The sequence below is a fragment of the Serratia sp. Je.1.23.a genome, from assembly GCF_051129805.1.
In the GTDB taxonomy this organism is placed as follows: Bacteria; Pseudomonadota; Gammaproteobacteria; order Enterobacterales; family Enterobacteriaceae; genus Serratia; species Serratia liquefaciens.
The window spans coordinates 744382-802052 of record NZ_JBCPSR010000002.1 but is presented as its reverse complement, the minus strand read 5'-3'; the positions used below and the strand labels follow the sequence as shown (position 1 = coordinate 802052).

Here is a 57671-nt window from a genome sequence, read left to right as displayed (position 1 = left end):
ACACATCTTCTGCCTGCTGGAAGGCCTGCTGCACCTGTTCCGGGCTTTGCGCCGCGGTAGCCTGGTGCAGTAGCCGATCGTAATGCTCATTGGCATATTTGGCCGAGTTCTCGCTGCTGGTAGAGCGGAATACATTCAGGAAAGTGGAAGGATCGTTGTAATCCGCCAACCAACGGCTGAACGCCGCACTGTATTGACCGTTGTTGATATTGTCCAATACCACCTTGCGCTCCTGATTTTTCAAAGTGACCTCTGCTCCCAGGTTCTTTTTCCACATCGCGCTAGCGGCGATCACAATTTTCTTGATGGTGGCGTCGTTGCTGTACAGCAGAGTGAAACGTAACGGATGCTGCGCGTTAAAACCGGCTTCCGCCAGCAGCTTTTTCGCTTGGGCAATGCGTTGCTCTTGCGACCACCCCGCCGCCACGCCAGGCTGTAAGGTAAAGCCACCGGCGCCGGTTGGGGTAAAGGTCCAGGCCGGCTGTTGACCATAGCCCAAGACCTTGCCGGCAATCACCTGTTTATCCAGCGCCAGATTCAGCGCCTGACGCACACGCACGTCGTTAAAGGGCGGCTGCCGGTTATTAAAGGCAAAGTAGCTGGTCGACAGCAGCGGATAAGTCACCAGTTGCTCATCGCCCAGGTTTTTTTTCAACTGTTGGTATAACTCTGGCGGTGCGCTGTAACCCAGTTCGATCTCACCGGCGCGAAAACGCGCCACTTCCGGGAACCCTTGCAGCGGCAGGAATGTCACCTTATTGAGCACCGTGTGGGCGTTATCCCAATACTGGGTATTTCGCTCTAGGACCACTTTTTCATTCACCACCCACTGCGCCAGTTTGAAAGCTCCGTTACCGACGAAGTTTTGCGGTTGGGTCCAGTTTTTGCCGTATTGCTCCACCACTTTCCGATTTACCGGCAGCACCGGAAAATGCACCAGCTGTTTAAGCAAATAGGAGTTAGGTTCAGCCAGCGTCACCTGCAGGGTATGGGCATCCAACGCTTTCACGCCCAGTTCGCTCGGCGGTTTGCCACCGGCGTTAATTTCCGCCGCATTCAATACATAGGCCGACGCCAGATAGCTGCCGTAGGGTGAAGCGGTTTTGGGATCGGTCAAGCGCCGCCAGCTAAAGACAAAATCATCGGCGGTCACCGGATCGCCATTTGACCATTTCGCTTCTGGCCGCAGATGGAAGGTCCAGACAGTCCCCTTAGTTTCCCACTTGGTGGCCAATGCGGGGATCACCTCGCCATTTTTTCCCACCCGCAGCAGCCCTTCAAACAGGTCATTGAAGATATAAAATTCCACGTTGCTTTCCGCCAGGTTCGGATCCAGCGTAGCCGGCTCGTAACCATTGGCCCGCACCAGCTCCTGTTTGGCGGCCAGTTGAACGCCCGCAGGCACCTCGGCGGCCTGCACCGCCACGCCAGCCTGCAAAGACAAGATGATTAGACCAGCCAATCCCTTAAGCTTGAATGAATATGTCACGTCGCTATCCCTTATTGGTGTTTTGTCGACGCCTATATTCATCGAAGCAGTTGAATAAATTAAATCATTAAACGCTATGACTCATAACCAAAATAACTGGAGTGGAACAACATGAATTTCTTTCATTATCAAACTCCTACTCGCCATCCTGATGAGTCTGTTTTTCACCAGGGCTGAAGCAATGTTAACGGCTACCCGGCCAACACTTAATGGCGATGGTTGAATGCATTAAACTGCGTCACTCGTGGTTCTGAGGGCAGTTGCACCGACCGCGGAGATGACAGGCCAAACAGCGGGGTTATTGGTTTCATTGCACTGCCAATCGATTAACGCATTATAAATACTGATGAATTAGCGAATAAAAGAATCAATAATACTCAAGCTTAATTTTTCCTTAAGACAAGATAATTAGTGAGCAATTTATAAAAATAAATTAATACGAATCGTTTTCACTATCATTATTAATGTTCTTATATACAATCAGGGCTGCCCGGCATTCGTCAGGCCTTATTCATTCGCTTTTCTTCTCTGCACTCTCTCAATAAAAAGGATGACTGTATGAAGCTGCGTTTCACTTCTCTCGGCCCCATTGCCCTGTTGGCGTCGTCCATGATGCTGGCGTTTTCCGCCAATGCCGCATCTCAGGATGAAGGTATCGTTATTTATAACGCCCAGCATGAAAACCTGGTGAAATCCTGGGTGGACGGTTTTACTAAAGACACCGGCATTAAAGTGACCCTGCGTAATGGCGGCGACAGTGAGTTGGGTAATCAACTGGTGCAAGAAGGGAGTGCATCCCCTGCCGACGTTTTTCTGACGGAAAACTCCCCGGCGATGGTGTTGGTGGATAACGCCAAACTGTTTGCGCCCCTGGACGCCACTACCCTGGCCCAGGTTGAACCGCAGTACCGTCCACAGCATGGCCGTTGGATAGGCATTGCTGCCCGCTCAACGGTGTTCGTCTACAACCCGGCTAAGTTGACCGAAGCGCAATTGCCGAAATCACTGCTGGATCTGGCCAAGCAGGAATGGAAAGGCCGCTGGGCTGCCTCACCTTCAGGTGCGGATTTCCAGGCGATCGTCAGCGCCTTGCTGGAGCTAAAAGGCGAGAAAGCCACCCTGGAATGGCTGAAAGCGATGAAAACCAACTTCACCGCTTACAAAGGCAACAGCACCGTGATGAAAGCGGTGAATGCCGGCCAAATCGACAGCGGTGTCATCTATCACTATTATCCCTTTGTCGACGGTGCCAAGACCGGCGAGAACAGTAAAAATATCAAGCTCTACTACTTCAAACACCAGGATCCGGGGGCTTTTGTCAGCATCTCCGGTGGTGGCGTGTTGGCCTCAAGCAAACACCAGCAGCAGGCTCAGGCGTTCGTGAAGTGGATCACCGGTAAAAACGGCCAGGAGATCCTGCGTACCAACAATGCGTTCGAATATGCCGTGGGCGTTAACGCAGCCTCCAACCCGAAACTGGTACCGCTGAAAGAGCTGGACGCGCCTAAAGTCGACGCCTCCGCGCTGAACGGCAAAAAAGTCGTCGAATTGATGACCGAAGCCGGTTTGTTGTAAGCCAGTCTTGTCCGTAAAGAGAGCTTTTAACCCTATGTCGAATATAGGTTTCAACGCTGCCGGTGCAGCGCCACGTTACGCTTCAGCCCGACGCCATCAGCGGCCGGGGTTGTTTATCGTGGCGGTCGCCATTTTACTCTCCCTGCTGGCCCTGTTGCCGTTGGGGTTTGTCATTAGCGTGGCGTTTGAAACCGGTTGGCCGACGGTGAAAGCTCTGGTTTTTCGCCCCCGGGTGGCCGAACTGCTGCTTAATACTCTGTTGCTGGTGGTCTTCACACTGCCTATTTGTGCCGTTCTTGGGGTGGCGTTGGCCTGGTTGACCGAGCGTACCACCTTGCCCGGACGGCGTATCTGGTCACTGTTAGCAACCGCACCGCTGGCGGTGCCCGCCTTTGTGCAAAGCTACGCCTGGATAAGCCTGGTACCTTCGATGCATGGCTTGGGCGCAGGGGTCTTTATTTCGGTCATTGCCTACTTCCCGTTTATTTACTTGCCGGCGGCCGCAGTACTGCGCCGGCTTGATCCCGGTATTGAAGACGTCGCCACTTCGCTGGGCACCCGCCCGCTGGCGGTGTTTTTCCGCGTGGTATTGCCCCAGCTGAAATTGGCGATTTGGGGCGGTTCACTGTTGATCGCTTTGCATTTGCTGGCGGAATACGGCCTGTATGCGATGATCCGCTTTGATACCTTCACCACCGCCATTTTCGATCAGTTCCAGTCCACTTTTAACGGCCCGGCGGCCAATATGCTGGCCGGGGTACTGGTGCTTTGCTGCCTGGTGCTGTTGCTGCTGGAAGCCGGCAGTCGAGGTCGGGCACGCTATGCTCGCGTCGGTTCCGGCAGCGCCCGCAGCCAGAACGCTTACCGTCTTGGGCCTGCCGCTACCCTGTTCGGCCTGCTACTGCCCTTGGTACTCACCGCGCTGGCGCTGGGGGTGCCCTTTATCACGCTGGCCCGCTGGCTGACCTTGGGTGGATTTGAGGTCTGGCGCAATGCCGAACTACTGCCAGCCCTGCTGCAAACGCTGTCGCTGGCGGCCGGCGGAGCGCTGTTGATCACCTTATGCGCCATCCCAATGGCCTGGCTTTCGGTACGCTATCCGGCACGACTGTATCGGATTTTGGAAGGCTGCAATTATGTCACCAGCTCGCTGCCCGGTATCGTCGTGGCGTTGGCGTTGGTCACCATCACCATTCACAGCTTCCGCCCAATTTATCAAACCGAAATTACCCTGCTGCTGGCCTATTTACTGATGTTTATGCCGCGAGCCTTGATCAACCTGCGTGCGGGCATCGCTCAGGCACCGGTAGAGTTGGAAAATGTAGCGCGCAGCCTCGGCCGATCCCCGGCGCAGGCGCTGTGGAGTACCACGCTGCGACTGGCGGCTCCCGGCGCGGCCGCCGGTGCGGCACTGGTGTTTCTGGCCATCTCCAACGAATTGACTGCCACCCTGCTGCTGGCCCCCAACGGTACCCGCACGTTAGCTACCGCTTTCTGGGCGCTGACCAGCGAGATCGACTATGTGGCGGCGGCCCCTTACGCGCTGATTATGGTGGTGTTGTCGCTGCCACTGACCTGGCTTCTTTATTCTCAATCCAAACGCACGGCGGGATTATGAGCACGCTTGAACTACAAGGCATCGGTAAGTCCTATAACGCGATCAAGGTGCTGGAGCATGTTGATTTGCAGGTTGCCCCGGGCAGCCGCACCGCGATTGTCGGCCCTTCCGGCTCGGGGAAAACCACCCTGCTGCGCATCATCGCCGGCTTCGAAATACCGGACAGCGGTCGGGTGATGTTGCAGGGCCATTCGATGGACAATGGCAGCGGCTGGGTGCCAGCGCACCTGCGGGGCATTGGTTTTGTCCCGCAAGATGGCGCGCTGTTTCCGCACTTCACCGTGGCCGGCAATATCGGTTTTGGCCTGAAGGGCAGCAAGCGCGACAAGCAGCTGCGTATAGATGCGCTGATGGACATGGTGGCGCTGGATCGTCGCCTGGGTGCACTGTGGCCCCACGAACTTTCTGGTGGGCAACAGCAACGCGTGGCGTTGGCCCGGGCACTCTCCCAGCAGCCGAAATTGATGTTGCTGGATGAACCCTTCTCCGCGCTGGATACCGGCTTGCGTGCCGCGACCCGCAAAGCGGTGGCAGAGCTGCTGGCCGAAGCCAAAGTGGCGTCTATTTTGGTGACCCACGATCAGACTGAAGCGTTGTCGTTTGCCGATCAGGTGGCGGTGATGCGCAATGGCCGTCTGGCACAGGTTGGGCCGCCGCAGGATCTTTATCTACGGCCGGTCGACGAACCCACCGCCACATTTTTAGGTGAGACGCTGGTGCTCTCCGCCGATCTGGAACAGGGTTGGGCCCAGTGCGCGTTGGGGCGGATTGCCGTGGACGACGGTAGCCGCCGTGGGCCTGCCCGCATCATGCTGCGGCCGGAGCAAATCCAAATCAGTCAGTCCGAGTCGCAACACTCCAGCCAGGCGGTAGTGACCCACATCGATTTCGCCGGTTTTGTCTCCACCCTGAATTTGCGTATGGCCAACAACGACGCCACGATTGAGCTTAAAACCGTCAGCCGCGAAGGCCTTCGCGCCGGTACTCTGGTCAATCTGAATATCATCGGTCAGGCACATATTTTTGCCGGGTAATACCTGCATCTCAGTCAAACCGGTGCCTGCAGAACAGGCATCGGTATCCCCCGAACCTGGCCTTCGCGTTGCAGTACCCTGGCGTCTCACTCAACTCGCTTAACGATAAAACCTATCGCAGCCATCGTTGAGTAAAAACCCTTTCATCAACTACGATTAGTTTGTGACCGGTGCAAGCATTCACCCGTCCGGAGATAACCCACAGAGGATTATCATAATTATTCATGCTGCTTAAAGCCGCCCTTCTTTGATGCGGCTAAGAAAGGTTAATTATGTCACGTACTACCCCCCTCGAACGCTACCGCAATATCGGCATCTCGGCGCATATCGATGCCGGCAAAACCACCACCACCGAGCGGATTCTGTTTTACACCGGGGTCAGTCACAAGCTGGGCGAAGTGCACGACGGCGCCGCCACCATGGACTGGATGGCGCAGGAGCAGGAACGCGGCATTACCATTACTTCGGCGGCGACGACCTGTTTCTGGAACGGCATGCAGCATAATTATCCGCAGCACCGCATCAATATTATCGACACCCCCGGGCACGTAGACTTTACCATTGAGGTCGAACGTTCGATGCGCGTGCTCGATGGCGCGGTCATGGTCTACGACTCGGTGGGTGGCGTACAGCCGCAGTCGGAAACCGTCTGGCGCCAGGCCAATAAATACAAGGTGCCGCGGCTGGCGTTCGTCAACAAAATGGACCGCGTGGGCGCTGACTTTTTCCGCGTGCGCAAAATGATGATCGAGCGCCTTAAGGCCAATCCGGTACCGATCGTCATACCCATTGGTGCTGAAGACCACTTCACCGGCGTGGTGGACTTGGTAACCATGAAAGCAATCCTGTGGGACGAAGCGACCCAGGGGATGAGTTTCAGCTTTGAAGAGATCCCGGCGGATCTGCGTGAATCGGCACAGGAATGGCGGGATAAAATGGTCGAAGCTGCCGCCGAAGGCTCGGAAGAGCTGATGGACAAGTACCTTAATCAGGTACCGCTAAGCGAAGAAGAGATCGTTCGCGGCCTGCGCCTGCGCACCGTGGCCGGCGAAATTCAGCCGATGCTGTGCGGTTCCGCATTCCGCAACAAAGGGGTGCAACGCATGCTGGACGCGGTGATTGAGCTGATGCCCTCGCCGCTTGACGTTCCACCGATGGAAGGCCACGACGAGCGCGACAATATCGTGATCCGCCGCGCGTCTGACGATGAAAAGTTCTCGGCGCTGGCATTCAAGCTGATGACCGATCCCTTCGTCGGCCAATTGACCTTTGTGCGAGTGTATTCCGGCGTATTGGCCAAAGGCAGCAGCGTATACAACCCGGTGAAGGGGAAGAAAGAACGTATTGGCCGCATCGTGCAAATGCACGCCAACGATCGTAAAGATGTCGAAGAGCTGCACGCCGGTGACATCGCCGCCTGCGTGGGGCTAAAAGATGTTACCACCGGCGACACCCTGTGCGATCCCAACGCGATTATCACGCTGGAGAAAATGGTGTTCCCGGAACCGGTCATCGCTCAGGCGATAGAGCCGAAAACCAAAGCCGATCAGGAGAAGATGGGCATCGCGCTGCAACGCCTTTCCTCAGAGGATCCATCATTTCGCGTGCGTACCGACGAAGAGTCGGGCCAGACCATTATTTACGGCATGGGCGAACTGCATTTGGAAATTATCGTCGACCGCATGCGGCGTGAATTTGGCGTGGCGACCACCACCGGCAAACCGCAGGTGTCCTACCGCGAAACTATCCGCAAGCGCGTGACCGACGTGGAAGGCAAGTTCGTGCGCCAGTCCGGCGGTAAAGGCCAGTACGGCCACGTGGTATTGACGGTGGAACCCAATGAGCCGGGCAAGGGCTTTGAATTTTTCGATGAAATCAAAGGCGGCGTGATCCCGGGCGAATTTATCCCGGCAGTGAGAAAAGGCGTGCTGGAAGCCTTGAATAACGGCGTGCTGGCTGGCTATCAGGTGGTCGATGTCAAAGTGCACCTGACCTTTGGCTCTTACCACGACGTCGACTCCTCGGAGCAGGCGTTCCGTATGGCGGCCATCTTCGGTTTTAAAGAGGCCTGCCGTCAGGCGGATCCGGTGATCCTCGAACCCATTATGTCGGTAGAGGTAGAAACGCCGGAAGATTACGCCGGCAGCGTGATGGGCGATCTGTCGTCACGCCGCGGACTGGTGCAAGGGATGGAAGATATTCCGGGCGGCGGCGGCAAGGAGATTCATGCCAAGGTGCCGCTGTCGGAGATGTTTGGCTATTCCACCACCTTGCGCTCGATGTCGCAGGGGCGCGCCACCTACACCATGGAGTTCAGCCACTACGCCGAAGCGCCGCGCAACGTGGCCGAAGAGATCATTCACCACAGCAAAAAGTAAACTTACCGCCTGCCGCGCTCTGCGGCAGGCGTTACTCCTTGGCCCCAATACTGACCACCACCGGTTGTGGCTTAATCCGCATCGCAGACACGACTCCCACGATCAGGCAGGCAATACCGCCCAACGTCAGCAGCGGTGGCCAGGCCTGGCGCAGCATAAAGGTGTAAGCCAACCCCGCCAGAATTTCGAAGACGATCAGCGGCCCGACCAACACCGTCGGCAGGCGCTGACTCGCCTCATTCCAGCACAATGCGCCAATCCACGAACACAACATGCCAATGGCAATCATCAACGGGACAAATACTTCAGGCCTGGGTCCGAAAGGCAACGCAAACTCCGGCTGGGTAAAAGCCAATTGACCGCAAACCACCACGTAACCGATCAGTGCCAGCGGCAGCGTCACCAGCCCCTGAGCCGTTGCCCAGGTTGCGGACCTTTGGCCCGGGTTCTCCCGCAGCCAGCGGGCATTACGCAATGGGAACCAGGTCCAGCACGCCACCGCCAACACCGCCAGGCCCAAGCCGCTGGTATAACGCCAGACGTCAACCGGGGCCGTATTGCCCTGCAGTTCGGCAACGTTGACCAATGCCAGACCGCAGGCAATCAGCACCAGCGCCGGTGTCAGTTTACGCCAGGAAAGTCGGCCATCGTGCTGGCTGTAAAACAGGTTGGCGGTCACCGAAATGACCACCGGCAGCGTACCGATAATCATGGTAGAAACCGGCGCGCCAGTACGTTGAATGGCACTCGCCAGGCACAGGTAATACAGCAGGTTGCCAATCGCCGTCAGCTTTAACGCCTCCAGCCAATCGTGACGATGTAACTTTTTCAGACGATGACGATCAAACCACGCCAACGGCAAGGCAATCAGCCCAAAGGCCAGATAACGCCCGGTCGACTGCAGTGCCGCCGGGTATTCAGGGATTAACACCGGGCCGACAAAAATCAGCCCCCACATCAGTCCGGCAGACAAGGCAAATAACACGCCGACAAACATAATGACTCCATCAACAACCGGGAACAGCAATGCGAACCCGTGATTAATTCTTGGGGGTCAGCCTAACGAACTCGGGCGGGAAAATATTGTAGCAGGTTGCTGTTTTAGCGGTTGGTGACCTGTTTCTGGTAGCGCACTGGCGTGACACCGTAACGATTGGCAAAGGCGCGCGTCAAATGCGCCTGATCGGTCAACCCCGCCGCTGCCGCCACCTGGGCCGCGGGCATACCGCGCCCCAGCATCAGTTTGGCCTGTGACAGACGGATCGCCATCAGCATCTGTTGGGGGGATACGTGATATTGGGCTTTGAATTTACGCAGAAAATGATATGGGCTGAGCGAAACCAGCGCCGCTAACTGCTCCAGCGTAATGACAGAGGCAAAGTTATCGTGCAGGTAGCTTTTGACGATATCGAAACGGTGCGCCGCCTCTGCCTTCAACGGGCGTGCCGCCTGAATGTGTGGGCGGAAAATGCCGATGACCTGCATCAGCAAGTCGTCGATGGTCAAGGGATCTTTGGCTTGCCACAGCGCGGCCAGGGTGGCGGACAATCGCTGCGCCGCCAATGGATCCTCGCGTACCGCTTCGGTAAACCAGAACCCCTGCTCACCCGACAGCAATTCCAGCGTGTCCGGCTCCAGATACAGCATCCGATAATTCCAGCCGCCGGCGGTTTCCGCCTCGCCGGTGTGCAACTCGTCCGGGTTCATCAATACCAACGAACCCGGCGCCGCCAAATGTTGCGCGCCACGGTAGCGGAAACGTTCAGCGCCAAAATCGACGGTGCCAATGGCGAAGGCATTGTGCGTGTGCGGCTCAAAAACATAGCGCTCTATATGGGCGTGATAAAGCTCAACGCCCGGCACCTGCGGCAAATGCCGAAACTGCGCGCTGTCTTTTTCAAAGGGAAACTGTTGTGGAACACCCTGCACCTTGCCACCCTGCTTCTATTTCGCTGGTGCCGATATGATAGTCAACGCGGCAGGTTTTGAGTAGTGCGTAACGCGGTTCTCTGGACGCTGGTACTCATTCAGCGTAGGGTATTTTACTCAGCGCCCGGCGTCAGCAAGCCGGCACCGGCGTCTTGATTATCCCGCCGCAGAACGGGAAACCCGTTTTTAACCCCTTGAAAGTAAGAGGCAACAATGTATCCAGATACTCAACTCTATATCGACGGACAATGGCGTAACGCAGTCGCCGGCAAAACCACGCCGGTCACCAACCCCGCGACCGATGAGGTGATTGGCAGCGTGGCGCATGCCGCCGCAGCCGATCTTGATCTGGCACTGGACGCAACCGAACGCGGTTTTAAAGTCTGGCGCGACACCTCCGCCTATCAGCGTGCAAACCTGATGCGCAAGGCCGCAGCATTGTTGCGTGAGCGCGCCGAGAAGATCGCCGCCATCATGAGTCAGGAACAAGGCAAACCGGTGGCGCAGGCCAAGGTTGAAATTCTCAATTCGGCGGACGTGATCGACTGGTTTGCCGGCGAAGCCAGCCGCACCTACGGCCAGATTATCCCGTCCCGCAGTCGCGATGTGCAGCAGCAGACCCTCAAGCTGCCGGTTGGGCCGGTTGCCGCCTTTACTCCGTGGAACTTCCCGATTAATCAGATCGTACGCAAACTGTCCGCCGCGCTGGCAGCAGGCTGTTCGATCATCGTCAAAGGCCCGGAAGAAACTCCGGCCTCACCGGCGGAGCTGATCAGAGCCTTTGCCGACGCAGGCGTGCCGGCGGGCGTTATCGCGCTGGTATATGGGACTCCGTCGGAGATCTCCGAGTACCTGATCCCGCATCCGACCATTCGCAAAATCTCGTTCACCGGCTCCACCCGCGTGGGTAAACATTTGGCGGCACTGGCCGGCCAGCACATGAAAAAAGCCACCATGGAGTTGGGTGGCCACGCGCCGGTGTTGATTTTTGACGATGCCGATCTCGACGCTGCCGCCAAAGAGCTGGCGTTGGCCAAATTCCGCAACGCCGGCCAGGTCTGCATCGCCCCGACCCGTTTCCTGATCCAGCAAGGCGTTTATGAAGCCTTCGTTGAAAAATTCACCGCTGCGGTGCGTGATATCAAGCTGGGCAATGGTCTGGAGGAAGGCGTCACCATGGGCCCGATGGTTCTGCAACGCAGCGTAGAAGCCATTGATGCCTTTGTGAAGGATGCGATTGCCCAGGGTGCTAAAGCCACGACCGGCGGTCACCGGGTGGCGGGCGTCGGCAATTTCTTCGAACCGACGGTATTACGTGACGTGCCGTTGAGTGCGCGCGCGATGTCTGAAGAACCTTTTGGTCCGGTAGCCCTGCTGCGTCCGTTCACCACTTATGAGGAAGCCATTGCCGAGGCTAACCGCCTGCCATACGGTCTGGCGGCTTACGCCTACAGCCGCAGCATCGCCACGGTGACGGCGCTGGGACGCGATGTGGAAAGCGGCATGCTCAGCATTAACCATATCGGTTTTGGCCTGCCGGAAACGCCGTTTGGCGGGGTGAAAGACTCCGGCCACGGTACCGAAGGCGGCAGCGAAGCGATCGAATCCTATCTGGAAACCCGCTTCGTCACCGTCGCCGGCCGTTAAGCCACTCAGGCCGGTACATATGCCCCGTATCATTCATACGGGGCATTTTTTATCAGCCAACCTTGTCGAACAACACCCGCGCCGCCGGGGTCAAGCCCAGCATGTGAATGCAGGCATGCACCATGCCCGGCAGCCGCTCGCAACGCACCGCTACGCCCGCCTCCTGTAACCGCTTGGCATAAAGCTCGGCTTCATCACGCAACGGATCGTATTCGCAGCTGAGAATGGTCGCCGGGGGTAACCGCTGTAACCTTGGGGCATGCAGTGGCTCTGCGTAAGGATCCTGCGGCTTGTCCGCTTCGCCCAGATAGGTGTTCCAACAAAACGCCATCACTTCCCGCGTCAAATAATACCCTTGCGCGTACTCCTCATAGCTTGCGGTATCCATAGCACGACTCAATGCCGGATACAGCAACAGCTGATGCTCAATCTGCGGCCCCTTGCGGTCTCGGGCCAATAACGCCACCGCCGCGGCCAGGTTGCCGCCTGCGCTGTCGCCGCCTACCGCCATGCGGGCAACGTCAACGCCCCACTCATCGGCCCTTTCCACCACGCCGCACAGGGCCTGATACACGTCCTCAAGCGGCCGTGGATAGGGATACTCAGGCGCCAACCGGTAATCAACCGACAGGATCACTCGCCCGGTGGCATTGGCCAGTGCCTGACAAGGCCGGTCATACAGCGCCAGCGATCCCAGACACCAGCCGCCGCCGTGGGCATACAGCATAGCAGGCAGAGGCTCACCCGGCGTCGCTCCTCCCGGCGTATAGGCACGAATGGCGATAGCACGCCCGTCGTCAGCGGTCACCCAACCATCACGGACGCCACCACTGGCTTCGGCTTCACCCTGCAGCGCCAACAAGCCGGCCTGGGCGATATCCCGCATCTCACTGAGCGATGCAGGCGCCGGTGCCTGCGCAGCCTCCGCCAGAAAACGAGCAATCTGAGGATCAAGCGGCATGGTTCTGGCTCCCTGACAGGAAGGGGATCACCAACGCGATAAATTCCTCGTGACACTCTTCGGTGATGAAATGGCCACAGCCGGCCACGGTTTCTCCTCGCAGATCCACCGCGTTGTCACGCAGCGTGACGAATGGCGCCTCGCCAGTAGCATGTTCTGCACCAATGGTCATCACCGGCATGGTTAGCCGAGTCTCTGCCCGCCGCTGGTTTTGGCGGATGGTTTCCGGAATGGCGCGGTAGTAGTCAAAACCGGCCCGCAGGCTTCCCGGTGCTGAATAGGCGGCAATATAGGTTTCTGCCGCCACCCGATCCCGGCGATAGGACCAGCGGTTAAAGATATAGCTGAGATACTCTCTCTCACGGCCCAGCGTCAACGTCTCCGGCAGATCCGCCAGTTGGTTGAACATGAAGTGCCACAGGAAAATATTTTGATCTGCCGGGACAAAAATCGGTGGCGCCGGTGCCAGGCCGGGAATAACCGCTTCCGTCAGCACCAGCCCCGTCACCGCCTGCGGGAAGTCGCTCGCCATTGCATAGCCAACCCACATGCCGATGTCATGGCCGATCAGTTGGTAACGTTCATGCCCCAGTTGCAGCATGGTCTGGTGCAGCGTCGCGGCAACGCTGCCGGTGTCATATCCCCCGATCGGCTTGTCCGAATCGCCGATGCCCGGCGGGTCTACCGCTATCGCTTTAAAACCGGCCGCCGCCAGCGCTTGCATGACATGACGCCAGGTAAACCAGGTCTGCGGCCAGCCAGGGATAAGCAATACCGGCTGCCCTTCGCCCAGCGTGACGCAGTGGATGCGGTTACCCTTTACCCGCGCATAGACGTGTTCCGGCTCAGGTCCATTGGTCATGGACCCGTTATTTTGCAGTGTCATTGATGTTCTCCGTCGTGGAATTGCGGGCTCAGCGCAGGCCGAGCAAGGTATTGATTTGCTGTTGATCAACCGGCGCACCGGCGAAGTCATCAAACACCTTGTCGGTCACGTTGATGATGTGTTCACGAATAAAGGCGGCACCTTCGCGGGCCCCATCCTGTGGATGCTTCAGGCAGCACTCCCACTCCAGCGTGGCCCAACCCTCGTAACCGTGCTGCGTCAGCCGGGAGAAGATGCCCTTGAAATCCACCTGGCCGTCACCCAATGAGCGGAAACGTCCGGCGCGCTCGGTCCATGACTGATAACCCCCGTAAATGCCCTGCCGCCCGGTCGGATTGAATTCGGCATCCTTGACGTGGAACATGCGAATGAAATCCTTATAAATATCGATGTAATCCAGATAGTTCAGCTGTTGCAGCACGAAGTGGCTCGGATCGAACAGTATTTGGCAGCGCGGATGTCCGCCAACACGCTGATGGAACATTTCAAAGGTCACGCCGTCGTGCAGGTCTTCACTGGGGTGGATTTCATAACACAGGTTCACCCCCTGTTCATCGCAGGCGTTGAGCACCGGCAGCCAGCGTTTGGCCAACTCATCGAACGCGGTTTCGATAAGCCCCGCCGGGCGCTGCGGGAACGGGAATAGATAAGGCCAGGCCAGCGAACCGGAAAAGGTGCCCATTTCGGTCAGGCCCATTCGCGCTGAGGCTTTGGCCGCCAGCAGCAGTTGCTGGTGCGCCCACTCGCTGCGCGCCTGCGGGTTGCCATGCAATGCCGGTGGCGCAAAGCTGTCGCACAATGCGTCATAAGCCGGATGCACCGCCATCAGCTGACCGAAAATGTGGGTGGTCAGTTCGCTGACTACCAGTCCCTGCTCCGCCAGCATGCCGATCAGTTCGTCGCAATAAGTCTGGCTTTCCGCCGCGGTGGCCAGATCAAACAGTCGGCTGTCCCAGGCGGGGATCTGCAGGGCGTTAAAACCGGTTTCTGCCGCCCATTGAGCGATAGCCGGCAAGCTGTTGAATGGGGCTGCGTCGTCACTGAATTGGGCGAGATGCAGGCTTGGACCTTTCAGGGTTTTCATCGTAAACTCCTATTGTTTGTCGATTGACAAACAATAGGCTTAAATGAATCTCTCAGCAAGCGAATTTTAAAAACTCGTTGGTATTACAATAGATTTAAGCGATCCTGTTTCGCTGAGGGACAGGCAACCAGGAATTGATTAATGGCAGGCAGACCGCGCGAATTCGACCGTGAGCAGGCGTTACTGAAAGCACGAGATTTATTTTGGCGTCAGGGGTACGAAGGCACCTCGATGTCGGATTTGGTGACCGAACTGGGCATCGCTTCCGCCCGTATCTACAAGGCGTTCGGCTCGAAAGAGTTGCTGTTTCGTGAAGCCATCGAAAGTTACGAAAGCCATGAAGGCGGATTTGCCGATCGCGCATTCAGTGAAGAAAGCAGCGTGCGCCTGGCGATAAAACGCATGCTGGACGATGCAGTGGCGCTCTACAGCCGCGCAGACCTGCCGCAAGGGTGTATGGTGGTTTCCTCTGCCGCCAGCGTCAGCGACGAAAACAGCGGGATCAAAGCCTGGCTGGCGGAACATCGTCTGCTTCGCACCCAAGGCATTATTGATCGCCTGCACGCCGCCGTCGCCTGCGGTGAACTGCCGCCCGATACCGATGCCGATGCTCTTGGCGACTATTTTGCCGCCTTCCTGCACGGGTTGTCGATTCAGGCGCGCGATGGCGTCAGCCGGGCAAGATTGGAAGCGGCGGTCAAAATTGCGCTCGCCACGCTGGATTGATCACTCCGGCAAATCAAAAATCACCAGGGTGCCCTGGCTGCCCGCCAGCACCCGATGCGGCACGCCAGCGGCGGCCTGATACAGTTGCCCGGCGTTAATCGTGATTTCCTCACCCTGCACTTCAAGCCGCAGTTGCCCGGCGATCACCAGCAATCCTTCATGATAATCGTGGACCTCTTCGGCAATCTCACGCTGATCCATCCGCAACACTTTGATATTGGCCGCGCCTACCTGCCCAAGTACGCTGGAGCGCCATGCCTGCGGCAAATCGGCGGCCAGCGCGGTAAGATCGAATAATGACATAAGCCCTTCATCAGCAAGCAGCGCCCTTCGCTGCCACGGCAATTTACTCCCTCGCGCTCCGACGGCTAAATAACCTTTGCTTTTAACCTATAGCCAGACGGCTCAAACCGGCACCCGACGGCTGATCTCCACCACCTGATCGCTGGGCAAATAATAATAATCCGTCACGTGCATGCCGTTACGCACCATCAGCGCAAAAATGTTGCGCTGCCAGGCCGGCAATCGGTCACGGGTTTCACGGCGCACCACGCTTTCATGGCCCAGGTAATAGGTAGCATCGTCAAAGTTCAGCCCGGTTTTCTGCGCCTCCGCATGCTGTAATAAACGCGGAATATTGGGCCGTTCCATAAAGCCATAGCTGGCTACCGCGCACCAGAAACCCGGCGACTGTTGCCGCATCACCAAACGTTCGGCGTTTGCCACCCGCGGTTCGTTAACAATCATGATGTGCAGCGCCAGCACATTGGCGTGCAGCGAACCGTTGCGTTTAACCTGCCATCTCATCACCGGCGGCGTACCATTTAACGTTCGGGTCAGAAAAATGGCCGTGCCTGGCACCCTTGGGATGTTACGTTCTTCAAGATGCGCCAGAAAATCCGCCAGCGGCAGGTTCTTTTCCCCCAGCGTGCGAGAAGCCGCCAGCACTCCGCGGTGCCAGATTAACATCACGCCATAGACCAGCGTGGCCATCAGCAATGGGACATAACCGCCCTGCATGACTTTGCTGAGGTTAGCCAACAGGAAGCTGAGATCGACGATAAAAAAGCCACCGGCAACCAACAGGCTGGCGAGCGTTCCCCAACGCCATACTTCGCGCATGGCCACAAACAAAAGCCCGGTGGTCATGATCATGGTGAGAGAAACCGCAATGCCGTAAGCCGCGGCCAGATTGTCGGAAGACTTGAAAAACACCGTCAGAAAAACCGTCACCGCCATCAGCAACCAGTTGATGGCACCGATATAGATTTGCCCGTAGCTCTCCTCAGTGGTCTGTTTCACCCGCAAACGCGGCAACCAACCCAGTTGGATTGCCTGACGGGTCATGGAAAAGGCGCCGCTGATGATCGCCTGACTGGCGATAATGGTGGCCAAGGTCGCCAGGATCACCAGAGGGATCTGCAGCATCGGCGGGCACAGGCGGAAAAAGATGTTTTGGGTGACGTCGGCGCCGGAGAGGATCAACGCGGCCTGGCCGGCATAGTTCAGCAGCAGACTGGGGAAGACGATACCAAACCAGGCCAGCCAAATCGGCTTTTTGCCAAAGTGCCCCATGTCGGCATACAGCGCCTCTGCGCCGGTGACGCAGAGAAACACCCCACCCAGCACTAAAAAGCTGGTCAGCCCGTTGGAAAACAGAAAGTGGATGCCGTACAGCGGATTCAATGCCATCAGCACCGCCGGATGCTGAACGATGCCCCAAATACCCAGCACCGCGATAGAGAAAAACCACAGCGCCATGATAGGCCCAAAGACTTTACCGATACGCGCGGTCCCTAACGGCTGAATGGCAAACAAGCTCACCAGGATCAGCACCGCCGCAGGCAAAATATAGGGTTTCGACTCGGGCAGTACGATGTTCAGCCCTTCCAACGCCGACAGCACCGAAATCGCCGGGGTAATAGCCCCGTCGCCGTAGATCAGCGCCGCACCGAACAGGCCGGCAAACAACACCATCGGCCGGGCCTTTTTCTTGCTGACCAGTAACGACATCAACGCCATAATGCCGCCTTCACCGCGGTTATCGATGCGCATGGCAAACATGGCGTATTTCAGCGAGGTGACGATCACCAGCGTCCAGAAAATCAGCGACAGCAGGCCCAGGATCACCGGCGCGGACGGCGCATCCCCCGAGAGATAGAGCACGGTTTTCAGGGTGTATAACGGGCTGGTGCCGATATCACCAAACACCACCCCCAGTGCGCCGCCGGCCAACAGCGGCATGCTTATTTTCGGCGTCTGTTCCTGTTCATTCCCTGTGCTCATCGAAGTTTCCTGAATAAGCCATTACGATTTATTCAGGATAGTCAATTCAGGCGGTTAGCGCGTGCCGATATTGGGTGAGAACCTTCAGTTCCCCGCCTCTTTCAGCAGCCAGCGCTGCAAGTTCAACCCTTCTGGTGACAGTTCATTGTCTTGCCGCACGCACAGGTAGTAATCGCGCCCATCGTCAATCGCCAGATCGAACAACTTAACCAGCTCGCCGCTGTTGAGATAGGGTTCGATCAGGGGTTCACGCATCAGCGCACAGCCCAGGCCCGCCTGCACCGCCGCCAACGTTAGCAGACCGTCTTCAAACATCGGGCCGGTACTGCGCAGCGGTCGTTTGACACCGGCTGACTGAAACCACTGCATCCAGGTAGCGCGCTCTTCGTCGTGCAGCAACGGCAAAGGTGCAAGTTGCTCCGGCGTGTCCAACAGCCCGTGCAGCTTGATAAAGCTGCGGCTGCATACCGGCACCATTTTGCCGGACATCAGTTTTTCACTGCGATAGCCGCTCCATTGCCCCGCACCAAAGCGGATCGAGATATCTGCGGCATCGCTGAGGTAATTGCGATGATTGGCATACACCACGTTGATATCTATCTCGGGATTTTCGCGCAGAAAGCCGCGCAGTCGCGGAATGAACCAGCCCATGCCGAACAACGGGATCAGGCTGATGGTGACCTGCCGGGAAGCCGACTGCTCGCGCACCTGCTCGGTTGCCTGACGCAATACGTTAAATGCCGAGCGGATAGAACGGTAATAGTCCCGTCCTTCGCTGCGCAATATTAACCGGCGCCCCTGGCGTTCGGTCAGCGGCATTTGCAGAAAGGCCTCCAGCGTTTTGAGCTGATGGCTCACCGCCGAAGGCGATATTTCCAGCTCAAGCGCCGCGGCGCTGATGCTCCCCAAACGCGCGATAGCCTCAAATGCCCGCACGGCGCGCAGCGGTGGATCATTGGGTAACGACGCATTGTATTGTTCTGTTTTTTTCATATGTTGACTATTTTGCTGAAAAATCGCCGCTAATTAAAAATTAATATACAAATAAATCAAACAATTAAAAACACACATTTTCTGTATAAGAAATTATTTTTCCGTATTTTACAATTTTTTTTAATTCTCTACTGTGAGCTTCCTGAATCATTATTTTTCGGGACTCCTTCCTATGGATACGCTGGTACAGCAGACCGTCAACGGACTGATGCTTGGCAGTATTTATGCATTGATTGCCCTGGGTTACACCATGGTGTACGGCATTCTGCGCATCATCAATTTTGCCCACGGCGATGTGCTGATGGTCGGCGCGCTGAGCGCGTTGTCCGCCATCGGTGTGTTACAACATCATTTCCCGACGCTATCACCTTACGTCACGCTGTTGCTGGCGGCGCTGATCGCCATGGCGGTCTGCTCGCTAGTATCGATGAGTATTGAGCGTCTGGCCTATCGCCGTCTGCGCAATGCCCCGCGCCTGGCGCCGCTGATCAGCGGGATTGGCGTTTCTCTGCTGCTGCAAACGCTGGCGATGCTGATCTGGTCACGCAATCCCTTAATGTTCCCGCAACTGTTGCCCATGGAACCCATCGCCCTGACGTCTGGCAGCGCCAACCACGCGCCGGCAGTGATCACCGGTACCGGTATTGCCACGCTGGCTATCGCGCTGCTGGTGATGGCCGGGCTGCTGCTATTGGTCGAACACTCGCGCTTTGGCCGCGCCATGCGCGCCACGGCGGAAAACCCGCAGGTTGCCGGCCTGATGGGCATAGACCCCAACCGCATCATCGTTCTGACGTTCGCCCTCGGCGGTGCTTTAGCGGCCGTGGCGGGCATCATGATGGCCAGCAACTACGGCAATGCCGGTTTCTCCATGGGGTTCCTGCCGGGCATCAAAGCCTTCACCGCCGCCGTATTGGGCGGTATCGGCAACCTGCGCGGCGCCATGCTCGGCGGCCTGTTGCTGGGGTTGTTCGAGTCGCTGGGCACCGGTTATCTCGGCGAACTGACCGGGGGCACCTTCGGCAGTAATTATCAGGACGTTTTCGCCTTCCTGATATTGATCTCCGTGTTGGTATTTCGCCCATCCGGCCTGCTGGGCGAACGCGTCGCCACCCGCGCCTGAGGATACAAGATGACTATTTTGACTCACCTACAGCAAACCGATTCCCCTGGCCGCGCCAGACTCGGCGTGGCGCTGTTTATGCTCGGCCTGCTGCTTGCCCCCTGGGTGGCCGGTGCCGCCGGTGGTAACTACTGGGTGCGGGTGATTGATTTTGCCTTGCTCTACCTGATGCTGGCGTTAGGGCTGAACATCGTGGTTGGCCTAACCGGTTTGCTGGACATGGGGTTTATCGCTTTTTACGCGGTAGGCGCCTACCTAACCGCTCTGCTGTCGTCACCCCACCTGACCGAGCAGTTTCCAATCCTGTTGCAGTGGTTCCCCGATGGGCTGCATTTGTCTATTCTGCTGCTGATCCCGCTGGCGGCAATATTGGCGGCGTTGTGCGGCATTCTGCTGGGCGCACCGACGCTGCGACTGCGTGGAGACTATTTGGCGATCGTCACCTTGGGCTTCGGCGAGATCGTCCGCATTCTGATGCGCAATCTGGACCGGCCGCTGAACATCACCAACGGCCCCAAAGGGATCTCCGGCATCGATCCGGTTTCACTGTTTGGCCTGAAGTTTTCGGGTATGCATCAGTGGTTCGGTTTCCGCTTTTCGTCACTGTACCTCTATTACTACCTGTTCGCCGCCCTGCTGCTGCTGATCCTGTTTATCTGTCTTCGCCTGCAACATTCACGGGTGGGTCGGGCCTGGACCGCCATCCGCGAAGATGAAGACGCGGCACGGGCGATGGGCATCAATACCCGTAATTTCAAGCTGTTGGCATTCGCCATCGGCGCCACTTTTGGCGGCATCGCTGGCGCTTTATTCGCAGCATTTCAAGGATTTGTCTCACCGGAGTCCTTTACGCTGCAAGAATCCATCGCGGTACTGGCGATGGTGGTATTGGGCGGCATGGGCCATATCCCCGGAGTGATCCTCGGCGCCTTGTTGCTGGCCGCCTTGCCTGAACTGCTGCGCAGCACCATGGGGCCGCTGCAACAGGCCCTGTTCGGTCAGGTGTGGATCGATCCGGAGATCATCCGTCAGTTGTTCTACGGGCTGGCGTTGATTCTGGTGATGCTGTATCGCCCGGCAGGCCTGTGGCCCGCACGTCATCCACAGGGGGTCACTTTATGACGCCGCTTCTCACGCTCAGTCACGTCAGTAAACGCTTTGGCGGATTAACCGCGGTGGACAATGTCAGTATCAGCATCCGTCAGGGAGAGATTTACGGCCTGATTGGCCCCAACGGTGCCGGCAAAACCACCTGCTTTAACCTGATCACCGGTCTGTACCGCGCCGACAGCGGCGAATTCCGCCTGCATGATCAACGCTACAAGCCGCAGGCTATCGATAAGGTGGCACAGGCCGGTATCGCCCGCACCTTCCAGAACCTGCGCCTGTTCAATGAGATGAGCGTGCTGGAAAACGTGATGGTCGGCTGCCACTTGCGCACCCGCAACGGCCTGTGGGCAGCGATTTCACGCCATCGGCGCGCCCGACAGGAAGAACAGGCCACGCGCGAAAAATCCCACGCGCTGCTCGACTACGTCGGCATCAGTCAGTTCGCGCATTATCGCGCCGGCGATCTTTCCTATGGCCACCAGCGCCGGCTGGAAATCGCCCGGGCATTGGCGACCGAGCCCAAATTGTTGGCGTTGGATGAACCCGCCGCCGGGATGAACGCGGCCGAAAAAGTGGCACTGCGCGATCTGCTGCTACGCATTCGAGACAGTGGCAAAACGCTGTTGCTGATCGAGCATGACGTCAAGCTGGTGATGGGGCTGTGCGACCGCATGACGGTGCTCGACTACGGCAAAGTCATCGCCGAAGGCGAACCGGCACAGGTAAGGCGTGAGCCTGCGGTGATCCACGCTTATCTGGGAGGCGCTGCCCATGTCTGAGCCCTTACTCAGCGTTAAAAATTTAAAAGTGTCTTACGGCGGGATTCATGCGGTGAAAGGCATCGATTTTACGGTGAACAGCGGCGAACAGGTGACGTTAATCGGCGCCAACGGCGCGGGCAAGACCTCCAGCCTGCGCGCTCTGACCGGCCTGCAGCCGTTTGAAGGAGAAATCCTGTTCGACGGCCTTTCCATTCGCGGCGTACCCCCGCATCGCTTGCTGCAGCAGGGGCTGGTGATGGTGCCTGAAGGCCGCGGGATTTTCGCTCGCATGACGGTATTGGAGAATCTGCAGCTTGGCGCTTATTCACGCTCTGACAAACCGGCGGTTCGACAGGATTTGGAGCTGGTTTGCGCGCTTTTCCCTCGCTTGCGCGAACGGCTGCGCCAACAGGCCGGATTACTTTCCGGGGGTGAGCAGCAGATGGTGGCGATCGGTCGTGCGCTGCTGAGCCGCCCGCGCCTGCTCATACTGGATGAGCCTTCTATGGGCTTGGCGCCTATCGTGGTTGAGGCCATTTTTGAGGTTATCAAACGCCTGTCGCGTGACGGTGTCACGCTACTGTTGGTTGAACAAAACGCCAGGCTGGCGCTGGCGTCGACCGATCGCGCTTATGTGCTGGACAGCGGCAATCTGAACCATAGCGGCCGCTCTGCCGACCTGCTGGACGATGAAAAAATCAAACAAGCCTATTTGGGCGAATAAACGTTTTTACTTTTAACCACACCGGGAGTTTTACATGCACAACATAACTCGCTTCAAGCCGCTGGCGTTGGCCGCCGCTATTCTGGTCAGCCTGGGTGCCGCCTCGTCGGCGCTGGCCGATGAAACCATTCTGATCGGTCTGGCCGGTCCTTTAACCGGCCCTTCCGCCCGTATTGGCAAAGATTTGGAAAACGGCGCTCAGTTGGCGATCGCCGATGCCAACGCCCAGGAACCCACGCTGAACGGTAAAGCGGTCACCTTTAAATTGTTGTCCGAAGACGATCAATCCGATCCGCGCACCGCCGTCGCCGTGGCACAACGTCTGGTCGACGAAGGCGTGGTCGGTGTGGTCGGCCATTGGAACACCGGCACCAGCATTCCTGCGGCGCGTATTTACCACGACGCCGGTATTGCCCAGGTTGCGCCGGTCGCCACCGGCCATGGCTATACTCAACAAGGGTTTGATACCAGCTTCCGCGTCATGGGCCATGACGACGATGGTGGCAATTACGCCGGGATCTATGCCGTCACACAGCTAAAAGCCAAGCGCATTGCGGTGATTGACGACCGCACCGCGTTCGGGCAAGGACTGGCGGATGAATTCATCAAGTCGTTGGCGGCTCAGGGTATCCAGCCGGTGGCGCGTGAATATGTCGACGACAAGACCGTCGACTTCAGCGCGGTGCTGACCACCGTGCGCAGCAAGAACGCCGATTTGATCTTCTTCGGCGGCGTCGACTCACAGGCAGCGCCGCTGGCGCGCCGTATCAAACAGTTGGGCATGAACACCCCGCTGATGGGGGCCGGTGGCTTCGTTAGCCAGACCTTCCTGACGCTGGCACAGAAAGAAGGCGAAGGCGTTGTGGCCCTGGAGCCTGGCTTACCGCTGGAGCAAATGCCCGGCGGCAAAGCCTTTGAGCAGGCCTATCGCGACCGCTATAAAACCCATATCGAACTGCATGCGCCGTTCGCCTACGACGCCACCCGGGTACTGATTGCCGCCATCGAGCAGGCGGGATCCGCCGATCCGGCCGATTATCTGCCGAAGCTGCGAGCCATTCATTATCAAGGCGTCACCGGCACCATTGCATTCGATTCGCAGGGCAACCTGCAACAGCCGAGCTTCACCCTGTATCGGGTGGTTGACGGCAAATGGCAGCCGCAGACCGTATTGGGCGGCGCAAAAAAACAATAAAAATCCGCAAGCAATGAGGAGCAAGGCGATGAGCGATGCAAAAAACGAGTTGGGTATTCTGGCACGGCGCCGCATAGAAGCGGAAATCATCAAACCGATCTACCAGATCCTGGTGCGCGAGATCGGCAAAGAGCGCGCACAGGCGGTGATTGGCGAGGCAATTGAAAATGCCGCCATTGAAGCCGGCAAAAACTTCGCCGCGCAGGAGCCAAATGGCGCGGATTTGCAAAGTTTCGCCGCCTTGCAGTACCTGTGGGAAAAAGACGATGCGCTGCAGGTGAAGGTGATCTACCAGGACGAACAGCATTTTGACTATGACGTCACCCGCTGTCGCTATGCCGAGATGTACCATCAGATGGGGCTGGGTGAGATCGGCCATCTGCTGTCCTGCGCGCGCGACAGCCAGTTTATCGTCGGCTACGCGCCCGAGGTCGAACTGCAGCGCACCCAGACCATCATGTCCGGCGCTCCCTGTTGCGATTTTCGCTATGCCGCCAAAGCGCAGGGAGAAGAAAAGTGACGCATCGAGTAAACGGAGAACGCCTGTGGCAAAGCCTGCTCGACATGGCGCAGTTCGGGGCTATCCCGAAAGACGGCGTGACCCGGCTGGCCCTGAGCGAAGAAGACCGCATGGCGCGCAACCAGCTGCGCGAGTGGGCCCTAGAGGCCGGTTGCAGTCTACGCATCGACCGCATGGGCAATATGTTCCTGCGCCGTGAAGGCACTCGCCCGGATCTGGCCCCGGTGGTCACCGGCTCCCACGTTGACTCCCAGCCCAACGGCGGCCGTTTCGACGGCATTTACGGCGTGCTGGCCGGGCTGGAGGTGATCCGCACCCTGAACGATCGACAAATCGCAACCGAACGTGCGGTGGAAGTCATTAACTGGACGAATGAAGAAGGCGCACGCTTTGCGCCGGCAATGATCTCTTCTGGGGTATTTGCCGGCGTGTTCGAGCTTGAATACGGCCTGTCACGCCAGGATGCACAGGGCACCAGCATCGGCGAAGCCTTGCAGCAAATCGGCTACGCCGGCGAGCATCCGGTGGGCAACACGCCGATTCACGCCGCCTTTGAGCTGCACATTGAGCAAGGACCGATCCTCGAAGCGGAAAACATTGAGATTGGCGTGGTGACCGCCGCACAGGGGCAGCGCTGGTATGAACTGGAAATCACCGGGTTCAGCGCCCATGCGGGTACGACGCCGATGGATAGACGGCGCGACGCCCTGCTCGGCTTCGCCGCCATGGTCAAGGCGGTCAATGATATCGGTAACGACTTTATGCCGGATGCCCGTGCCACGGTAGGTATGGCGCAAATCACACCCAACTCCCGCAACGTGGTGCCGGGCAAGGTGTTTTTCAGCGTCGAGTTCCGCCACCCGCAAGAGGCCGTATTGGCGCAGATGGAACAACGTTTGCTGGCTGCGGTGGCCGAAGTGGGCGTCGATGGGCTAAATGCCCATGCCGAGCGTATATTCCAATATCAGCCGATACGTTTTGATCCAGCTTGTATCAACAGCGTGCGGCAGGCCGCCAAGGCCCTGGGCTATTCGCACCGGGATATGGTTTCCGGTGCCGGTCATGACGCCTGTTACCTGAACCGGGTAGCCCCTACGGCGATGATATTTATCCCCTGCGTGGACGGCATCAGCCACAACGAACTGGAAAACATCTCCCCGGCGTGGTCGACCGCCGGTGCCAACGTGTTGCTCAATGCCATATTGGCGCAAACTCACGCCTGATCCCCTGGCTCCGGCCTGTTTGTCGGAGCCAGAAAAAATATTCAACAAACTGGTTGAATATTAACCCGCCTGTTCTATATTCAACCATATGGTTAAATTATCTTCCTCACAGCTGGACGCCATTTTCCATGCGCTCTCCGATCCGACACGCCGCGCAATATTGCGGTCGTTGGCCGGTGGCGAGCACAGCATTGGCGAACTGGCCGCGCCGTTGCAGATGTCGTTTGCCGGCGCTTCCAAGCATATCAAAGCACTGGAGCTTGCTGGGCTGGTGCAGCGTACCGTGCAGGGAAGAAACCATATCTGCCGGCTTGAACCCGAGCCTATGGCGCAGGCCATGCAATGGCTGCAAACCTACGAGCATTTCTGGACTGAGCGGCTGGACGCGCTGGAAATAGCGCTGCTGCAACCGGAACCGAATCCTCCCAAGGAGTGAACCATGAACGACTACGGCATGATTATTGAAACCGGCACGCTGCGTATTCAGCGGCTGCTGCCCGGCCCTATCGAACGGGTCTGGGCCTATCTGACGGAATCCGACAAACGCGCCACCTGGCTGGCCGCCGGCGAAATGAAGCTGGAAAACGGCGCCCAGGTAGAGCTGGTGTTTCGCAATTCCGAGCTGACCGGCGAACACGAGCAAACGCCGGCCAAATATAAGCACCTCAGCTGCAGCGTCAGCAACGTCGGCCATATCACCTGCCTTTTCCCACCGCGGCTGCTGAGTTTTACCTGGGCTGAACAGGGGCAAAGCCGCCCTTCCGAGGTGACCTTCGAACTGACCGAACAGGGCAAAGCCGTGCTGCTGACGGTCACCCACCGTCGCCTGGCCAACCGTGATGAAATGCTCAGCGTGGCCGGGGGCTGGCATACCCACCTGGATATCCTGGTCGATCGTCTGCACAATCGTCAGCCGCAGCCGTTCTGGAGCACTCACACTCGCCTGGAAGAAGAGTACCGGGCCAGACTGTGATCAGCCTTCATCCCGGCGTCTGAAAGCCAGATAGCCGGTAACCAGCGTAAAGCCGCCGACCAGCAACACCAGCAAAACAAAGCCGTGGTGGTTGCTGGCCAGCGGGATCCCCCCCACGTTCATGCCAAAGAAGCCGGCGACGATATTGATTGGCAGTGCCAACACGGTGATCACCGTCAGGGTGTAGAGCGTGCGGTTGTTCTGTTCCATCTGCTTGGCGCCTATCTCTTCCTGTAACAAGCGAATGCGTTCGGTCAAGCTGGCGAGATCGTTTAGCACCACCGTGAACTCTTCGGTAAATTGCCGCAGATCCTGTACCACGTCCCGGCTCAGCCAGGTCGGTGGCCGGTTCAGCAAACGAAACAGCGCCGCGGGCTCCGGCGCCAGCAGACGCTGAAAACGCAGCAGCATGCGGCGCATTCTGCCCAGTTCGGTACGGTTGCGTTTCACATGGTTGCTCAGCAGGCGATCTTCAATGGTATCGACGTACTGGTTGGCCTGCCGCACCACCTGCTCCAGCACCTCTTCCTGCTCTTCCAGCAAATGCGCCAGCAATTCGGTAGAAGACGCCAACTGCAGCGGCCCCAGTCGCCCCAGCAGCCGCTCAATCAAACGCAGCGGTTTGTGCCGCACCGTGACCACCAGGCCGCTACGGCAATACAGCCATAGCGTCGCAATCTCCGGGTTGTTCTCTTTCGGGTGGAAGATTACGTCGTTGAGCACCGCGAACAGATCTTCTCCCTGACGCTCTATGCGCGTGGTATGAGAACCGTGGCGGATCTCGTCAAAGAAAAACTCAGAAATCTCGAAGTGGTTTTTTAGCCATTTTTCCGCCGCGGCATGATTCAGGTTGAGATGCAGCCAGATAAATCCCTCCCCCGGCGACAGCGTCTGATAGGCCTGGCAGGCCTGCTGCGAAGAGACCCGCTGCGGTGGCTCTGACGTACGAAAAACGTGGCCGTAAATCAGCCCGGTGACCTCATCGTCAAAATCAAGTTTGTGTAATTTTTCCGCAACCGTTTGAGCCATAAACCTTTGTCCCGAATAACCGCACGCATGAATTAATCAATCTCAGTCTTTATATCAACCTTTAAATGCCAACGTTAATTATTTTCACTGTTCCCGATGATTAATATTAACGTCATAAAAAAGTCACATTATTTCCCAATACTTTGATGGCAACACCGTACAGCACCGTCAGAAATCTAATGAAGCCTATCGGGAAGGTCCTTTATGAGCGATAACAGCGCCGTTCAAGCGGGTGCGCCATCTGCGTCAAGCCTGCCAAAAATCTACCAAAAGAACAGTCGACTCACTGTTCTTTTTTTTATTTTATTATTAGTGCTGGGGATAGCTTTTGCTGGCGTAAATCTATTTAACGACGTCAGCGATGCCGGCGCGGTTTATACCAGTTACGTTCCGTTTCTTTTATTAGGAATGGCGTTATTGATCGCGCTCGGCTTTGAATTCGTTAATGGTTTCCACGATACCGCCAATGCGGTAGCCACCGTGATTTATACCCATTCCTTGTCGCCGATGGTGGCCGTGGTTTGGTCGGGGTTCTTTAATTTTCTCGGCGTTTTGCTCTCCAGCGGCGTGGTGGCCTTCGGCATCATTTCGCTGCTGCCGGTTGAACTGATCTTGCAGGCCGGTACCGGCAACGGGTTCGCCATGGTCTACGCCCTGCTGTTCTCGGCGATTATCTGGAACCTCGGCACCTGGTGGCTGGGGCTGCCTGCGTCATCATCGCATACCTTGATAGGCTCGATCATCGGCGTAGGGGTGGCTAATGCCCTGATCCACGGCCGCACCGGCACCAGCGGCGTCGACTGGGGGCAAGCCATTAAAGTGGGGTATGCCCTGCTGCTTTCACCGGTGATCGGCTTCGTATTTGCCGCCTTGCTGCTGCTGGCGCTGAAGGTCTTTGTTAAAAACCGTCAGTTGTATACCGCCCCCAAAAATGACTCGCCGCCGCCGTTGTGGATCCGCAGCCTGCTGATCCTCACCTGTACCGGCGTTTCCTTTGCTCACGGCTCCAATGACGGGCAAAAAGGCATGGGCCTGATCATGCTGATCCTGGTCGGTACCATGCCGATTGCCTATGCGCTGAACCGTTCGATGCCGCCGGAGCAAATCCCCCGCGTAGCGGCATTGGCGGAAGTGACAAAAAACCAACTGCTGCAACAGTTCCCAGCGGTCAGCCAGGTTCCTGCGCGTGAAGTCCTCACCGGCTATGTTCGCACCAGCGAGTTGACGCCGGAGGTGGTGCCTGCCCTGGCCCAACTGACCGGCGCCATCGGCGATCAAATTCGCCAGTACGGTTCGGTCGACAAAATCCCTGCGCAGGCGGTATCCAACACCCGAAATGATATGTACCTGACGTCGGAGGTCATTAAGCACCTGAAGACGGAAAAGCAACTTCAGATCCCCGCTGACTCGCAACGCAATCTGGACGCGCTGAAAGGCGAACTGGACAGCGCCACCCGCTTTATTCCGTTCTGGGTCAAGGTGGTGGTGGCGATAGCGCTTGGGCTGGGCACCATGGTCGGCTGGCGACGCATCGTGGTCACCGTGGGAGAGAAAATCGGGAAAAGCCACCTTACCTATGCGCAGGGCGCCAGCGCCGAGCTGGTGGCGATGACCACTATCGGGGCGGCGGACGCCTTCGGCCTGCCGGTTTCCACCACCCACGTTCTTTCATCCGGCATTGCCGGGACCATGGCGGCCAACCGCTCCGGCCTGCAAATGTCCACCCTACGCAATCTGCTGATGGCCTGGGTGTTGACGTTGCCGGCCTCGGTGCTGCTTTCCGCCGGGCTCTACTGGATCTTCACCCATTTTTAAAACCGGGCTAACACGGAGAATCAACTATGGCTATGCATGAATTTAATCACGACGACACCTTCAACCATCGCCTGCTGCAGGAATTCTACGACAGCTATGACGAAGAGCTGGAAATGGAACTGGACGACCTGCGCTTTGACGACGCCGAGGTGGACAGCGACCAGAAAAAAGCCTGGCGCAAACAGTATTTTCGCGAATTGCTGCGACTGCAGGGTGAATTGGTCAAACTGCAGGACTGGGTGATGCGTACCGGCCACCGTCTGGTGATCATCTTTGAAGGCCGCGATGCCGCCGGCAAGGGCGGTGTGATCAAACGCATCACCCAACGTTTGAACCCGCGTACCTGCCGTGTGGCCGCGCTGCCCGCCCCCAACGATCGCGAACGTACCCAGTGGTACTTCCAGCGCTATATCGCCCACCTGCCGGCCGCCGGCGAAATGGTGTTGTTCGATCGCAGCTGGTACAACCGTGCCGGAGTGGAAAAAGTGATGGGCTTTTGCAACGACGAGGAATACGAAGAGTTTTTCCGCAGCGTACCGGAGTTCGAAAAGATGCTGACGCGCAGCGGCATTCAAATCGTCAAGTATTGGTTCTCGATCACCGACGATGAGCAGGAACTGCGTTTCCTCAGTCGCATTCACGATCCGCTCAAGCAGTGGAAGCTCAGCCCAATGGATTTGGAGAGCCGCCGCCGCTGGGAGGATTACACCGAGGCCAAAGAAGTCATGTTAGCGCGCACTAACATTCCTGAGGCGCCATGGTGGGTGGTTCAGGGTGTCGACAAGAAAAAGGCCCGGCTGAACTGTATCAGCCATCTGCTTAAGCAAGTGCCCTACGAAGAAGCCGAAGGCAACGTGATCACCTTGCCACCACGCAAACGCAGCCCGGACTACAGTCGCAGCCCGGTGCCGGATAATATGGTCGTGCCAGAAGTGTATTGATGCCCTGCCAGGGAGGCGCTTGGCCGCCTCCCTGCCTTCTCCTCACGCCAGAACGCCACCGCTGAGTTTTCAGATCCGGAAGGGTCACCTTATTTTCTCCACATTTGCTGTGCAGACTCTTGCTGATATTTTTTCATCAGTCAGGAACGTAGTCACGGTTGCCATGCATTTATTGAATTCCCTTTTTCGCTTTTCCACCTCAGGCTTCGGCGTCATTTTGATTCTCACGCTGCTGTTGTTTCAGCCCTCTGCGCAGGCTGCTGCACCGCTGGCGCTTCACTCTGCTTCGGTATTGGTGGTCAATCAGCGTACCGGCAAAACGCTGTATCAGAAACAAGCCAACCGCGTGTTGCCGATAGCTTCGCTGAGCAAATTGATGACCGCCATGGTGGTATTAGACAGCAAACGCCCGCTGGGCAACCCGATAAAAGTCACTCCTGCCGACCGCGATCTGCTCAAGAAGACCCATTCTCGCCTAACCCTGGGCTCCATTCTCAGCCGGCGCGATATGCTGCACATCGCCCTGATGTCATCGGAAAATCGTGCGGCGGCCGCGTTGAGCCGCGGCTATCCAGGGGGACGAAAAGCCTTTGTGGCGAAAATGAATCAGAAAGCACGCAGCCTCGGCATGAAACACGCCCGCTTTTACGATCCGACCGGCCTGACGCCGCGCAACGTTGCCAGCGCCAGGGATCTGCTGAAAATGGTGAATCATGCCTACCGTTATCAGACCATTCGCCGTTTCAGCACCGACAAGCAACAAATCGTCCGTCCTGGTCGGGGCCAGTTGGTTTATCGCAGTTCCAATGGGCTGATCAACAATCCGGCCTGGAAAATCCAGCTGCAAAAGACCGGTTTCACCAACGAAGCCGGCCACTGTCTGGTGATGCGAACCCTGATCAAGGGGCAGCCGGTGGTGATCATCCTCCTCGGGTCAAAGCAGCGCTACGGCCACTACAGCGACGCTATTCGCCTGAAGGCCTGGCTGGAGTCCTGATGTGAATCGGGCGCGTCAACCACGCGCCCCTTTACCACCTCGTGCATATCTAAATCCGTTTTTTATCAATGGAATATCCTATCTCCAATCAATATTACGCCGCTGGTGTTCTGCATGGTATTTGTCATCAATCATCGATGATAAAGGAACAGGAAAATGGCTTATGCCCTGAGCGTGTTGGAAAAAAGTCCGATTGCCGAAGGAGAAAGCGCCGCCGAGGCGCTCAAACGCACGCTGCATCTGGTACAGCAGGCGGAAGTTTGGGGGTACCGCCGTTTTTGGCTGGCGGAGCATCACAATACCCCGCAGCTGGCTTGCCCTTCCCCTGAAGTGCTGATTGCTTACTTGCTCGGACAAACCTCACGGATCCGTATCGGCTCCGGCGGCGTCATGCTGCAGCATTACAGCGCTTATAAGGTGGCGGAAAACTTCAATCTGCTGGCCACGCTGGCACCGGGCCGGGTTGATTTGGGCGTGGGAAAAGCGCCTGGCGGGCTACCGCTCTCGACTCAGGCGCTGCAGGCCGCGCACGATCAGCAGAATAAGCCTGACTTCCCTAAACAGCTCGCGCAGCTAAATGCCTATCTGAACGATGATGCACAGCCCGGCCTGAGCGCAACGCCACAGCCGGTTCAGCCGGCGCAACGCTTTCTGCTGGGCGCCAGCAACGAAAGCGCACAACTGGCCGCCGAACACGGCTGGGCCTTCGTGTTTGCCGCTCATCTCAATGGCAACCCGGAGGATATCCGACGGGCGCTGGCCCATTACAGTGAGCAAAGCGGTGGCCGAAAAGCCCTGTTGGCGGTGGCAGCGATCGTCGCCGACAGCGAAAGCCAGGCCAAGGATCTGGCAGCCGGGATCCAGCAGTATCGTGTCCACGTGACCGGCGGGCAAAGCGTGACCGTCGGCAGTCTTGAGCAGGCGGAAAGCTTTGTGCAACAGGCCGGCGCTACCGATTACCGTATCGAACCGCGCGAAAGCCACATACTGCTGGGGACCGCCCGGCAGGTGCGTCAACAGCTGGATCAGTTACACCAACAGTACGGCGTAGAAGAGTTTGTGATTGATACCCCCATCAGCCAGCCTGCCGCCCGCCTCGCCTCTCTGCAATTGCTGGCGCTAGCGGGTGATGCTGTTTGATTCAGTTAACCACGGTGCCGGCACCGATGGCGACGGCCAGATCCTGAGCCAACGTTTCCAGCTGCGCCGGCTCAAGGTTAGCCAGGCTGATGCGGATCGCCGGGCCGCTTTTCAGGCGGAAGGGCTCGCCGCTCTGCACCAGCCAGCCACGCTGCGCCATCATTTGGCTGGCGGCGGCTTCTGAACGCACCGGCAACCAGATATGCACTCCCTCTCCCGGCGATACCGGCACGCCGGTCAATGTGCGCAGCCGCTCGGACAAATCGTCACGCCGCTGCTGATAAGTTTGCTGCGCCCGTGCAAACAGCCCCTCTTGCTGGGCCTGCGTCCACAGTTTAACGGCAATCTGCTGCAGGATATGGCTGACCCAGCGCTCGCGAATGTATTGATCCGCCCGCATGGTCTGCAGCAGCTGCGGCTTGCCGCAGGCCAGCGCAATACGCAGATCTGGGCTGAGGAACTTGCTCAGCGATAACACATACAGGCCATTGTCTGCGGTAAAGGGCAAATGCAGCGGCCGCTGCGACAGCGGTCCCCAGAAGTCATCGACGATCGCCAGACAGCCCGGGTTTTGCGACAGGAATTCCCGCCAACTCGCGGCCCGGCCCGCGCTTAATGACATGCCGGTCGGGTTCTGTGCCCGAGGCGTCAGGATCACCGCGGCTCCCAGAGGTGCGGCCTCTTTTTCCGGCAAGCGGCACCCTTGTTCATCAACCGGTAACGGCAAAGGCTTCAGCCGCAGATGCCGCAACAGCGTCAGTAACGGTGGCCAGCAGGGATCTTCCACCCACACCGCGGCTCCCGGCGCCGCGTGGATACGCAACGCCTTTTCGATAGCGTCCAGCGCGCCGGAAAACACCGCCGGTTCCCCCAACTCTGCGCCCTGCTGGCCCAGCCAGTCGCCGGCAAGCCGACATAACGCCGGTAAATCCCCGCTGACGTCATATCCGGTTTGCTGCGGGAAAACGTCTTCGGCGCCCAGCGACAGAGCCGGCAGCAGCGTGGCATCCAGATTACCACTCGCCAAATCCCCCATCCCCTCAGGCACTTGCCGAACATTGCGCACCGTCATTAAAGGTTGCTCAAGTACCTGAGTACCGGCACGCCCGCGGGTAGCCACCAAACCGGCATCACGCAGCTTGGCATAGGCGCTGGCGACGGTATTGGGGTTGACCCCCAACTCGCCGGCCAATTGACGCACCGGCGGCAGCAGGTCACCCGGCTGCAGATCACCCTGCTTTATCTGCGTGCTGATCTGTTCAGCAATCTGGACAGCGCTGCCGCCTTTTGCATACAATGAGCCCATACATAAAACCTTTTTGTATTAGTTCAAAATAGATTACCTGTTTCGAACGGAAAAGTTAAGGGGTAAAGATGGAAAAACATTACGTACTGGATATTAAACAGGGCGGGAAAGCCTTTGGTCGCTTGCAGATGTTCACGCCATGGGCTGCCGATCAGCTTCAGCAGGCTCAGGCGCTGTTCCCTGCCGATCAGGGCTACCAGTTGAGTATCAGCCAGGTCAAAGAGCGCCGGATAATTTATCAAAGCGGCATTGGCGGCATCACCATCCTGGGCGATACGCTGGAACTGGAACCTTACCCTCATAGCCAAGAGGTACCACAATAATGAAAAAAGTTGTCGCGATCCGACATGTAAATTTTGAAAACCTCGGCATTCTGGGCTCACTGCTGTCATTGCGTGGCTATCAGATTGATTATTTCGACGCGGGCCGTGACGACATCCGCACCATCGTTAACGAGGATACCGACCTGCTGGTGGTGCTGGGCGGGCCAATCAGCGCCGCTCAACACTTCGCCGGCCAACAACACTATGCGTTTCTTAACGATGAGTTAGCACTGGTTACCCAGCGTCTCCAGCAAAAACGGCCTACGATCGGTGTCTGTCTCGGCGCGCAGGTGATTGCCCAGGCGCTGGGCGCCGAGGTCGTTTCGCTTGGCGTGAAAGAGATCGGTTACGCTCCCTTAACCTTAACGGACAATGAAGACTCGGTACTGGCGCCACTGGCATCCACGCCGGTGCTTCACTGGCACGGCGATATGTTTATGATCCCTGAAGGCGCGACCCGCCTGGCGGGTACCGAAATCTGCCCTAATCAGGCATTTGAGTATCAGGATTTCGCCCTTGGGCTACAGTTCCATCTGGAAGCCGATCACCGCGATCTGGAACGGTGGCTGGTGGGACATGCCTGTGAACTTGAGCTGGCCGGCATCGTGCCGCAGCTTTTGCGCCAACAGGCTGCGCGTTACGGCACAGAATTGGAGCAACGCGCCCGCCAGGTATTTACGCGCTGGTTGGATAAAATCGAACCAAGGAAGTGATAGATGCAACAAATTTCTCAATTACAGCCGCCGCAGATTGATGTCATCAGTATTCAATCTCAGGTGGTGTATGGCAGCGTCGGCAACGGGATAGCCTACCGCACGCTGTTGAAAAAGGGGCTGGAAGTGCTGCAGGTACCCAGCGTGCTGTTCGGTTGCCCCCCTTATTACGGTACGCCCAGCGGCGGCGTAATCTCCGCCGAGTGGTTCGGCGGTTTTCTGGCGGATTTGCTGGCCCGCGGCGTGATGAATCGCACCCGGGCGGTGATTGTCGGTTATCTGGGCAATGTCGACCAATGCCATATTCTGGATACCTGGTTACAGCGCGTGCGCGCGATCAATCCGCAGATAAAGATTTATATCGATCCGGTGATGGGCGATTACGGCGAAGGGGTTTATGTCGATAAGCGCATTGTCGATTGCTACCGCTCCCCCTTCCTGCAATTGGCCAATGGCCTGACCCCTAACGGCTTCGAACTGGAGCAGCTTTGCGGTCACCCTCTGACCACTCAGGAACAGACGCGGCAGGCCGCACAGGCGTTGCTCAATGACACCACCGAGTGGGTGTTGGTGACCAGCGCACCGGGCGTGGCGGAAAACGACGATCAACTGGGGTTACTGCTGGTCAAGCACGACGAAGTGCAAAGCTATACCCACCCCAGAATTCAATCAAAGGTCAAAGGCACCGGGGATATGTTTGCCGCGTTGCTGGTCAGCCATCTGCTGCATGGCAAAAGTCTCGATGAGGCGATCGTGACCGCCGGGGGGGAAGTTTGTGATGTTCTGGCGGAAGCGGAGCATTTCGGCCTGGAGGAAATTGGCAGTCTGCGCGCCTTGAAATAGGCCGGGAGTGACGGGGCAGCCAGCTGCCCCTCGCGTCTTGGTTAGCGTTTTTTCTTTTTGTTGAAGTCCAATTCAAACGCAAACACTGCACTCTGAATTTTTCTTTCCATGGCCAAACCCAGTTTCATAAAGCGGCACGACAGGCGTGAAAAATGCACCATGTTGTCGTCGTCATCCAGCTCATGATCGTCGTTGATCACCACCAGCTCCATATTGACCTTGAAACTGCCGTAGCTGCCAAGATCCAACAACGCTTTTTTGAACTGGAAGCCGGGCTGTAGGTTTGGCGGTAACGGACCGTCAACGCGCAGCCCAACACCACCGGCGGACAGATCGTGGATCCTCAGCTGATATTCACTGCCATCGGCGTATTCACCACTGCACAAAAACTGGCGCCAGTGAGGGGTAGTGACACGGAACTGACGGCGGCGCTGGATGTAAACCAGCTGCTTCGGCAATTGGGTTGAACAGACATTGACGCCCTGCTGCTCGATGAATTCTGCCCGACCTACGGAGAACTCGATCTTCGCATCATGGCTTTCAATCACGATGGTGTATTCGCCATCAACCGTCGCATCCACCTCATCGCCGCTAAACACGATGTTGTCCGGCCCGACGCTCAATAACAAACTCTGAAACTGCTGCTTCTCATTTACGACCCGTAGCGGCGTGCGTTGTTTACAAATCTCACGCAGAATCGCCAGTACTTCAAAGCGCTCCTGCTTGATAAACAATCCGTTATCATTCTGCTCCACTTGACGCTCCTGGCACTTCCCAATGACGTTGACACTTTCCTTACAGTTATCATCACTGGGAATATTCCTAAAGTCAAATTTGCCAGCGATGCCAGGCTTGCGGTAACAGTCTGGCGAAGCGTTCTGCCCAGGCCTGTTGACCTTGTTGATCGGCAAGCAGATCCTGGCGGATCTCGATACCGACATAGGGCAATTGCCGGCGCTCAGCATGCACCGGCAGGGTGTAGTCCGTCGCGTCGGTCATGGCATAGGGCTCGTTGATGCCCACCTGCAAATCCCCTTCTTCACGCAGCAGCTCAGCCAGCAACAACGCGAACTCCGGCTGACGGTTGAACAACAGTCCGACCTGCCACGGGCGCGCGTTGCCTTTAAACACCGGCGTAAAGCTGTGCATGGCAACGATCGCCGTCGGCAAGCCGCTACGCTGGCGCGCATCCAGGCTGTCGGTTATCGCCTGATGGTAAGGCAGAAAAATCTCATGCTCGCGCGCCAGCGCCTGTTCGGCCGCAATGCCCACGTTGCCGGGGATCGGCGTCAACTCGGACAGTTCTGGTATGGAACTGGGGATGCCGGGTGTCCGATTACAGTCAATAACCAAACGCGAATAGCGCTGATGAATCAGCGGAGCGTCCAGCTGGCGACTAAGGTGACGTGAAACGTTCAGTGCGCCGATGTCCCAGCCAATATGACGGTCTATTTCGCCGGGCGGCAGCCCAAGATCGCCCAATTGCTGCGGTATCGCCTGCCCGGCGTGATCGCATAGCAATAAGAAGGGCGCGAGGCCTTTTGGCGTTTCAATCGCGACTGCGGCGGGATCTTCGTCGGACAACAAAAACGGGGCGAACGGCTGTGGCATGAAAAACTCCGGCGGAGGAACAAAGCCTTATCTTAGGCTATTTTCCCCCGCCGGTGCCAAGCTTCGGATTAGATCAAAAACGCATGAGCGCCACGCCAATTACTCTATGCACGCCTCGTGCGGCTGATGCACTGCGATGTAACGTTGGAAACGCGCAGGTTTAAGCCGAGTGAGATCGACCAGCACCAGCCCATCAATACAGTTATTGAAGGCCGGATCGGTGCCAAAATCGATGAACTGCACCCCGCCCGGTTCACACAGCTCGGTATATTGTTTATACAGCGTGGGGATCGAACAGCCGATATTGCTCAACAGGCTTTTCAGTCGCACCAGATCTTCCTGATAGTTATCGCCGGCAAACTGCGCCAGCACCTGAGGTAACGAGGCGGGATACGGCTGCCGCGACTGCGCCAGCGCGCTGTCCGGCGAGAAATACAGCCGGTAGAAGGCGATCAGCAGATCGCGCGCCGTTACCGGCATGCCTCCGGATATAGACACCGGGCCAAAAAGATAGCGGTACTGCGGGTACTTCGCCAGGTAGGCGCCAATGCCCAACCACAGATAATCCAGCCCGCGTTTGCCCCAGTAGGCCGGCTGAATGAAACTGCGGCCCAGCTCAATGCCCTGCGCCAGAATAGGTGCCATATCGCGGTCATAATGGAACAGGCTGTTGCTGTAAATGCCTTCCAGGCCCTTGCGTTCCAACTGCTCGGCGGTTGGGATAAAACGGTAAGCGCCGACAATTTCCAACTCGTCCGCGTCCCACAGCACCAGGTGGTAATAGTCGTCGTCGTAGCTGTCCAGATCGCGGCGGCGACCGGAGCCTTCCCCCACCGCACGGAAAGCGATTTCGCGCAGGCGTCCTAGCTCACGCAGGATAGGCGTACGCGCTTCATCCTGACGGCGATACAGGAAGATGATTTTGCCGTCCGGGGTAACCCCCAGCCGCTCACAGTTTGCCAACGCTTTCTTCAGTTCCAGTCGGTCTTCCGGCAAGGCGATCGGAGATTCGCTGGCAAACAATCCTTCTTTACCCTGCCCCAGGCGATAAACGTGACGGCGGAAACGCTCCGCCAGATCTTTCGCGCTGGTATGGCCGTCGTGCCAGTTGGCAAAGGGAATACGGCCACCCACGCGGATTTTAATGCGCCCGCCCTGCTGCTGGAACATTTCGCGCACCAGTAATAGCGTGGACAGAGGTCGATAAACCAGGGAGGTGAAGTAGAATAAATTGCTGTTACGGGCGCTGATGTGGATCGGCACAATCGGTGCGCGCGCCTTGGCCGCCAGACGCAAGAAACCAGTATGCCAATGCCCGTCGCGAATGCCTTTCGGGCTCATGCGCGACACTTCGCCAGCGGGGAACAGGATCAGCGCACCCTGCTTGTCCAATTGCGCCTGCATGCCTTCAATTTGCTTGCGGCTGGTCTTATAGGCGACGTTGTCCACCGGTACGAACAGGCTGCGCAGCGGTTCGATGTAGGTCAGCAGTTGGCTGGCCACCACTTTGACATCCGGCCGCACCGCCGCGACCGCACGCAGCAGCACCAGTCCGTCAAGTGACCCTATCGGGTGATTAGCCACCAGCACCACCGGTCCCTGGCTCGGGATATTTTCCAGATCGCCATCCACCAGTTCACAACTGAGGTTGAAGTAGTCCACCACCTGCTCGATCAGATCCAGGCCTTTCAGATGGGGATAATCGGCGGCAAACTGTTTGAATTCTTTTTCGAAGAGTAAAGTTCTCAGCAGGCTACGCTGCCAGGCAGGGGTATTGCGGTGTGGAAATGCATCATGCAACAGAGAGTCCAAGCTAAACATCGCGTTATCTCCTGGCTTAGTCGCTGCAAAATTAAGCCAGCGCTATGACCCTAACATGTCAGTAACATGACAAAAAAATGAAATCCCTCGACCTATCAGGTATAGCAAATTATTGAAAACTTGGTGGCGACACTCTGCTTGTCGCCCCCTCGCCGCATTTTATGCCAATTAAATCAGCGCTTCGATCCGCTGATTCACCGCTTCACGCAGCCGCAGCAGCGGTGCTGCCTGATGCGGATAACGTTTAAAAGTGATACGCATCCCCAGTTCCTGTTCAATCAATGCCTCTACCGTGTTGCGATCCGTCAGGCTTTCCAACAGCTGCAGCGCACGCATGTCCTGCAAGCCCTGATGCAGCACCCGTAACCGCAGCGACTCCACCGGCGTCAGGTTTTCGCCGGGGTAAACCACAAAGGCGTCGCCGGAAGGAAACGCATTTCGGCAATCGGTCACCGCGTAGGGGTTAAGTTTTTCTCGCGAATGGCCGCTGTTATAGAAGTTGAACCCCCAGTGCAGAAAACCGCTGATGTTGTACAGGTAAAGCTGGATGCCCAGAATACGATTACGCGCCGAAGGTTGAGCAAAGAAACGGTTGGCCACCTCGGTCTTTTGCACGCAGCAGTAATAGGCCCACAGGCCCGGAACCTGATGCTCAAGGAAAGCGTCTATATGGTCGGTAGCGGCCACTGGCGTTTCCACCAGGCCTTGCCGGTAAAACGCGTAGTCTGACAGCGCGTCAAAAGTGCGAAATCCTGCCAGCAGCGGGCGCAAGGCGGCAACGGCACGCTGATAAACGGCGATGTTCTCCAGCGTCGGCTCATCCGAGATATGGAACCAGACCTGCTGTTGCAACTGGCGATCGCGGAACCAGGCGGTCAACGCCGGCAACAGCGCCTGCAAAAACTGTTGATACTCCTGCGCGTGGGCGTCAGTGTGCCAACCGAATAGCGGGCAAAGTGCGCCGTCGATCTCCACCAGAATTTTTGGCGCATGCGCCGCCCCCCACTGGGTGAACAACGGGGCAATCTCAAAATGTTCAATCCCCTCTTCCTGCGCCATATCCACCCACTGGGCCAGCCGCTGGAAATCAAACCGATAACCCTGCGCGGAACGCTGTACGCCAATCAACTGTACCGTGGTGCGCTCGCCGCCGACGGCGGTATCCAGCGGTGGCGTGAAGATCGGCGTCAGCAGCATGTTGACTCCACTGTTGACCGCACAGCGAACAAAGTTACGTACCGCCAGCCAGTATTCGGGACTGAACACCGGCACGCGGTAATAATCCGCCAGACAATCGGTATGCACCCATTCGGTGTGCAACAGGGTTTGCGGCGGCAGTTCAACCGGGACGATATGCAGCGTCAGGGCGGCGCTGGCCAAGGCTTCGCCGCTGATAACATCAAACAAGGTCAGGTTCAGCGGGTAATCCCCGCCTGGCACAGGCGTCGACGGCGGTGTATAGGTCAGCCAAAGGCAGCCGTAATAATTGTTGGCGACAAAGAAACGCTGCTCGGCCAGCGGCATCAACGGATCGGGAAATAACCCCGGCTCGGTACGCAGATAGTTCTCATCGGTCTGGGCATAACAGGGAAAGTGGCTGGGTACCGATTGCACCTGCCGCACGCTGATATACTCCGCCAGTGATCCCTCAAGACGGTAGCTTAATTCACGCCGAGTTTCGTTATCTGCCCGGTGAAGGCAATAAACCCCCTGCCAGGAAATCATTTCATTGCTCAGGCCACTCAACTTATTTATTTGATCAATCTGTGGTGCATTGTGGCTGTGAAATATCTTTTCCAGACTGTGAGTAAAAGTCAATGAAAGGCGCATAGCAATAATCTCGCTCTAATGGGGAAATACCGATGAGTCATTTTCAGGCTAAACCCTTTTATCGATTCAAACAATAGTGGTCATTCAAAAAACGGCGTTTACGTCGAGGCAAAGCCTGCCGATACAATTTTTTTGTTTATTTGCATCACAAAAATGAAAGATACCCAGACATGCACAATAAAAATGTTTTTAATCCCCATTCTGGTGCAAGGGTTATCACTTATTCCTATGACCCCAGCGGCCAGTCATTGCCCTACGGCAGGGCCAAAACCGCCGCAAAAGGTTAACGAATTGTGAACAACTTACGCTTTCGGTTTACGCCCCAAACCTTTCAGTCTTAACAACATCGAAACATTAGTGCCCCATTTTTGGGCAGATCGGGGTGTATTGACACATTGAAAGTTAAGGGATAGAAAGAATTCACGTTACGAAAATATTTATTCGTCGTCCACCGAGGGGAAAGCAATGTCACCGATAAAAAATACCGGCCGTCTTCTGGCGCATTCTGCCATTGCGACGGCATTATTATTGCCGACCATGTTATATGCCGCCGATCAAATAACTTTGCGTTATGCCGTATGGGACAGAAATCAATTACCGGCCGAGCAGGAAATCGCCAAGCGATTTGAAAAAGAAAACCCAAACATTAAAATAGCCATAGAATTAACGCCGTCGGCACAATACTTCGTTAAATTGGATTCCGCCGCAGCTGGCGGCGTAGCACCAGATATATTCTGGATAAATATGCCTTATTTTGTTCAATATGCCAAAAACGGCATTATGCAACCTTTAACACCTTATATTAGCGGCAGCAGCGTCAAGCTAAATGACGTGGTCGCCAGTTCGGTAAAAGCCTATCAGTATGACGGCCAACAGATGGCTATCCCGCGCGACGTGGACTCTATTGCGGTGTGGTACAACAAAAAGCTGTTCGATCAGGCCGGTGTCAGCTACCCCACCAGCGACTGGAACTGGGACGACCTGAAAACCAAAGCCGCAGCCTTGAAAACCGGCTTGAAAGGCAGTGCCTTCCCGTTGGTAATGGACCTTAGCATCGACGGCCAGGACAGCTACATGAACCTGCTGTTCCAGAACGGCAACCACATCGTCCCGAAAGACGGCCAGCCGACCGACATCGCCAACGACAAGTCCATCTGGGTATATCAGCAGCTGCAGTCAATGATGAAAGACGGGCTGATGCCCAGCGCCCAGCAAATGAGCGAAGTCAAAACCGAGAACATCTTCCAGTCCAACCGCGCGGCCATGGTGTATGCCGGCTCGTGGTTAGCGGCCCCGTTCGCCAACAACCCGCTGATTAACGACCATATCGGCGTGGTAATGATGCCGAAAATCGAACGTCAATCCGGCGTGGCGCACAGCCTGGCGTTCGCCATGTCCGCCAACAGCGCCCACAAACAAGAAGCCTGGAAATACATCGAGTTTATGAGCACCGAAGCTTCGCAAACCGAGTTGGCGAAAGTGGTGATCCCGGCCAATAAAGTGGCGGCGAAAGCCTGGGCGGCGGAAATCAAGAAGGTCGATGTTACGTCTTATATCGACACCCTCAACGTGACCGAGGCCTACCCGACCGCCGGGACCAACACGCCAAAATGGCAGAACATGTGGATAGCCAGTCTGAAGAAAATCTTTATGGGCGCGGATGCCAAACCGGAGATGGATAAGTCGGTCAAGAAGATCGAACGCATCATGGAGCAGTAATCGCCCCGTGCCGGCTGCGCCTGCCCGAAGGCGCGGCCTGCAACGGAACACCGCAAAGCCGTTACTGGTGAGGAATGGCAACATGTCGCTGGCAGATACCTACGGTGCCCTAAAACAACAAAAAAGCACCCCACGTCCCGCGCTCAGCCGCCTGGAGCGCGCCGAGCGTTTTTGGGGTTGGGTGATGATTTTACCGCTGTTGATTGGGTTGACGGTGTTTTACTTCATCCCTTTTTTGCAGAACATCTTTTACAGCTTTACCGACCTCAATCAGTTTATGCGCTGGAGCACCCTCAGCGTCGATAACTACGTCAATCTGTTTGAAGACGACGATTTCTACACCGCCGCCGGCAACACCCTGTTCTATGTGGTGGTGTGTGTACCGGTCAGCCTGAGCCTGTCGCTACTGCTGGCCATTGGCCTCAACCAAAATATCCGTGGCAAGGCGCTGTTGCGCACCCTGCTGTTCCTGCCGGCGGTCACCATGCCCGCCGCGGTGGCGATGGTGTGGCAATGGCTGTTCAACAAGGACTTCGGCCTGATTAACCAGGCGATTGGCCAACTGGGTATTTCACCGGTGGCCTGGCTATCCGATCCGGACGTGGTGCGCATCAGCGTTTCTATCATCATTATCTGGTCGTCGCTGGCGCTGAAAATCATCATTTTACTGGCCGGTTTGCAGAGCATTCCACGCCAGCTGTATGAGGCCGCCGACATCGATGGCATCAGCACCCTGCGTCGCTTCTTCTGTATTACCCTGCCGATGATGGTCCCGACGCTGTTCTTCGTTTCGGTAATGAGTTTTATCGAGATCCTGCAAATCTTTGACGTGGTGTTTTTGATGTTTGACCGCGCGCTGGTGGAAAGCGACGTGATGACCGTCACCAACCTGTTCTACAAATACGCCTTTTACCTGCAGGAGAAAGGTTACGCCTCCGCCATCACCGTGGTGCTGTTCGCCGTCACCCTGCTGATCACCCTGATTCAAATGATGATTGGCAAACGCCTGAAAGTGAGCTGAGGAGCCGCGACGATGAGCATAAGTAAAAGAACGCTGGTGTATCTGTTTATGGTGTTGGCGGCGTTGGCTTCGGTCGTGCCGTTTATCTGGATGCTGGTCACCTCGCTGAAAACTCAGGCCGAGAGTATCCAGATCCCGCTGACGCTGCTGCCGGCCCACCCCAGCCTGCAGGCCTACGGTAAGATCATGCGCGAAATCCCCTTCGCCGATTTTTACCTGAACTCGCTGTTGGCCACTTTTTTCACCGTCACCCTGCAAATGGTGATCGCCACCATGGCCGCCTACGGTTTCTCGCGCCTGCATTTTCGCGGCCGTGATGCGGTGTTTCTGGTGTGTATTTCCATCCTGATGGTGCCCGGGCAAGCCTTTTTGATCCCGCAATTTCTGGTGGTGCAAAAGTTGGGGCTGGTGAACAGCATCACCGGGCTGGTGTTGCCGGGCATCTTCAGTATTTATGCCACTTTCCTGCTGCGCCAGTTCTTCCTCGCGGTACCGAAGGAGATGGAGGAAGCCGCACTGATTGACGGTTACAGCTACTTCGCCATCTTCTGGCGCATCATGCTGCCGCTGATCCGGCCTGGCATTATCGCCTGCATCATCATCAACGGCCTGTGGAGCTGGAACAACCTGATGTGGCCGCTGATCGTCAACACCACCACCGAGAAGCTGACGCTGCCGGTCGGGCTGGCGTCGCTGTCGAGCCGCGCCGGGGTGGAGTATCCGCTACTGATGGCCGGGGCGCTGATGGCAGTGATCCCCATGCTGATGCTGTTCATTCTTTTCCAACGTTACTTCATCCAGGGCATCGCCAGCGCTGGGGTAAAAGGCTAACCGCGAACACAAGGTAAATAACATGGCCGGTATTCAGTTAAACAATGTGAAGAAGGTATACCCCAACGGTTTCAATGCGCTGCACGGGGTCGATCTGGACATTAAAGACGGCGAGTTTATGGTCTTCGTCGGGCCGTCCGGCTGCGCCAAATCTACCCTGCTGCGCATAATCGCCGGGCTGGAGAGCGTCAGCGAAGGCCAGATCCTGATCCACGATCGCTGCGTCAACGACACCATGCCAAAAGATCGCGGCATCGCCATGGTGTTCCAGAACTATGCGCTTTACCCGCACATGACGGTCTACAAGAACATGGCGTTCGGCCTGATCGGCAAGGAAAGCAAAGCCGAAATTGACCGTCGGGTGCGTGATGCCGCCGAAAAGCTGGAGATCACCAACCTGCTGCAGCGCAAACCGGGTCAGCTGTCCGGCGGACAGTGCCAGCGCGTGGCGGTCGGCCGCGCCATCGTGCGCAAACCCAAGGTGTTTCTGTTCGACGAGCCGCTTTCCAATCTGGACGCCAAGCTGCGCGTCTCAATGCGCGTCCAACTGATCGAACTTCATAACCAACTGAAACAGGAAGGCGCCGCCGCCACCATGGTGTACGTCACCCACGATCAGGTGGAGGCGATGACCATGGGCGACCGCATCTGCGTGATGAACCGTGGCGCCATTATGCAGGTGGATAAACCCATTAACCTGTACCACCAGCCCGCTAACCGCTTCGTCGCCGAGTTTATCGGCAGCCCGTCGATGAACCTGCACGACATGGCGGTGACTCGTAGCGCACAGGGCATTGGGCTGCGCATCGGCAATGAATATCCGCTCGAACTGCCGCCGGCGCTGCAACAACAGCTGGAAAGTTATCCGCACCCGCGTGTGTGTCTGGGCATCCGTCCGGAGTCTCTTCGGCTGTGTGCGCCCGGCAGCAGCAACTGCTTCCCGGCGAAGATTGTCACCATCGAACGCATGGGCAACGAAGAGCTGCTGCACTGCGAACTGGCTGAACTGCGCTTTGTGCTGCGTATGGCGTCGCAACCAGACTGGGAGCCACGTCTGGGAGAACAGATCCATCTGGCTTTCGATCTGACCCGTGCGCACCTGTTTGATGAAATCAGCGGCCAAAACCTCAAATAACAAGATCGGAGAACGAGCAATGTCGTCAGCTAAACAAAATGGTTTTGCCGGTCGTCCGGTTCAGGTTCTGGTGATTGGCGCCGGGGCACGCGGTGAAATTTACTCGCGCTACGCGTTGGCGCATCCGGATTTAATGCAGGTAGTTGCGGTAGCCGAACCGCGTGATATTTATCGGCAGCAGTTCGTCGAACAGCACGGTATTTCGGCGGATAAGGTGTTCACCGACTGGCAACAGGCCGCCGACGCCGGAAAACTGGCCGACGCGGTGCTGATCTGCACCCAGGACACCCTGCACCTGGAACCGGCGCTGGCCTTTGCCAAGCAGGGTTATGCCATGCTGTTGGAAAAACCGCTTTCGCCGGTAGCCAGCGAGTGTCGCACCATCGTTGAAGAGGTGGTACGTCAGAAGCTGATTTTCTCGGTCGGCCACGTACTGCGCTACACACGCTACACCCAAAAACTCAAGCAACTGCTGCGCGATAACGTGATTGGCGACATCGTCAGCCTGCAGCATCTGGAACCGGTAGGCTACTGGCATCAGGCACACTCCTTTGTTCGCGGCAACTGGCGCAACGACAATGAAGCCGCCTTTATGCTGCTGCAGAAGTCCTGTCACGACATTGACTGGATCCGTTACATCATGGAACTGCCCTGCGAACAGATCAGTTCGTTCGGCGGTTTACGCCATTTTCGCCAGGAGAACCAGCCTGCCGGTGCGGCTGACAACTGCCTTGACTGCGCCGTGGAAGCCAGCTGTCCTTACTCCGCCAAGCGTATTTACCTTGGCGACGATCACAAGGCCACGCCGGGCTTCCTGCGCGTATTAACGCCCGAGGTCAGCCAATCACACCTGCAGGCGGCGCTGCGCGACGGTCAGTATGGCCGCTGCGTCTACCGCTGCGACAATAACGTGGTCGATCACCAGGTGGTCAATATGCAGTTTGCCGGTGGCCGCACAGCCTCCTTCACCATGACCGCCTTTACCCGACTGGAAGATCGCAAAACCCGTATTTTCGGCAGCCACGGTTGCCTCGAGGGCGACGGTCGCTATATCCGTATCACTTCGTTCGTTGACGACACTGAAAAAGTGTACGACGTCGAAGAAGCCGACGATCTGCATGCCATGTCCGGCCACGGCGGCGGCGACTACTACCTGATGCAGCATTTCATTGACGCGATCCGCACTAACGATCCATCGCAGGTGCTGTCCGGACCGGCGGAAACGCTGGAAAGCCATTTGATGGTCTTCGCTGCGGAACGCGCGCGCCGCGAATCTGCGGTAATTACCCTGAGTGGAGCCTGAAACGTGGAAATATCACAGATGCGTTACGGTTTCGACATCGGCGGCACCAAGATTGAAATGGCGGCCTACGATCGCCAATTGCGGCAGGTGCTGTGCCAACGGGTGAGCACGCCTACCGGCGATTACCGCGCATTTTTGTCCTGTATCCAGCAATTGGTCGATCATGCCGATCGCGAACTGCACACCCAGGGCAGCATCGGCATCGGCTTGCCGGGCGTGACCGACCCCCGCAGCCGTAAGCAGTTGGCGGTTAACGTCCCCTGCCTCACCGGGCACTGCCTGGCGGACGATTTGGCCCATGAACTGGCGCGGCCGGTTGAAATTGAAAACGACTGTCGCTGCTTCGCCCTTTCCGAGGCCAGCACGCCGCAAACTGAGCATCTGGCGCTGGTCTTCGGCGCCATTATCGGGACCGGTGCCGGTGGCGGGCTGGTGATGAACAAGCAATTGCACAAGGGCCGTAACGGGCTGGCCGGTGAATGGGGCCATACGCCGATCTCTGCTCAGTTGGCGCAGCGTTACGATTTACCGTTGTTTACCTGCAACTGCGGCCTGACCAGTTGTTTTGAACGCTACGTTTCCGGCAGCGGTCTGCTGGCGCTAAGCCGTCATTTCGGCCACCGCGCCGACAGCGTACCGGCGCTGATCGCCCATTACCGGCATGGAGATCCGCTGGCACAGCGGCTGATAGCGATGTACGTCGATATTCTGGCCAGCGCCCTGGCAGGGCTGCAATTGTTGCTGGACGTTGACGCCTTCGTGCTCGGCGGCGGACTGTCGAACGTCGGGGAGCTGTACGCCCTGCTACCGCCGGCCATGAGCGCCTGGCTGTTGCCGGGCACCGAACCGGCGACAGTCTATCCGCCAGTGCACGGTGACAGCAGCGGCGTACGAGGGGCGGCATTATTACGCCAAAGCTGGCAATAAAAAACAGTGAAACGCCAGACGGGAATAAATGAATGTCGTGGCTTTCATCCTGCTTTCGACAAATTACCTCAGGCGGTGAGTTGCCGCCTGATAAATAACGAATTACCGCTTTTCACTTTATTTTTCGGCCGCTTTCGGTTGATCACCAATCGAAAGCAAAAACGAATATAACCAGTTGATACATATAGATTTTTATAAATTTATCGGTTGCATTTCATTGTTTCGTTTGCTGTAATTTGCCACGAACAACTGAAAGCACTCCTGTCAGATTAGCTGCGACGCATTGCGCCGCGGCGGGGTATGACTACAGCTAAATCGGGAGTCACGCGTTAATGATAAATACCGTAAAACGACGGGAATTAATTATCGACCAGCTTTGTCGCGAAGGCTCGGTGCGCGTCGAGCAACTCAGCGCCCAGTTTTCTGTTTCCAGCGTCACCATCCGCAGCGATTTGCGCCAGCTGGAAAAAAGCGGCTGTGCGGTGCGCGCTTACGGCGGCGCAATGCTCAATAAACAGTTTGCCTTCGACCGCCCGCTGCAAGACAAGGGCCGCATCAATCGCGACGTGAAATACGCTATTGCCTGCGCCGCGGCGGAATTGGTTAACGACGGCGATGCCATCATTCTCGACTCCGGCTCCACCACCAGCCAGATGGCGCAGCAACTGGTCGGCAAGAAAGACCTGGTGGTGATGACCAATGCGCTAAACATCGCGTTCGAACTGGCCAACAACGAACAGGTTGATCTGATGGTGGTGGGCGGCAGCGTACGGCGCAAATCCTGGTCACTGTATGGCCCGGCGGCGGAGCAGCATATGCGACAATTTCGTTTCGACAAGCTGTTTCTCGGCGTCGACGGTTTTGACCTGCTCAGCGGCATCACCACGCCAGATCCTGGTGAAGCGCAGCTCAACCGCGCGATGTGCGATGTAGCGCGCGAAGTGATCGCCGTTGCAGACGCCAGCAAATTCGGTCGCACCAGCTTTTGCATGATCCGTGAAATTGGCCAAATCCAGCGTTTGGTCACCGACAGCCGCATCCCGGAAAACTACCTGCATGCGCTGAACCATTTAGGTGTCGACGTGATTATCGCCGACCGTTAACCGAGGCTTTTCAAGGAGTTTTCAACATGAACGGTTATTTTGCTTACGATGCGGGCTGGCTGGAACAACGGCATGCGCTGCATACCGCACGTGAGATCTGGCAACAGCCTGATTTATGGGACGCCCTGCACCGACAGCTGCAGGAGCAACAAGCCTTGTGGCAACCTTTTCTGGCACCGCTGTTGGCCAATCCTCGCCTGCAGATTGTGCTGTGCGGTGCGGGCAGCTCGGCCTTCGCCGGCCGCGCGTTAGCACCCTGGCTGCGTGAAAAAACCGGTCGTGACGTGGTGGCCTATGGCACCACCGATATCGTCGCCAACCCACACCAATATCTGGATCTGACGCGCCCAACGCTGCTGGTTTCTTTTGCCCGTTCCGGCAACAGCCCGGAAAGTGTCGCGACCGTCGAACTGGCCGACCAACTGCTGCCGGAAAGTTATCACCTGATGCTGGTTTGTAACCCGGACAGCCAATTGGCGCACTATGCCCATCAGCGCGAGAACGTCTGTTCGTTAGTGATGCCGCAAGGCTCCAACGATCAAAGCTTCGCCATGACTTCCAGTTTCAGCTGCATGATGCTGTCCGCCGCGCTGTTGCTCGGGCCGCACTCCCTTACCGAGGCCCAACGGCCACTCGAGACGATGGTGGCGCGCTGCCGCGAACTGCGTGAAACGCTGCAACCGCAGGTAAAAGCGTTCGCAGCCAGCGGTTTTCGACGCTACATCACGCTGGGCGGCAGTTGTTTCACCGGGTTGGCGGAAGAGGCTTCGTTGAAGATGCTGGAACTGACCGCCGGGCAGATTGTCACCCGCTACGACTCTCCGCTTGGCCTGCGCCATGGGCCCAAATTTATGGTCGATGACCAAACGCTGGTGCTGCTGATGTTCTCCAGCGGTGACTACGCCCGCCAATACGATCGCGATTTGTGGAACGAACTGCATCGCGATGGTCTGGCGATGCAGATGGTCGGCTTGACCGGCAGTGCGCAGCCGGTATCGGACATGATGCTGAACCTGCACCACGCCGAAGACGACGTCTGGCTGCTGTTCCCTTACCTGTTATTCACCCAAATGCTGGCCTTTGAAAGCTCGCTGGCGCTTGGCATGACGCCGGACAACCCATGCCCGACCGGTGAGGTTAACCGGGTGGTTAAAGGCGTCACCATTTACCGTTATCCGTCTTCTGTGGCGTAAGGAATCTCTATGTACCTGATATCCAACCGGGAAATGCTGCAAAAAGCACAACGCCAGGGTTATGCCGTGCCGGCGTTCAACGTCCATAATCTGGAAACCGTGCAGGTGGTGGCGGAGACCGCCGCCGAATTGCGCTCACCGGTGATCATGGCCGGCACGCCCGGCACCTTCAGCTATGCCGGCACCGACTATTTGATCGGTATCTGCCAGGCGGCCGCACGCCGTTACGATCTGCCGTTGGCGCTGCATCTGGACCATCACGAAGAGATGGACGATATCGAATACAAGGTCAAAAGCGGCATTCGTTCGGTGATGATCGATGGCTCACATCTGCCGTTCGAACAGAACATCGCCAAAGTGGCTGAGGCCGTCGCATTGTGCCACCGCTACGGCGCCAGCGTTGAGGCAGAGTTGGGCCGCCTCGGGGGCCAGGAGGATGACCTGATTGTCGACTCCACCGACAGCTTCCTCACCGATCCGGCCGCCGCGCGCGAGTTTGTCACCGCTACTGGCATCGATTCGCTGGCGGTAGCCATCGGATCGGCTCACGGGCTGTACCACGGCGAACCCAAGCTGGACTTCGACCGCCTGGCGCTAATCCGCGAGCAGGTCGACATTCCTCTGGTACTGCACGGCGCATCCGGTATTCCAGAAGCCATGGTGAAACGCGCCATTTCTCTAGGGGTGTGCAAGGTCAACGTCGCCACTGAGCTAAAAATCGCTTTTGCCGACGCGGTGAAAAGCTATTTTTCACAACATCCCGATGCCAACGATCCGCGTAAATACATCGTGCCCGGCAAGCTGGCGATGAAAGAAGTGGTGGCAGAGAAAATCCGTATCTGCGGCAGCAGCGGCATGCTGTAACTCAGCATAAATCACCACGCTTGGCCGTAGTTTCAGTTTCAACTGCGGCCACTCCCCAGTTTTTAACGTGATGCGCTTCACAGTAAAACCGCCACACTCCCTCGTCATTCATTAAGCCGACTTCACTATGATCTAAATCATGGTTTTGCCAGCCCCCCCTCCCTATTATCAAATTCATCAAGAATAAACATTAAGAATAGTATATAAACCATTCTACAAGGAGGGCGCGACTAATTCGATTTTTGGCGATCATCAACTTGCCTGATTGATTTTTGTTTAATTGGACTGTTTTATTTTCCTGTTTCATTTTTAAAAAGGAATTAATAATGAACCATTCACTCATGGCATTGATGCTATTGGCCCTGCTACCCGCAACCCTGCAGGCGGCTCAACGAACCAGCCACCACGTGGCTTCCGGTACTATACGCTTTATCGGCGAGATCACCTCACCGGCCTGTACTATCCAACATAGAAATGAAGAAATCATTTCTCGCTGTTCAGGTTTGGTATCGGCTCAGGGTCAACGCCCTATCACTACCTCATTGAACAATATGCCACCAGAATTAGTTTCCAACGTGACCACCGAGATAATCAATAATAACGACCGGTTGAAAAATATCACCATCAGCTATAAATAATGGAGGCATTTTATTGTTAACCCTGCTTGGGGTGATAAACATTATTGATATATTATAAATTTATTTTATAAATAAGCCTATTTGAACCCCACTCATTTTTCAGTCGTCAGTATGGGCAACCTGAGGTTGCCCATCTTCATGTCCGGAATCCGCCATCGTCCCGCCTGGTTTCGTGCAATAATCTGCCCATCAAACGAGAGGAGTGATCATAATGCAGACTTTTTTTATTGATCGTATGGCGACGCCGGTGGGTGAACTGGTGTTGATTGCCGATGAGCAGGACCGCTTGCGCGCTATCGATTGGACGGAACACGAAACCCGCCTGATGAAGCTGCTGAATACCCATTACCGAGCCGATCGTTTTCAACTGGTGGACAAAGCTAACCCCGGTGGTCTTACCGATGCCATGCAGCGCTATTTTTCCGGTGAACTGGATGTGATCAACGATCTGCCGGTCATGACGGCCGGCACTGAGTTCCAGCGCAGTGTCTGGCAGCAACTGCGCCAGATCCCGTGCGGCGAGATCATCACCTACGGTGAACTGGCTAAGCGTATTGGACGCCCAACGGCGTCCCGTGCGGTGGGGATGGCCAACGGCTCCAATCCCATCAGCATCGTAGTGCCCTGCCATCGGGTGATTGGCTCACAGGGCGCATTGACCGGCTATGCCGGTGGCGTTCAGCGTAAACAGTGGCTGTTGAAACACGAAGGCTACCTGCAAAACGATCTGCTTTAATTCAACCCACCGGAATAGCGCAGCTCACTATGGGCTATTCCGGTGGCTTATTAATGAGGAACGTAGTCCGGCGATAAAGTTGATGCAGGCTGTACATCCTCAGAGGTGTAACCGTAACAATGTGTATAAAAATTGATCTCAACCCGCAAAAAGGCGCTCAAAAGGCAGGGTTAAATGCTGCTTACTGAAAAATACGCTGCGCTACCCCTCATTTCTTGCGGATAGGGAGAACCAACCGCGTCGACCGTCCCTTGGCGTAACTAGCAAATAAATCGAAATATTTCAGCCAGCTACAGAACAATCGGCTGCAAGCCTGCTTAATATTCGCACAGAATGCCCCCGTTCTTATTAATGCTACCCTTATCACCTGCCGGAAAAGATGTTAAAATTGACGCATATCAATTATTGAATGAGCGTAATCTATGATCCCGGAAAAACGCGTGATTCGTCGTATCCAGTCTGGTGGTTGTGCGATCCATTGTCAGGATTGCAGTATCAGCCAGCTGTGTATTCCTTTTACTCTTAATGCGCACGAGTTGGACCAGCTCGACAACATTATCGAAAGGAAAAAGCCTATCCAGAAGGGCCAGACCCTGTTCAAGGCCGGCGATGAACTGAAATCGCTGTACGCTATCCGCTCCGGGACCATCAAGAGTTACACCATTACCGAACAGGGTGACGAGCAAATCACCGGCTTCCATCTGGCGGGCGATCTGGTCGGTTTTGATGCTATCGGCGGTCTGAAGCACCCAAGCTTTGCTCAGGCGTTGGAAACCTCGATGGTATGCGAAATCCCATTCGAAACGCTGGATGACCTTTCCGGTAAAATGCCTAATCTGCGCCAACAGATCATGCGTCTGATGAGCGGCGAGATTAAAGGTGACCAGGACATGATCCTGCTGTTGTCGAAGAAAAATGCCGAAGAGCGTCTGGCGGCATTCGTCTACAACCTGTCGCGCCGCTTTGCGGAGCGGGGTTTCTCACCGCGCGAGTTCCGCCTGACCATGACCCGCGGCGATATCGGCAACTACCTCGGCCTGACGGTTGAAACCATCAGTCGCCTGCTGGGCCGCTTCCAGAAAAGCGAAATTCTCAGCGTTAAAGGCAAATACATCACCATCGAAAACGTCGATGCCCTGTCTGTGCTGGCCGGCACGCCACGCATTAACGTCACCGTAAACGCCTGATCCCTATGCTGGGTTAATCATTCGACAGAATTATTGACCCAGCACACCTCTGCCGCTGTTCTGTTTTTCAATGTTGGGTTACTCTGTAAATTGACAGACTGTTGATTTTCAGCTGTAAGGAGGCCCTATGGCGAAGTATCAGAATCTTCTGGTGGCTATTGACCCCAATCAGGACGACCAGCCGGCGCTGCGCCGGGCGGTATACCTGATAAAACGCAATGGCGGGCGCATTAAGGCCTTCCTGCCTATTTATGACTTCTCTTACGAGATGACGACCCTGCTCTCGCCGGACGAAAGAACGGCAATGCGGCAAGGCGTTATCAGTCAACGCGCCGCTTGGATCACCGAGCAATGTCGTTTTTATCTTGACGAAGGCGTGCCCATTGAAATCAAAGTGGTCTGGCATAACCGCCCTTATGAGGCGATTATTCAGGAAGTGATCGCCGGTAAGCACGATCTGCTGCTAAAAATGGCGCACCAACACGACCGTCTTGAATCCGTCATTTTCACCCCAACCGATTGGCATCTGTTACGCAAATGCCCGTGCCCGGTGTGGATGGTCAAAGATCAGCCCTGGCCTGAAGGCAGTAAAGCGGTGGTTGCGGTCAACCTGGCCAGTGAAGAACCCTATCACGATCCCTTGAACATCAAACTGGTGCAGGAGACCGTTGAGTTGGCGCATAACGTCAACCAAACGGAAGTGCATCTGGTCGGCGCTTACCCCGTCACCCCCATCAATATCGCCATCGAGCTGCCTGATTTTGACCCCAGCGTATATAACGATGCCATCCGCGGACAGCATCTGATTGCCATGAAGGCGTTAAGACAGAAATTCGGCATTAACGAAGAGTTCACCCACGTCGAAAAAGGCCTGCCGGAAGAGGTAATCCCCGATCTGGCCGAGCACCTGCAAGCGGGCGTCGTGGTATTGGGTACCTTGGGCCGTACCGGCATCTCGGCGGCGTTTATCGGCAATACCGCCGAACATGTGATCGACCATCTGAAATGTGACCTGCTGGTGATCAAGCCAGAAAACTTCAACTGTCCGATCGAAGTTGACGAAGATGATGAGCACGATGACGAAGACTGATATTTGACGCATAAAAAAACGGGCCCAAGGGCCCGTTTTTATTTGCCTGCGCGTTACGCCTGTAGCGCTCGCAGAATCGCTTCCACACTCTCTTTGGCGTCACCAAACAGCATCTGGGTGTTCTCTTTGAAGAACAGCGGGTTCTGGACGCCGGCGTAACCGGTGTTCATCGAACGCTTGAAGGCGATCACATTCTGCGCCTTCCACACTTCCAGTACCGGCATGCCGGCGATCGGGCTACGCGGATCTTCCAGCGCGGCCGGGTTCACCGTATCGTTAGCGCCAATCACCAGCACGGTGTCGGTATCAGGGAAATCTTCGTTGATTTCATCCATTTCCAACACCACGTCGTAAGGCACCTTGGCTTCAGCCAGCAGTACGTTCATGTGGCCAGGCAAACGCCCGGCAACCGGGTGAATACCGAAACGTACTTTGATGCCACGCGCGCGCAGTTTCTCGGTGATTTCCGCCACCGGATACTGCGCCTGAGCGACCGCCATGCCATAGCCTGGGGTGATGATCACCGAAGTGGAGTTCTTCAACTGCTCGGCAACTTCTTCCGCGGTCGTTTCGCGATACTCACCCATTTCTTCCGCATTACCGGTCGAAGAACCGTCGGTACCGAAGCCGCCGGCGATTACGCTGATAAACGAACGGTTCATCGCCTTACACATAATGTAAGACAAGATGGCACCCGAAGAGCCTACCAATGCCCCGGTCACGATCAGCAGATCGTTACTCAGCATGAAGCCCGCCGCTGCCGCTGCCCAGCCCGAATAGGAGTTGAGCATCGACACCACCACCGGCATATCTGCACCGCCGATGGAAGCCACCAGATGCCAGCCAAACGCCAACGCGATAGCAGTCATCAGCACCAATGCCACTGCCTGCCAGCCCACGCTATCGGCACGAACAAACACCACCAGCAGCAGGAAGGAGACGACCAGGGCCGCCAGATTCATTTTGTGGCGATTTGGCAGCGCCAAAGGTTTGGACGAGATGATACCGCGCAGTTTACCAAAGGCGACAATCGAACCTGTAAAGGTCACCGCACCGATAAAGATACCGAGGAACACTTCGGTCAGATGGATGTTTTCCATCACCGGCTCCATCGGTGCACCGTGATCCAGATAGCTGTTTAAGCCCACCAGTACCGCCGCCAGACCGACAAAGCTGTGCAGTACCGCCACCAGCTCTGGCATTTCGGTCATTTCGACCTTCTTCGCCAGATAGACCCCAATAGAACCGCCGATAATCATCGCGATGATGATCCAGCCCACGTTGCCGGAATCCGGCCCGAGAATGGTGGCGATCAGCGCAATCGCCATCCCTGCGATACCAAATAGATTGCCCCGCTTGGACGTTTCATGGCGCGATAAACCCGCCAGGCTGCAGATAAACAAAATAGCGGCAACAATGTATGCAGCTGTAACTAATCCTCCAGACATGTGCTACCCCTTAGTTCTTGCGGAACATCTTCAGCATGCGCTGAGTGACGGTGAATCCACCAAAAATGTTGATGCTGGCGATCAGCACGGCGATGAAGGAGAGGAAACTCACCCAACCGCCGTGGCCAATCTGCAATAACGCACCGACCACGATAATCCCTGAGATCGCATTGGTGACCGACATCAACGGGGTATGCAATGCATGGCTGACGTTCCACACCACGTAGTAACCCACCACGCAGGCCAGCGCAAACACGGTAAAGTGAGACAGGAACTCTTTCGGCGCGGCGTCGGCCAACCAGCCAAACAGAATAATCGCCAACGCCATCAGGCCATATTTCAGCCAAGGTGATACCGGTTTTGCCTCCGGCTTGGCGACCGGGGCCGCCGCCTGCACCTGTTTCGGCTGGGCAGAAACCTGGATTGGCGGTGCCGGCCAGGTGACTTCGCCACTGCGCACCACGGTCACGCCGCGGATCACGGTGTCTTCGAAGTCGACGTCAATTTCGCCATTTTTTTCTTTCGACAGCAGCTTCAGCAGGTTAACCAGGTTGGTACCGTAAAGCTGCGAGGATTGAGTCGGCAAACGGCTTGGCAGATCGGTATAGCCAATGATTTTCACGCCGTTATCGGTAACGGTCACGCGGTCGGCCACGGTTAGCTCGCAGTTACCCCCGTTTTGTGCGGCCAGATCGACGATCACGCTGCCCGGTTTCATCGAAGCCACCATTTCTTTGGTAATCAGCTTCGGTGCCGGTTTGCCCGGGATCAGCGCCGTGGTGACGATAATGTCAACCTCCGCCGCCTGAGCAGCGAACAGCGCCATCTCTGCTTTGATAAAGGCTTCAGACATCACTTTGGCGTAGCCGTCGCCGCTGCCCGCTTCTTCCTCGAAATCCAACTCGAGGAATTCCGCGCCCATGCTCTGCACCTGCTCTTTGACTTCAGGGCGAGTGTCGAAGGCGCGAACAATGGCTCCCAGGCTGCCGGCAGCACCGATGGCCGCCAACCCGGCGACGCCGGCACCGATGATCATCACCTTGGCCGGTGGAACCTTGCCCGCAGCGGTGATCTGACCGGTAAAGAAGCGGCCAAACTCATGCGCGGCTTCAACAATTGCCCGGTAGCCGGCGATATTCGCCATAGAACTCAGCGCGTCCATAGACTGTGCGCGTGAGATGCGCGGCACCGAGTCCATTGCCATCGCGGTGACGTTGCGTTCGGCCAGCTTCGCAATCAGTTCAGGGTTTTGCGCCGGCCAGATAAAGCTGACCAGGGTGCTGCCCTCACGCATTAACGCGATCTCGTCCTCAAGCGGCGCGTTAACTTTCAAAATCAGATCCGACTGCCAGACATCGGCAGTGTCGGCGATCTCAGCCCCAGCGGCTTGATACGCGCCATCGTCAAAACTTGCCAGTTTACCCGCCCCGCTTTCAATCGCGACGGTAAAGCCCAGCTTCAGCAGTTGTTCCACCGTTTTCGGCGTTGCTGCGACCCGGGCTTCATTGGCCAACCGTTCTCTTGGTACACCAATACGCATAATGTTCCCTTCTCACCTGTCTTTGATGATGTTTATTATCGTCCTGCCCATAGCGATGGCGCCGGCTGACAGGCCTTTGCTTACGCTTGTCGGCATCGAATTAAGGCACCATCTATAACCTACTGAAAATATGATCGATGATCCATAATTGCTTACGCATTCAGGTCTGTTTTTACATAAAAACCCAGCTAACGACATGACAAATCGCAATTTAAAGTTAAAAAGCCCGTTGGAATGGCGCTTTAGCGGCCAGATTGCGATAGCACCCGGTGCGCGGATATCTGGCGCGACGCGGCTGGCACGCATAAAAGTTATAAAATTGTGAATAATTA

The 57671-nt window shown here is 56.6% G+C and carries 52 protein-coding genes (1 of these 52 running past the window's edge); 35 read left to right on the top strand and 17 right to left on the bottom strand.

Translation table 11 applies throughout. The features are described from left to right. Window positions 1–1531: the 5' portion of an ABC transporter substrate-binding protein gene (locus tag AAZT04_RS11550; RefSeq protein WP_434680116.1), read on the bottom strand. It extends 134 nt beyond the left edge of the window; the window shows 1531 of its 1665 coding nt (coding positions 1–1531); the start codon lies at window positions 1529–1531; its stop codon lies off the left edge, out of view. A 516-nt stretch (window positions 1532–2047) separates the two neighbouring features. Between AAZT04_RS11550 and AAZT04_RS11545 the strand changes: the two genes are divergently transcribed. The 4 genes from AAZT04_RS11545 (at window position 2048) to fusA (ending at window position 8094) form a co-directional block, all read left to right on the top strand. Then, complete coding sequence (locus AAZT04_RS11545) at window positions 2048–3064, top strand: iron ABC transporter substrate-binding protein (protein WP_046373474.1); 1017 nt, start codon at window positions 2048–2050, stop codon at window positions 3062–3064. 34 nt (window positions 3065–3098) lie between these two features. Beyond that, a complete protein-coding gene (locus tag AAZT04_RS11540) occupies window positions 3099–4682 on the top strand; it encodes an ABC transporter permease (protein WP_434680113.1) in 1584 nt (527 codons plus the stop codon). Continuing rightward, window positions 4679–5716, top strand: coding sequence for an ABC transporter ATP-binding protein (locus AAZT04_RS11535; RefSeq protein WP_434680111.1), 1038 nt, complete (start codon window positions 4679–4681; stop codon window positions 5714–5716). The genes AAZT04_RS11540 and AAZT04_RS11535 overlap by 4 nt, the downstream gene beginning before the upstream one ends. Before the next feature lie 272 nt (window positions 5717–5988). After that, entirely contained in the window at window positions 5989–8094 is a 2106-nt protein-coding gene (gene fusA, locus AAZT04_RS11530; RefSeq protein WP_142815155.1) for an elongation factor G, read from the top strand. Window positions 8095–8125: 31 nt separating this feature from the next. Here the strand turns inward: fusA and AAZT04_RS11525 are convergent, their stop codons facing one another. Continuing rightward, window positions 8126–9091, bottom strand: coding sequence for a DMT family transporter (locus AAZT04_RS11525; RefSeq protein ID WP_020827008.1), 966 nt, complete (start codon window positions 9089–9091; stop codon window positions 8126–8128). A gap of 104 nt (window positions 9092–9195) precedes the next feature. Beyond that, window positions 9196–10023 (bottom strand): AraC family transcriptional regulator, encoded by an 828-nt coding sequence (locus AAZT04_RS11520; protein WP_129940646.1) that lies wholly within the window; start codon window positions 10021–10023, stop codon window positions 9196–9198. 213 nt (window positions 10024–10236) lie between these two features. On the opposite strand from AAZT04_RS11520, the gene AAZT04_RS11515 reads away from it, so the two are divergent. Continuing rightward, a complete protein-coding gene (locus tag AAZT04_RS11515) occupies window positions 10237–11670 on the top strand; it encodes an NAD-dependent succinate-semialdehyde dehydrogenase (protein ID WP_258089627.1) in 1434 nt (477 codons plus the stop codon). Window positions 11671–11722: 52 nt separating this feature from the next. Here the strand turns inward: AAZT04_RS11515 and AAZT04_RS11510 are convergent, their stop codons facing one another. From AAZT04_RS11510 to AAZT04_RS11500, 3 genes are read right to left on the bottom strand one after another with little or no spacing between them, the layout of a single operon-like run. Next, complete coding sequence (locus AAZT04_RS11510; RefSeq protein ID WP_434680107.1) at window positions 11723–12631, bottom strand: alpha/beta hydrolase; 909 nt, start codon at window positions 12629–12631, stop codon at window positions 11723–11725. After that, a complete protein-coding gene (locus AAZT04_RS11505) occupies window positions 12621–13517 on the bottom strand; it encodes an alpha/beta fold hydrolase (protein ID WP_115058757.1) in 897 nt (298 codons plus the stop codon). Before AAZT04_RS11505 ends, AAZT04_RS11510 begins: the two co-directional genes overlap by 11 nt. 28 nt (window positions 13518–13545) lie before the next feature. Continuing rightward, window positions 13546–14601 carry a sugar phosphate isomerase/epimerase family protein gene (locus AAZT04_RS11500; protein WP_434680105.1) on the bottom strand — a complete coding sequence of 352 codons (1056 nt, stop codon included), beginning with the start codon at window positions 14599–14601 and terminating at the stop codon, window positions 13546–13548. Between the two features lie 141 nt (window positions 14602–14742). Between AAZT04_RS11500 and AAZT04_RS11495 the strand changes: the two genes are divergently transcribed. Then, window positions 14743–15327, top strand: a complete 585-nt coding sequence (locus AAZT04_RS11495) for a TetR/AcrR family transcriptional regulator (protein ID WP_046373465.1) — start codon at window positions 14743–14745, stop codon at window positions 15325–15327. On the opposite strand, the gene AAZT04_RS11490 is transcribed toward AAZT04_RS11495, so the two are convergent. The 3 genes from AAZT04_RS11490 to AAZT04_RS11480 form a co-directional block, all read right to left on the bottom strand. Next, window positions 15328–15630, bottom strand: coding sequence for a cupin domain-containing protein (locus AAZT04_RS11490; RefSeq protein ID WP_046373464.1), 303 nt, complete (start codon window positions 15628–15630; stop codon window positions 15328–15330). It lies immediately after the preceding gene. Between the two features lie 102 nt (window positions 15631–15732). Continuing rightward, window positions 15733–17613 (bottom strand): potassium transporter Kup, encoded by a 1881-nt coding sequence (locus AAZT04_RS11485; RefSeq protein WP_020827016.1) that lies wholly within the window; start codon window positions 17611–17613, stop codon window positions 15733–15735. An 84-nt stretch (window positions 17614–17697) separates the two neighbouring features. Then, window positions 17698–18606 (bottom strand): LysR substrate-binding domain-containing protein, encoded by a 909-nt coding sequence (locus AAZT04_RS11480; protein ID WP_116690401.1) that lies wholly within the window; start codon window positions 18604–18606, stop codon window positions 17698–17700. 172 nt (window positions 18607–18778) lie between these two features. Here AAZT04_RS11480 and AAZT04_RS11475 point away from each other — a divergent pair, with 172 nt between their 5' ends. The 9 genes from AAZT04_RS11475 (at window position 18779) to AAZT04_RS11435 (ending at window position 26235) form a co-directional block, all read left to right on the top strand. Continuing rightward, the gene (locus AAZT04_RS11475) at window positions 18779–19729 is read left to right on the top strand and encodes a branched-chain amino acid ABC transporter permease (protein ID WP_434680101.1); all 951 of its coding nucleotides are present in this window, start codon (window positions 18779–18781) and stop codon (window positions 19727–19729) included. 9 nt (window positions 19730–19738) lie between these two features. Continuing rightward, the gene (locus AAZT04_RS11470; protein WP_261103018.1) at window positions 19739–20851 is read left to right on the top strand and encodes an ABC transporter permease subunit; all 1113 of its coding nucleotides are present in this window, start codon (window positions 19739–19741) and stop codon (window positions 20849–20851) included. Continuing rightward, the gene (locus AAZT04_RS11465; RefSeq protein ID WP_434680098.1) at window positions 20848–21618 is read left to right on the top strand and encodes an ABC transporter ATP-binding protein; all 771 of its coding nucleotides are present in this window, start codon (window positions 20848–20850) and stop codon (window positions 21616–21618) included. Before AAZT04_RS11470 ends, AAZT04_RS11465 begins: the two co-directional genes overlap by 4 nt. Then, entirely contained in the window at window positions 21611–22324 is a 714-nt protein-coding gene (locus AAZT04_RS11460; protein ID WP_128865217.1) for an ABC transporter ATP-binding protein, read from the top strand. Before AAZT04_RS11465 ends, AAZT04_RS11460 begins: the two co-directional genes overlap by 8 nt. A 34-nt stretch (window positions 22325–22358) precedes the next feature. Continuing rightward, window positions 22359–23519, top strand: a complete 1161-nt coding sequence (locus AAZT04_RS11455; protein WP_434680096.1) for a branched-chain amino acid ABC transporter substrate-binding protein — start codon at window positions 22359–22361, stop codon at window positions 23517–23519. A 28-nt stretch (window positions 23520–23547) separates the two neighbouring features. Further along, window positions 23548–24039, top strand: a complete 492-nt coding sequence (locus AAZT04_RS11450; protein ID WP_261103015.1) for an L-2-amino-thiazoline-4-carboxylic acid hydrolase — start codon at window positions 23548–23550, stop codon at window positions 24037–24039. After that, window positions 24036–25262 carry a Zn-dependent hydrolase gene (locus tag AAZT04_RS11445; RefSeq protein ID WP_434680093.1) on the top strand — a complete coding sequence of 409 codons (1227 nt, stop codon included), beginning with the start codon at window positions 24036–24038 and terminating at the stop codon, window positions 25260–25262. The genes AAZT04_RS11450 and AAZT04_RS11445 overlap by 4 nt, the downstream gene beginning before the upstream one ends. Before the next feature lie 88 nt (window positions 25263–25350). Then, window positions 25351–25698, top strand: coding sequence for an ArsR/SmtB family transcription factor (locus tag AAZT04_RS11440; RefSeq protein WP_020827025.1), 348 nt, complete (start codon window positions 25351–25353; stop codon window positions 25696–25698). A gap of 3 nt (window positions 25699–25701) precedes the next feature. After that, window positions 25702–26235 carry an SRPBCC family protein gene (locus AAZT04_RS11435; RefSeq protein ID WP_020827026.1) on the top strand — a complete coding sequence of 178 codons (534 nt, stop codon included), beginning with the start codon at window positions 25702–25704 and terminating at the stop codon, window positions 26233–26235. Here the strand turns inward: AAZT04_RS11435 and AAZT04_RS11430 are convergent, their stop codons facing one another. After that, window positions 26236–27264, bottom strand: coding sequence for a transporter (locus AAZT04_RS11430; protein ID WP_020827027.1), 1029 nt, complete (start codon window positions 27262–27264; stop codon window positions 26236–26238). Window positions 27265–27468: 204 nt separating this feature from the next. Here AAZT04_RS11430 and AAZT04_RS11425 point away from each other — a divergent pair, with 204 nt between their 5' ends. The 4 genes from AAZT04_RS11425 (at window position 27469) to AAZT04_RS11410 (ending at window position 32157) form a co-directional block, all read left to right on the top strand. Beyond that, window positions 27469–29079, top strand: coding sequence for an inorganic phosphate transporter (locus AAZT04_RS11425; protein ID WP_020827028.1), 1611 nt, complete (start codon window positions 27469–27471; stop codon window positions 29077–29079). Window positions 29080–29105: 26 nt separating this feature from the next. Next, window positions 29106–30020, top strand: coding sequence for a polyphosphate kinase 2 (gene ppk2 / locus AAZT04_RS11420; RefSeq protein WP_434680090.1), 915 nt, complete (start codon window positions 29106–29108; stop codon window positions 30018–30020). Window positions 30021–30183: 163 nt separating this feature from the next. Next, window positions 30184–31017, top strand: a complete 834-nt coding sequence (gene pbpG / locus AAZT04_RS11415; protein ID WP_122079452.1) for a D-alanyl-D-alanine endopeptidase — start codon at window positions 30184–30186, stop codon at window positions 31015–31017. 156 nt (window positions 31018–31173) lie between these two features. Then, window positions 31174–32157, top strand: a complete 984-nt coding sequence (locus tag AAZT04_RS11410; RefSeq protein WP_048758770.1) for an MsnO8 family LLM class oxidoreductase — start codon at window positions 31174–31176, stop codon at window positions 32155–32157. Window position 32158: 1 nt separating this feature from the next. On the opposite strand, the gene AAZT04_RS11405 is transcribed toward AAZT04_RS11410, so the two are convergent. Continuing rightward, window positions 32159–33463, bottom strand: a complete 1305-nt coding sequence (locus tag AAZT04_RS11405; protein ID WP_434680086.1) for an aminotransferase class I/II-fold pyridoxal phosphate-dependent enzyme — start codon at window positions 33461–33463, stop codon at window positions 32159–32161. Between the two features lie 68 nt (window positions 33464–33531). On the opposite strand from AAZT04_RS11405, the gene AAZT04_RS11400 reads away from it, so the two are divergent. The 3 genes from AAZT04_RS11400 to pdxY are packed head-to-tail and all read left to right on the top strand — an operon-like array spanning window position 33532 to window position 35342. Then, window positions 33532–33786 (top strand): hypothetical protein, encoded by a 255-nt coding sequence (locus tag AAZT04_RS11400; RefSeq protein WP_116690394.1) that lies wholly within the window; start codon window positions 33532–33534, stop codon window positions 33784–33786. Beyond that, window positions 33786–34499 carry a glutamine amidotransferase gene (locus AAZT04_RS11395; protein WP_142815146.1) on the top strand — a complete coding sequence of 238 codons (714 nt, stop codon included), beginning with the start codon at window positions 33786–33788 and terminating at the stop codon, window positions 34497–34499. Before AAZT04_RS11400 ends, AAZT04_RS11395 begins: the two co-directional genes overlap by 1 nt. Window positions 34500–34502: 3 nt before the next feature. After that, the gene (gene pdxY / locus AAZT04_RS11390; RefSeq protein WP_020827035.1) at window positions 34503–35342 is read left to right on the top strand and encodes a pyridoxal kinase; all 840 of its coding nucleotides are present in this window, start codon (window positions 34503–34505) and stop codon (window positions 35340–35342) included. A 41-nt stretch (window positions 35343–35383) separates the two neighbouring features. On the opposite strand, the gene AAZT04_RS11385 is transcribed toward pdxY, so the two are convergent. The 4 genes from AAZT04_RS11385 to AAZT04_RS11370 all read right to left on the bottom strand — a co-directional run bounded on the left by AAZT04_RS11385 (window position 35384) and on the right by AAZT04_RS11370 (window position 40604). Further along, window positions 35384–36097 carry a flagellar brake protein gene (locus tag AAZT04_RS11385; RefSeq protein WP_020827036.1) on the bottom strand — a complete coding sequence of 238 codons (714 nt, stop codon included), beginning with the start codon at window positions 36095–36097 and terminating at the stop codon, window positions 35384–35386. A gap of 73 nt (window positions 36098–36170) precedes the next feature. Then, window positions 36171–36953: an N-formylglutamate amidohydrolase gene (locus AAZT04_RS11380; RefSeq protein WP_434680080.1), complete on the bottom strand. Its 783-nt coding sequence runs from the start codon at window positions 36951–36953 to the stop codon at window positions 36171–36173. A 99-nt stretch (window positions 36954–37052) separates the two neighbouring features. Then, on the bottom strand, window positions 37053–38774 hold the full coding sequence (olsF, locus tag AAZT04_RS11375) for an ornithine lipid synthase OlsF (protein ID WP_129940657.1): 1722 nt from the start codon (window positions 38772–38774) through the stop codon (window positions 37053–37055). Between the two features lie 168 nt (window positions 38775–38942). Then, window positions 38943–40604, bottom strand: coding sequence for a DUF4091 domain-containing protein (locus AAZT04_RS11370; RefSeq protein WP_115058744.1), 1662 nt, complete (start codon window positions 40602–40604; stop codon window positions 38943–38945). 465 nt (window positions 40605–41069) lie between these two features. On the opposite strand from AAZT04_RS11370, the gene AAZT04_RS11365 reads away from it, so the two are divergent. The 13 genes from AAZT04_RS11365 to uspE all read left to right on the top strand — a co-directional run bounded on the left by AAZT04_RS11365 (window position 41070) and on the right by uspE (window position 54351). Then, window positions 41070–42323, top strand: a complete 1254-nt coding sequence (locus tag AAZT04_RS11365; RefSeq protein WP_262258925.1) for an ABC transporter substrate-binding protein — start codon at window positions 41070–41072, stop codon at window positions 42321–42323. Between the two features lie 82 nt (window positions 42324–42405). Next, window positions 42406–43344 (top strand): carbohydrate ABC transporter permease, encoded by a 939-nt coding sequence (locus AAZT04_RS11360; protein WP_048758758.1) that lies wholly within the window; start codon window positions 42406–42408, stop codon window positions 43342–43344. A 12-nt stretch (window positions 43345–43356) separates the two neighbouring features. After that, complete coding sequence (locus AAZT04_RS11355) at window positions 43357–44175, top strand: carbohydrate ABC transporter permease (protein WP_044551448.1); 819 nt, start codon at window positions 43357–43359, stop codon at window positions 44173–44175. A 22-nt stretch (window positions 44176–44197) separates the two neighbouring features. Further along, entirely contained in the window at window positions 44198–45310 is a 1113-nt protein-coding gene (locus AAZT04_RS11350; protein WP_434680074.1) for an ABC transporter ATP-binding protein, read from the top strand. 19 nt (window positions 45311–45329) lie between these two features. Continuing rightward, a complete protein-coding gene (locus tag AAZT04_RS11345) occupies window positions 45330–46613 on the top strand; it encodes a Gfo/Idh/MocA family protein (RefSeq protein ID WP_046373444.1) in 1284 nt (427 codons plus the stop codon). A gap of 18 nt (window positions 46614–46631) precedes the next feature. Next, entirely contained in the window at window positions 46632–47540 is a 909-nt protein-coding gene (locus AAZT04_RS11340) for an ROK family protein (RefSeq protein WP_262259171.1), read from the top strand. Window positions 47541–47872: 332 nt separating this feature from the next. Beyond that, entirely contained in the window at window positions 47873–48643 is a 771-nt protein-coding gene (gene agaR, locus AAZT04_RS11335) for a transcriptional repressor AgaR (RefSeq protein WP_046373443.1), read from the top strand. A 26-nt stretch (window positions 48644–48669) separates the two neighbouring features. Beyond that, window positions 48670–49836, top strand: a complete 1167-nt coding sequence (locus tag AAZT04_RS11330) for an SIS domain-containing protein (RefSeq protein ID WP_048758748.1) — start codon at window positions 48670–48672, stop codon at window positions 49834–49836. Window positions 49837–49845: 9 nt separating this feature from the next. Further along, window positions 49846–50700: a tagatose bisphosphate family class II aldolase gene (locus AAZT04_RS11325; RefSeq protein WP_262258924.1), complete on the top strand. Its 855-nt coding sequence runs from the start codon at window positions 49846–49848 to the stop codon at window positions 50698–50700. 326 nt (window positions 50701–51026) lie between these two features. Continuing rightward, complete coding sequence (locus tag AAZT04_RS11320; RefSeq protein WP_020827049.1) at window positions 51027–51338, top strand: hypothetical protein; 312 nt, start codon at window positions 51027–51029, stop codon at window positions 51336–51338. Window positions 51339–51549: 211 nt separating this feature from the next. Beyond that, complete coding sequence (gene ogt, locus AAZT04_RS11315; protein WP_046373441.1) at window positions 51550–52074, top strand: methylated-DNA--[protein]-cysteine S-methyltransferase; 525 nt, start codon at window positions 51550–51552, stop codon at window positions 52072–52074. A gap of 422 nt (window positions 52075–52496) precedes the next feature. Then, a complete protein-coding gene (locus tag AAZT04_RS11310; protein WP_012145310.1) occupies window positions 52497–53261 on the top strand; it encodes an FNR family transcription factor in 765 nt (254 codons plus the stop codon). A 127-nt stretch (window positions 53262–53388) separates the two neighbouring features. After that, window positions 53389–54351, top strand: coding sequence for a universal stress protein UspE (gene uspE / locus AAZT04_RS11305; protein WP_020827051.1), 963 nt, complete (start codon window positions 53389–53391; stop codon window positions 54349–54351). Between the two features lie 53 nt (window positions 54352–54404). Here uspE and pntB read toward each other — a convergent pair whose 3' ends face one another. After that, window positions 54405–55799, bottom strand: a complete 1395-nt coding sequence (pntB, locus tag AAZT04_RS11300) for a Re/Si-specific NAD(P)(+) transhydrogenase subunit beta (protein WP_041414583.1) — start codon at window positions 55797–55799, stop codon at window positions 54405–54407. A 10-nt stretch (window positions 55800–55809) separates the two neighbouring features. Then, the gene (pntA, locus tag AAZT04_RS11295) at window positions 55810–57339 is read right to left on the bottom strand and encodes a Re/Si-specific NAD(P)(+) transhydrogenase subunit alpha (RefSeq protein WP_048758743.1); all 1530 of its coding nucleotides are present in this window, start codon (window positions 57337–57339) and stop codon (window positions 55810–55812) included. Window positions 57340–57671 lie beyond the last annotated feature (332 nt).

Bases quoted from the DNA above. Each gene is read 5' to 3' on its own strand.
- AAZT04_RS11455 (WP_434680096.1), top strand. From the start codon at position 22,359: ATGCACAACATAACTCGCTTCAAGCCGCTGGCGTTGGCCGCCGCTATT.
- AAZT04_RS11345 (WP_046373444.1), top strand. From the start codon at position 45,330: ATGTCGTCAGCTAAACAAAATGGTTTTGCCGGTCGTCCGGTTCAGGTT.
- AAZT04_RS11460 (WP_128865217.1), top strand. From the start codon at position 21,611: ATGTCTGAGCCCTTACTCAGCGTTAAAAATTTAAAAGTGTCTTACGGC.
- AAZT04_RS11435 (WP_020827026.1), top strand. From the start codon at position 25,702: ATGAACGACTACGGCATGATTATTGAAACCGGCACGCTGCGTATTCAG.
- ogt (WP_046373441.1), top strand. From the start codon at position 51,550: ATGCAGACTTTTTTTATTGATCGTATGGCGACGCCGGTGGGTGAACTG.
- pntA (WP_048758743.1), bottom strand. From the start codon at position 57,339: ATGCGTATTGGTGTACCAAGAGAACGGTTGGCCAATGAAGCCCGGGTC.
- AAZT04_RS11320 (WP_020827049.1), top strand. From the start codon at position 51,027: ATGAACCATTCACTCATGGCATTGATGCTATTGGCCCTGCTACCCGCA.
- AAZT04_RS11395 (WP_142815146.1), top strand. From the start codon at position 33,786: ATGAAAAAAGTTGTCGCGATCCGACATGTAAATTTTGAAAACCTCGGC.
- AAZT04_RS11545 (WP_046373474.1), top strand. From the start codon at position 2,048: ATGAAGCTGCGTTTCACTTCTCTCGGCCCCATTGCCCTGTTGGCGTCG.
- AAZT04_RS11510 (WP_434680107.1), bottom strand. From the start codon at position 12,631: ATGCCGCTTGATCCTCAGATTGCTCGTTTTCTGGCGGAGGCTGCGCAG.
- AAZT04_RS11440 (WP_020827025.1), top strand. From the start codon at position 25,351: ATGGTTAAATTATCTTCCTCACAGCTGGACGCCATTTTCCATGCGCTC.
- AAZT04_RS11495 (WP_046373465.1), top strand. From the start codon at position 14,743: ATGGCAGGCAGACCGCGCGAATTCGACCGTGAGCAGGCGTTACTGAAA.
- AAZT04_RS11325 (WP_262258924.1), top strand. From the start codon at position 49,846: ATGTACCTGATATCCAACCGGGAAATGCTGCAAAAAGCACAACGCCAG.
- AAZT04_RS11425 (WP_020827028.1), top strand. From the start codon at position 27,469: ATGAGCGATAACAGCGCCGTTCAAGCGGGTGCGCCATCTGCGTCAAGC.
- AAZT04_RS11360 (WP_048758758.1), top strand. From the start codon at position 42,406: ATGTCGCTGGCAGATACCTACGGTGCCCTAAAACAACAAAAAAGCACC.
- AAZT04_RS11350 (WP_434680074.1), top strand. From the start codon at position 44,198: ATGGCCGGTATTCAGTTAAACAATGTGAAGAAGGTATACCCCAACGGT.
- uspE (WP_020827051.1), top strand. From the start codon at position 53,389: ATGGCGAAGTATCAGAATCTTCTGGTGGCTATTGACCCCAATCAGGAC.
- AAZT04_RS11370 (WP_115058744.1), bottom strand. From the start codon at position 40,604: ATGCGCCTTTCATTGACTTTTACTCACAGTCTGGAAAAGATATTTCAC.
- AAZT04_RS11410 (WP_048758770.1), top strand. From the start codon at position 31,174: ATGGCTTATGCCCTGAGCGTGTTGGAAAAAAGTCCGATTGCCGAAGGA.
- fusA (WP_142815155.1), top strand. From the start codon at position 5,989: ATGTCACGTACTACCCCCCTCGAACGCTACCGCAATATCGGCATCTCG.
- AAZT04_RS11470 (WP_261103018.1), top strand. From the start codon at position 19,739: ATGACTATTTTGACTCACCTACAGCAAACCGATTCCCCTGGCCGCGCC.
- AAZT04_RS11365 (WP_262258925.1), top strand. From the start codon at position 41,070: ATGTCACCGATAAAAAATACCGGCCGTCTTCTGGCGCATTCTGCCATT.
- olsF (WP_129940657.1), bottom strand. From the start codon at position 38,774: ATGTTTAGCTTGGACTCTCTGTTGCATGATGCATTTCCACACCGCAAT.
- AAZT04_RS11500 (WP_434680105.1), bottom strand. From the start codon at position 14,601: ATGAAAACCCTGAAAGGTCCAAGCCTGCATCTCGCCCAATTCAGTGAC.
- AAZT04_RS11310 (WP_012145310.1), top strand. From the start codon at position 52,497: ATGATCCCGGAAAAACGCGTGATTCGTCGTATCCAGTCTGGTGGTTGT.
- AAZT04_RS11400 (WP_116690394.1), top strand. From the start codon at position 33,532: ATGGAAAAACATTACGTACTGGATATTAAACAGGGCGGGAAAGCCTTT.
- AAZT04_RS11340 (WP_262259171.1), top strand. From the start codon at position 46,632: ATGCGTTACGGTTTCGACATCGGCGGCACCAAGATTGAAATGGCGGCC.
- pdxY (WP_020827035.1), top strand. From the start codon at position 34,503: ATGCAACAAATTTCTCAATTACAGCCGCCGCAGATTGATGTCATCAGT.
- AAZT04_RS11480 (WP_116690401.1), bottom strand. From the start codon at position 18,606: ATGAAAAAAACAGAACAATACAATGCGTCGTTACCCAATGATCCACCG.
- AAZT04_RS11465 (WP_434680098.1), top strand. From the start codon at position 20,848: ATGACGCCGCTTCTCACGCTCAGTCACGTCAGTAAACGCTTTGGCGGA.
- ppk2 (WP_434680090.1), top strand. From the start codon at position 29,106: ATGGCTATGCATGAATTTAATCACGACGACACCTTCAACCATCGCCTG.
- AAZT04_RS11450 (WP_261103015.1), top strand. From the start codon at position 23,548: ATGAGCGATGCAAAAAACGAGTTGGGTATTCTGGCACGGCGCCGCATA.
- AAZT04_RS11405 (WP_434680086.1), bottom strand. From the start codon at position 33,463: ATGGGCTCATTGTATGCAAAAGGCGGCAGCGCTGTCCAGATTGCTGAA.
- pntB (WP_041414583.1), bottom strand. From the start codon at position 55,799: ATGTCTGGAGGATTAGTTACAGCTGCATACATTGTTGCCGCTATTTTG.
- AAZT04_RS11515 (WP_258089627.1), top strand. From the start codon at position 10,237: ATGTATCCAGATACTCAACTCTATATCGACGGACAATGGCGTAACGCA.
- AAZT04_RS11490 (WP_046373464.1), bottom strand. From the start codon at position 15,630: ATGTCATTATTCGATCTTACCGCGCTGGCCGCCGATTTGCCGCAGGCA.
- AAZT04_RS11535 (WP_434680111.1), top strand. From the start codon at position 4,679: ATGAGCACGCTTGAACTACAAGGCATCGGTAAGTCCTATAACGCGATC.
- AAZT04_RS11430 (WP_020827027.1), bottom strand. From the start codon at position 27,264: ATGGCTCAAACGGTTGCGGAAAAATTACACAAACTTGATTTTGACGAT.
- AAZT04_RS11330 (WP_048758748.1), top strand. From the start codon at position 48,670: ATGAACGGTTATTTTGCTTACGATGCGGGCTGGCTGGAACAACGGCAT.
- AAZT04_RS11540 (WP_434680113.1), top strand. From the start codon at position 3,099: ATGTCGAATATAGGTTTCAACGCTGCCGGTGCAGCGCCACGTTACGCT.
- AAZT04_RS11505 (WP_115058757.1), bottom strand. From the start codon at position 13,517: ATGACACTGCAAAATAACGGGTCCATGACCAATGGACCTGAGCCGGAA.
- AAZT04_RS11380 (WP_434680080.1), bottom strand. From the start codon at position 36,953: ATGCCACAGCCGTTCGCCCCGTTTTTGTTGTCCGACGAAGATCCCGCC.
- AAZT04_RS11475 (WP_434680101.1), top strand. From the start codon at position 18,779: ATGGATACGCTGGTACAGCAGACCGTCAACGGACTGATGCTTGGCAGT.
- agaR (WP_046373443.1), top strand. From the start codon at position 47,873: ATGATAAATACCGTAAAACGACGGGAATTAATTATCGACCAGCTTTGT.
- pbpG (WP_122079452.1), top strand. From the start codon at position 30,184: ATGCATTTATTGAATTCCCTTTTTCGCTTTTCCACCTCAGGCTTCGGC.
- AAZT04_RS11485 (WP_020827016.1), bottom strand. From the start codon at position 17,613: ATGAGCACAGGGAATGAACAGGAACAGACGCCGAAAATAAGCATGCCG.
- AAZT04_RS11355 (WP_044551448.1), top strand. From the start codon at position 43,357: ATGAGCATAAGTAAAAGAACGCTGGTGTATCTGTTTATGGTGTTGGCG.
- AAZT04_RS11525 (WP_020827008.1), bottom strand. From the start codon at position 9,091: ATGTTTGTCGGCGTGTTATTTGCCTTGTCTGCCGGACTGATGTGGGGG.